General features: G+C 64.4%; 58 protein-coding genes (2 of these 58 cut by a window edge). 33 read left to right on the top strand and 25 right to left on the bottom strand.

The window, feature by feature from the left end:
- On the top strand, positions 1 to 764 hold the 3' portion of the coding sequence (locus CJO11_RS12385; protein ID WP_095012978.1) for a methyltransferase family protein. It extends 604 nt beyond the left edge of the window; the window shows 764 of its 1,368 coding nt (coding positions 605–1,368); its start codon lies off the left edge, out of view; its stop codon occupies positions 762 to 764.
- A gap of 6 nt (positions 765 to 770) precedes the next feature.
- Here CJO11_RS12385 and CJO11_RS12390 read toward each other — a convergent pair whose 3' ends face one another.
- Genes CJO11_RS12390 through CJO11_RS12400 form a run of 3 tightly spaced genes read right to left on the bottom strand, consistent with a single transcriptional unit; the run spans position 771 to position 3,260 of the window.
- On the bottom strand, positions 771 to 1,070 hold the full coding sequence (locus CJO11_RS12390) for a putative quinol monooxygenase (protein ID WP_095012979.1): 300 nt from the start codon (positions 1,068 to 1,070) through the stop codon (positions 771 to 773).
- A gap of 22 nt (positions 1,071 to 1,092) precedes the next feature.
- Entirely contained in the window at positions 1,093 to 2,463 is a 1,371-nt protein-coding gene (locus tag CJO11_RS12395) for a glutamate--cysteine ligase (protein WP_095012980.1), read from the bottom strand.
- Positions 2,464 to 2,513: 50 nt separating this feature from the next.
- A complete protein-coding gene (locus tag CJO11_RS12400; protein ID WP_095012981.1) occupies positions 2,514 to 3,260 on the bottom strand; it encodes a 16S rRNA (uracil(1498)-N(3))-methyltransferase in 747 nt (248 codons plus the stop codon).
- Positions 3,261 to 3,299: 39 nt separating this feature from the next.
- On the opposite strand from CJO11_RS12400, the gene ubiA reads away from it, so the two are divergent.
- Both ubiA and CJO11_RS12410 read left to right on the top strand, forming a co-directional pair.
- Positions 3,300 to 4,202 (top strand): 4-hydroxybenzoate octaprenyltransferase, encoded by a 903-nt coding sequence (gene ubiA / locus CJO11_RS12405; protein ID WP_095012982.1) that lies wholly within the window; start codon positions 3,300 to 3,302, stop codon positions 4,200 to 4,202.
- The gene (locus CJO11_RS12410; protein WP_095012983.1) at positions 4,202 to 4,807 is read left to right on the top strand and encodes an SOS response-associated peptidase; all 606 of its coding nucleotides are present in this window, start codon (positions 4,202 to 4,204) and stop codon (positions 4,805 to 4,807) included. The genes ubiA and CJO11_RS12410 overlap by 1 nt, the downstream gene beginning before the upstream one ends.
- Before the next feature lie 10 nt (positions 4,808 to 4,817).
- On the opposite strand, the gene ubiG is transcribed toward CJO11_RS12410, so the two are convergent.
- On the bottom strand, positions 4,818 to 5,579 hold the full coding sequence (gene ubiG / locus CJO11_RS12415; protein WP_095012984.1) for a bifunctional 2-polyprenyl-6-hydroxyphenol methylase/3-demethylubiquinol 3-O-methyltransferase UbiG: 762 nt from the start codon (positions 5,577 to 5,579) through the stop codon (positions 4,818 to 4,820).
- 51 nt (positions 5,580 to 5,630) lie between these two features.
- Here ubiG and CJO11_RS12420 point away from each other — a divergent pair, with 51 nt between their 5' ends.
- The 4 genes from CJO11_RS12420 to CJO11_RS12435 are packed head-to-tail and all read left to right on the top strand — an operon-like array spanning position 5,631 to position 9,604.
- Positions 5,631 to 6,911, top strand: coding sequence for an aspartate kinase (locus CJO11_RS12420; RefSeq protein ID WP_095012985.1), 1,281 nt, complete (start codon positions 5,631 to 5,633; stop codon positions 6,909 to 6,911).
- Between the two features lie 13 nt (positions 6,912 to 6,924).
- Complete coding sequence (purT, locus tag CJO11_RS12425) at positions 6,925 to 8,100, top strand: formate-dependent phosphoribosylglycinamide formyltransferase (protein WP_095012986.1); 1,176 nt, start codon at positions 6,925 to 6,927, stop codon at positions 8,098 to 8,100.
- Between the two features lie 50 nt (positions 8,101 to 8,150).
- Positions 8,151 to 9,158: an NAD(P)H-dependent flavin oxidoreductase gene (locus CJO11_RS12430; protein ID WP_095012987.1), complete on the top strand. Its 1,008-nt coding sequence runs from the start codon at positions 8,151 to 8,153 to the stop codon at positions 9,156 to 9,158.
- Positions 9,159 to 9,199: 41 nt separating this feature from the next.
- Positions 9,200 to 9,604, top strand: coding sequence for a VOC family protein (locus CJO11_RS12435; RefSeq protein ID WP_095012988.1), 405 nt, complete (start codon positions 9,200 to 9,202; stop codon positions 9,602 to 9,604).
- A gap of 16 nt (positions 9,605 to 9,620) precedes the next feature.
- On the opposite strand, the gene CJO11_RS12440 is transcribed toward CJO11_RS12435, so the two are convergent.
- The 3 genes from CJO11_RS12440 to CJO11_RS12450 form a co-directional block, all read right to left on the bottom strand.
- Positions 9,621 to 10,421 (bottom strand): hypothetical protein, encoded by an 801-nt coding sequence (locus CJO11_RS12440; RefSeq protein WP_095012989.1) that lies wholly within the window; start codon positions 10,419 to 10,421, stop codon positions 9,621 to 9,623.
- 146 nt (positions 10,422 to 10,567) lie between these two features.
- Positions 10,568 to 11,074, bottom strand: coding sequence for a hypothetical protein (locus CJO11_RS12445; protein ID WP_150125030.1), 507 nt, complete (start codon positions 11,072 to 11,074; stop codon positions 10,568 to 10,570).
- A 50-nt stretch (positions 11,075 to 11,124) separates the two neighbouring features.
- On the bottom strand, positions 11,125 to 12,633 hold the full coding sequence (locus tag CJO11_RS12450) for a YifB family Mg chelatase-like AAA ATPase (RefSeq protein ID WP_095012991.1): 1,509 nt from the start codon (positions 12,631 to 12,633) through the stop codon (positions 11,125 to 11,127).
- Between the two features lie 145 nt (positions 12,634 to 12,778).
- Here CJO11_RS12450 and CJO11_RS12455 point away from each other — a divergent pair, with 145 nt between their 5' ends.
- The 6 genes from CJO11_RS12455 to yihA all read left to right on the top strand — a co-directional run bounded on the left by CJO11_RS12455 (position 12,779) and on the right by yihA (position 16,956).
- Entirely contained in the window at positions 12,779 to 13,540 is a 762-nt protein-coding gene (locus CJO11_RS12455) for an alpha/beta hydrolase (protein ID WP_095012992.1), read from the top strand.
- Between the two features lie 84 nt (positions 13,541 to 13,624).
- Positions 13,625 to 13,759, top strand: coding sequence for a 50S ribosomal protein L34 (gene rpmH, locus CJO11_RS12460; protein ID WP_095012993.1), 135 nt, complete (start codon positions 13,625 to 13,627; stop codon positions 13,757 to 13,759).
- Positions 13,760 to 13,897: 138 nt separating this feature from the next.
- Positions 13,898 to 14,263 (top strand): ribonuclease P protein component, encoded by a 366-nt coding sequence (gene rnpA / locus CJO11_RS12465; RefSeq protein ID WP_095012994.1) that lies wholly within the window; start codon positions 13,898 to 13,900, stop codon positions 14,261 to 14,263.
- The gene (gene yidD, locus CJO11_RS12470; protein ID WP_095012995.1) at positions 14,260 to 14,469 is read left to right on the top strand and encodes a membrane protein insertion efficiency factor YidD; all 210 of its coding nucleotides are present in this window, start codon (positions 14,260 to 14,262) and stop codon (positions 14,467 to 14,469) included. The genes rnpA and yidD overlap by 4 nt, the downstream gene beginning before the upstream one ends.
- 28 nt (positions 14,470 to 14,497) lie before the next feature.
- Entirely contained in the window at positions 14,498 to 16,306 is a 1,809-nt protein-coding gene (gene yidC / locus CJO11_RS12475) for a membrane protein insertase YidC (protein ID WP_095012996.1), read from the top strand.
- Positions 16,303 to 16,956, top strand: a complete 654-nt coding sequence (gene yihA / locus CJO11_RS12480) for a ribosome biogenesis GTP-binding protein YihA/YsxC (protein WP_095012997.1) — start codon at positions 16,303 to 16,305, stop codon at positions 16,954 to 16,956. Before yidC ends, yihA begins: the two co-directional genes overlap by 4 nt.
- A gap of 12 nt (positions 16,957 to 16,968) precedes the next feature.
- Here the strand turns inward: yihA and CJO11_RS12485 are convergent, their stop codons facing one another.
- Both CJO11_RS12485 and CJO11_RS12490 read right to left on the bottom strand, forming a co-directional pair.
- Positions 16,969 to 18,402, bottom strand: coding sequence for an FAD-dependent oxidoreductase (locus CJO11_RS12485; RefSeq protein ID WP_169829198.1), 1,434 nt, complete (start codon positions 18,400 to 18,402; stop codon positions 16,969 to 16,971).
- A 221-nt stretch (positions 18,403 to 18,623) separates the two neighbouring features.
- Positions 18,624 to 19,043, bottom strand: coding sequence for a VOC family protein (locus tag CJO11_RS12490; RefSeq protein ID WP_095012999.1), 420 nt, complete (start codon positions 19,041 to 19,043; stop codon positions 18,624 to 18,626).
- A gap of 118 nt (positions 19,044 to 19,161) precedes the next feature.
- Between CJO11_RS12490 and CJO11_RS12495 the strand changes: the two genes are divergently transcribed.
- A complete protein-coding gene (locus CJO11_RS12495; protein WP_095013000.1) occupies positions 19,162 to 19,830 on the top strand; it encodes a glutathione S-transferase family protein in 669 nt (222 codons plus the stop codon).
- Complete coding sequence (locus CJO11_RS12500; protein WP_240504496.1) at positions 19,806 to 20,705, top strand: S1/P1 nuclease; 900 nt, start codon at positions 19,806 to 19,808, stop codon at positions 20,703 to 20,705. Before CJO11_RS12495 ends, CJO11_RS12500 begins: the two co-directional genes overlap by 25 nt.
- Before the next feature lie 10 nt (positions 20,706 to 20,715).
- Here CJO11_RS12500 and CJO11_RS12505 read toward each other — a convergent pair whose 3' ends face one another.
- Positions 20,716 to 21,183, bottom strand: coding sequence for a cupin domain-containing protein (locus CJO11_RS12505; protein WP_205651076.1), 468 nt, complete (start codon positions 21,181 to 21,183; stop codon positions 20,716 to 20,718).
- A gap of 53 nt (positions 21,184 to 21,236) precedes the next feature.
- On the opposite strand from CJO11_RS12505, the gene dapE reads away from it, so the two are divergent.
- Positions 21,237 to 22,379, top strand: coding sequence for a succinyl-diaminopimelate desuccinylase (dapE, locus tag CJO11_RS12510; protein ID WP_095013002.1), 1,143 nt, complete (start codon positions 21,237 to 21,239; stop codon positions 22,377 to 22,379).
- Between the two features lie 142 nt (positions 22,380 to 22,521).
- Entirely contained in the window at positions 22,522 to 23,829 is a 1,308-nt protein-coding gene (locus CJO11_RS12515) for a dicarboxylate/amino acid:cation symporter (protein ID WP_095013406.1), read from the top strand.
- A gap of 141 nt (positions 23,830 to 23,970) precedes the next feature.
- Here the strand turns inward: CJO11_RS12515 and CJO11_RS12520 are convergent, their stop codons facing one another.
- A complete protein-coding gene (locus CJO11_RS12520; protein ID WP_095013003.1) occupies positions 23,971 to 24,342 on the bottom strand; it encodes a VOC family protein in 372 nt (123 codons plus the stop codon).
- Between the two features lie 112 nt (positions 24,343 to 24,454).
- Here CJO11_RS12520 and soxR point away from each other — a divergent pair, with 112 nt between their 5' ends.
- Positions 24,455 to 24,904: a redox-sensitive transcriptional activator SoxR gene (soxR, locus tag CJO11_RS12525; RefSeq protein WP_095013004.1), complete on the top strand. Its 450-nt coding sequence runs from the start codon at positions 24,455 to 24,457 to the stop codon at positions 24,902 to 24,904.
- Positions 24,905 to 24,937: 33 nt separating this feature from the next.
- Positions 24,938 to 25,459, top strand: a complete 522-nt coding sequence (locus CJO11_RS12530) for a hypothetical protein (RefSeq protein ID WP_150125031.1) — start codon at positions 24,938 to 24,940, stop codon at positions 25,457 to 25,459.
- 15 nt (positions 25,460 to 25,474) lie between these two features.
- Here the strand turns inward: CJO11_RS12530 and CJO11_RS12535 are convergent, their stop codons facing one another.
- Both CJO11_RS12535 and CJO11_RS12540 read right to left on the bottom strand, forming a co-directional pair.
- A complete protein-coding gene (locus CJO11_RS12535; RefSeq protein WP_095013006.1) occupies positions 25,475 to 26,005 on the bottom strand; it encodes a SixA phosphatase family protein in 531 nt (176 codons plus the stop codon).
- Between the two features lie 6 nt (positions 26,006 to 26,011).
- Positions 26,012 to 28,753: an ATP-dependent DNA helicase gene (locus tag CJO11_RS12540; protein WP_095013007.1), complete on the bottom strand. Its 2,742-nt coding sequence runs from the start codon at positions 28,751 to 28,753 to the stop codon at positions 26,012 to 26,014.
- Positions 28,754 to 28,996: 243 nt separating this feature from the next.
- Here CJO11_RS12540 and CJO11_RS12545 point away from each other — a divergent pair, with 243 nt between their 5' ends.
- The 3 genes from CJO11_RS12545 (at position 28,997) to CJO11_RS12555 (ending at position 31,738) form a co-directional block, all read left to right on the top strand.
- Positions 28,997 to 29,452, top strand: coding sequence for a hypothetical protein (locus tag CJO11_RS12545; protein WP_150125032.1), 456 nt, complete (start codon positions 28,997 to 28,999; stop codon positions 29,450 to 29,452).
- A 139-nt stretch (positions 29,453 to 29,591) separates the two neighbouring features.
- Positions 29,592 to 31,196, top strand: coding sequence for a lysine--tRNA ligase (locus CJO11_RS12550; RefSeq protein ID WP_095013009.1), 1,605 nt, complete (start codon positions 29,592 to 29,594; stop codon positions 31,194 to 31,196).
- On the top strand, positions 31,193 to 31,738 hold the full coding sequence (locus CJO11_RS12555) for a DUF1003 domain-containing protein (protein ID WP_095013010.1): 546 nt from the start codon (positions 31,193 to 31,195) through the stop codon (positions 31,736 to 31,738). Before CJO11_RS12550 ends, CJO11_RS12555 begins: the two co-directional genes overlap by 4 nt.
- A gap of 3 nt (positions 31,739 to 31,741) precedes the next feature.
- Here CJO11_RS12555 and CJO11_RS12560 read toward each other — a convergent pair whose 3' ends face one another.
- The gene (locus CJO11_RS12560) at positions 31,742 to 32,410 is read right to left on the bottom strand and encodes a prolyl hydroxylase family protein (protein ID WP_095013011.1); all 669 of its coding nucleotides are present in this window, start codon (positions 32,408 to 32,410) and stop codon (positions 31,742 to 31,744) included.
- Between the two features lie 101 nt (positions 32,411 to 32,511).
- On the opposite strand from CJO11_RS12560, the gene CJO11_RS12565 reads away from it, so the two are divergent.
- A complete protein-coding gene (locus CJO11_RS12565) occupies positions 32,512 to 33,066 on the top strand; it encodes a cytochrome b (RefSeq protein ID WP_095013012.1) in 555 nt (184 codons plus the stop codon).
- Between the two features lie 91 nt (positions 33,067 to 33,157).
- Here the strand turns inward: CJO11_RS12565 and CJO11_RS12570 are convergent, their stop codons facing one another.
- Positions 33,158 to 34,045, bottom strand: a complete 888-nt coding sequence (locus CJO11_RS12570) for an RcnB family protein (RefSeq protein WP_150125033.1) — start codon at positions 34,043 to 34,045, stop codon at positions 33,158 to 33,160.
- A 200-nt stretch (positions 34,046 to 34,245) separates the two neighbouring features.
- On the opposite strand from CJO11_RS12570, the gene CJO11_RS12575 reads away from it, so the two are divergent.
- The gene (locus tag CJO11_RS12575) at positions 34,246 to 35,586 is read left to right on the top strand and encodes a chloride channel protein (RefSeq protein WP_095013014.1); all 1,341 of its coding nucleotides are present in this window, start codon (positions 34,246 to 34,248) and stop codon (positions 35,584 to 35,586) included.
- Between the two features lie 27 nt (positions 35,587 to 35,613).
- On the opposite strand, the gene CJO11_RS12580 is transcribed toward CJO11_RS12575, so the two are convergent.
- Both CJO11_RS12580 and CJO11_RS12585 read right to left on the bottom strand, forming a co-directional pair.
- Positions 35,614 to 35,988: a DsrE family protein gene (locus CJO11_RS12580; RefSeq protein ID WP_095013015.1), complete on the bottom strand. Its 375-nt coding sequence runs from the start codon at positions 35,986 to 35,988 to the stop codon at positions 35,614 to 35,616.
- An 88-nt stretch (positions 35,989 to 36,076) separates the two neighbouring features.
- Positions 36,077 to 36,514 carry an FKBP-type peptidyl-prolyl cis-trans isomerase gene (locus tag CJO11_RS12585; protein ID WP_095013016.1) on the bottom strand — a complete coding sequence of 146 codons (438 nt, stop codon included), beginning with the start codon at positions 36,512 to 36,514 and terminating at the stop codon, positions 36,077 to 36,079.
- Positions 36,515 to 36,766: 252 nt separating this feature from the next.
- Between CJO11_RS12585 and CJO11_RS12590 the strand changes: the two genes are divergently transcribed.
- Positions 36,767 to 38,398, top strand: coding sequence for a TIR domain-containing protein (locus CJO11_RS12590; protein WP_169829199.1), 1,632 nt, complete (start codon positions 36,767 to 36,769; stop codon positions 38,396 to 38,398).
- A gap of 60 nt (positions 38,399 to 38,458) precedes the next feature.
- Here CJO11_RS12590 and ettA read toward each other — a convergent pair whose 3' ends face one another.
- The gene (gene ettA / locus CJO11_RS12595; protein WP_095013018.1) at positions 38,459 to 40,132 is read right to left on the bottom strand and encodes an energy-dependent translational throttle protein EttA; all 1,674 of its coding nucleotides are present in this window, start codon (positions 40,130 to 40,132) and stop codon (positions 38,459 to 38,461) included.
- Positions 40,133 to 40,241: 109 nt separating this feature from the next.
- On the opposite strand from ettA, the gene CJO11_RS12600 reads away from it, so the two are divergent.
- Positions 40,242 to 40,745, top strand: a complete 504-nt coding sequence (locus CJO11_RS12600) for a CcdC protein domain-containing protein (protein ID WP_095013019.1) — start codon at positions 40,242 to 40,244, stop codon at positions 40,743 to 40,745.
- Here the strand turns inward: CJO11_RS12600 and CJO11_RS12605 are convergent.
- From CJO11_RS12605 to dsrE2, 7 genes are all read right to left on the bottom strand, one after another.
- Entirely contained in the window at positions 40,742 to 41,836 is a 1,095-nt protein-coding gene (locus CJO11_RS12605) for an Mrp/NBP35 family ATP-binding protein (protein WP_095013020.1), read from the bottom strand. The genes CJO11_RS12600 and CJO11_RS12605 overlap by 4 nt on opposite strands.
- A gap of 1 nt (position 41,837) precedes the next feature.
- Positions 41,838 to 42,794 carry a dimethyl sulfoxide reductase anchor subunit family protein gene (locus tag CJO11_RS12610; RefSeq protein ID WP_095013021.1) on the bottom strand — a complete coding sequence of 319 codons (957 nt, stop codon included), beginning with the start codon at positions 42,792 to 42,794 and terminating at the stop codon, positions 41,838 to 41,840.
- Between the two features lie 10 nt (positions 42,795 to 42,804).
- A complete protein-coding gene (locus CJO11_RS12615) occupies positions 42,805 to 43,554 on the bottom strand; it encodes a 4Fe-4S dicluster domain-containing protein (protein WP_095013022.1) in 750 nt (249 codons plus the stop codon).
- Entirely contained in the window at positions 43,551 to 46,520 is a 2,970-nt protein-coding gene (locus CJO11_RS12620; protein ID WP_240504498.1) for a molybdopterin oxidoreductase family protein, read from the bottom strand. The genes CJO11_RS12615 and CJO11_RS12620 overlap by 4 nt, the downstream gene beginning before the upstream one ends.
- A gap of 163 nt (positions 46,521 to 46,683) precedes the next feature.
- On the bottom strand, positions 46,684 to 47,976 hold the full coding sequence (locus tag CJO11_RS12625) for an OmpP1/FadL family transporter (protein WP_095013024.1): 1,293 nt from the start codon (positions 47,974 to 47,976) through the stop codon (positions 46,684 to 46,686).
- An 85-nt stretch (positions 47,977 to 48,061) separates the two neighbouring features.
- Positions 48,062 to 48,289 carry a sulfurtransferase TusA family protein gene (locus tag CJO11_RS12630; RefSeq protein WP_095013025.1) on the bottom strand — a complete coding sequence of 76 codons (228 nt, stop codon included), beginning with the start codon at positions 48,287 to 48,289 and terminating at the stop codon, positions 48,062 to 48,064.
- 18 nt (positions 48,290 to 48,307) lie between these two features.
- Entirely contained in the window at positions 48,308 to 48,808 is a 501-nt protein-coding gene (gene dsrE2, locus CJO11_RS12635; RefSeq protein WP_095013026.1) for a sulfur carrier protein DsrE2, read from the bottom strand.
- Between the two features lie 251 nt (positions 48,809 to 49,059).
- Here dsrE2 and CJO11_RS12640 point away from each other — a divergent pair, with 251 nt between their 5' ends.
- From CJO11_RS12640 to CJO11_RS12670, 7 genes are all read left to right on the top strand, one after another.
- Entirely contained in the window at positions 49,060 to 50,130 is a 1,071-nt protein-coding gene (locus CJO11_RS12640) for an arginase family protein (RefSeq protein WP_276271155.1), read from the top strand.
- A 62-nt stretch (positions 50,131 to 50,192) separates the two neighbouring features.
- Positions 50,193 to 51,224, top strand: coding sequence for a radical SAM protein (locus CJO11_RS12645; protein WP_095013028.1), 1,032 nt, complete (start codon positions 50,193 to 50,195; stop codon positions 51,222 to 51,224).
- Between the two features lie 30 nt (positions 51,225 to 51,254).
- Positions 51,255 to 52,547, top strand: a complete 1,293-nt coding sequence (locus tag CJO11_RS12650) for a radical SAM protein (protein ID WP_095013029.1) — start codon at positions 51,255 to 51,257, stop codon at positions 52,545 to 52,547.
- Positions 52,547 to 53,608, top strand: a complete 1,062-nt coding sequence (locus tag CJO11_RS12655) for a lipoate--protein ligase family protein (protein WP_095013030.1) — start codon at positions 52,547 to 52,549, stop codon at positions 53,606 to 53,608. The genes CJO11_RS12650 and CJO11_RS12655 overlap by 1 nt, the downstream gene beginning before the upstream one ends.
- The gene (locus tag CJO11_RS12660; protein ID WP_095013031.1) at positions 53,605 to 54,306 is read left to right on the top strand and encodes a type 1 glutamine amidotransferase family protein; all 702 of its coding nucleotides are present in this window, start codon (positions 53,605 to 53,607) and stop codon (positions 54,304 to 54,306) included. The genes CJO11_RS12655 and CJO11_RS12660 overlap by 4 nt, the downstream gene beginning before the upstream one ends.
- 79 nt (positions 54,307 to 54,385) lie before the next feature.
- Complete coding sequence (locus CJO11_RS12665; protein ID WP_095013032.1) at positions 54,386 to 54,766, top strand: DsrE family protein; 381 nt, start codon at positions 54,386 to 54,388, stop codon at positions 54,764 to 54,766.
- Between the two features lie 10 nt (positions 54,767 to 54,776).
- Positions 54,777 to 55,326, top strand: partial view of a 4Fe-4S dicluster domain-containing protein gene (locus CJO11_RS12670; RefSeq protein WP_205651079.1) — the 5' portion only. The gene runs 212 nt beyond the window's last position; only the first 550 of its 762 coding nucleotides appear in the window; the start codon lies at positions 54,777 to 54,779; its stop codon lies off the right edge, out of view.

The raw sequence follows: 55,326 nt of genomic DNA on the forward strand, positions 1-55,326 counted from the left end.
GCGCGTTCATGATCTCGATCCTGCCCGGCGGGTTCCAAGGCGTGGTCAACACCGATTTCGGCGCGATCGCCGCCAACCCGGTGGAGATCGGCATGGCACTGGTCAGCCTGCTCTTCCTGATCGACGTGCAGGTCGGGACTGTCGGTTACCTCGTGACGATGCGCCCGCTCGACGCGCACATCCGCAGCGGCAACCCGTTCCTTGCCGGGTGGGTCGCTGCGTTGCTGTGCTATCCGCCGCTCAACGGTATCGGAGTGCTCGACTACGGCGTGGGCACGCCGGGGATGGCGGAAAACAACTGGACCTTCTGGTTCGCCGGGCACCCCGGGGTAATGTGGGTATGGGCTGCGCTGCTGACCGGGCTGACCGGCTACTACGCCTGGGCGACGGTCGCCTTCGGGTTACGGTTCTCCAACCTGACCTATCGCGGAGTGATCACCAATGGCCCCTATGCCTTCACCCGGCACCCGGCATACCTTGCGAAAAACACCTTCTGGTGGCTTTCGACGCTGCCGTTCCTCGTCACCGACGGATCGACGGTCGACGCGGTGCGCAATGGCTTCTTCCTCGCTTGCGTCAGCGGTATCTACTACTGGCGCGCGCGGACCGAAGAGATGCACTTGCTGTCTGAAGACGCCAAGTACCGCGCATACCACGCTTGGATGGCTGAACACGGGGCGATCACCGCACGGCTCCGCAAGTTGTTGCGGGGCGAGTGGCTGCGCAGGCCGGCAGCGCCGGCCATTCCCGAACCCGCCGAGTAATTCCCGCTAGATCGGGAGGCCTTCGTCGGCCTGGTGCAGCTTGAGGTCGCGGTCGCTCAGCCCGAGATCGCCCGCCGCAGCGCGCCATTCGGCCATGTGCGCCGACTTGCCGTGCGCCTTGACCGCATCGCTGTCTCGCCATGCTTCCGAAATATGGATCAGCCCGGGATCGAGGATGTCGCGGGCGAAGCCGTAGCGGATGCAGCCGTCTTCCTTGAGCGTGGCGGAAATCATCTTTTTCATCGCGGGCAGGCCTTGCTCGTACTTGTCTTCGGGTATCCGCACGGTTCCCATGATCAGGATCATCGCTCTCTCCGCTTTGTCTTGGTTAGAAACTGTATTGGTAGACCTTCGTCACGTCGCCGCCCCATTCCCCGTCGTACATGTCGAGCAGGCGCTGGGCAGGGACCTTGCCGCTCTCGACGATCTCGTCGAGCGTCTCGAGGAAGCCGGTCTCGTTGTCGCCACCCGAATTGAGCCGGGCGCGGGCCTTGAGGCCGCTTCGGGCAATTGCGAGCACTTCGGGGGCGATGTCGCGCAGCGTCCTGCCGCCGGGGATCGGCGCGTCGAGCGCCAGCTTGGGCACCGAAGAACGGAGCGCCTCGCGCTCTTCCATCGTCCAGTCCTTGACGAGGTCCCACGCGGCATCGAGCGCGCCCTGGTCGTAGAGCAGCCCGACCCACAGCGCGGGCAGGGCGCAAATCCGGTTCCACGGCCCACCGTCTGCGCCGCGCATTTCGAGGAACGACTTGAGGCGCACCTCGGGAAATGCGGTGGAAAGATGGTCCATCCAGTCGCCTGCTGTCGGCTTCTCGCCGGGTAACGCGGGCAGCTTGCCGTCGAGGAAGTCGCGGAAGCTCTGCCCTGCGGCGTCGATGTACTTCCCGTCGCGGAACACGAAGTACATCGGCACGTCGAGCATGTAGTCGACATAGCGCTCGTAGCCGAACCCCTCCTCGAACACGAACGGCAGCATCCCGGTGCGCGCGGGATCGGTGTCCGACCAGATGTGACTGCGATAGCTGAGGAAACCGTTGGGCTTGCCTTCAGTGAACGGCGAATTGGCGAACAGCGCGGTCGCTAGCGGCTGCAGCGCCAGGCTGGTGCGGAACTTCTGCGCCATGTCGGCTTCGCTCGAATAATCGAGGTTCACCTGGATGGTGCAGGTCCGCAGCATCATGTCGAGGCCGAGCGAGCCCACGCGCGGCATATGCCGCAGCATGATCGCGTAGCGGCCCTTGGGCATGATCGGCAGTTCATCGCGGGTCTTGTCGGGCCACATGCCGAGGCCCAGGAAACCCACCCCGAACTTGTCGCCGATCGCTTTCACCTGTTCGAGGTGGCGGCCGGTTTCGGCGCAGGTCTGGTGGATATTTTCAAGCGGCGCGCCCGAGAGTTCGAGCTGCCCGGCGGGTTCGAGGCTGACGGTTCCGTCGTCACCGCTCATTGCGATGACCTTGCCACCCTCGATCACCGGCTGCCAGCCAAACTCCTGCAATGCCAGCAGGATATCGCGGATACCTCCGGGTTCGTCGTAACTCGGGGCAGCGAAATCCTTGCGCCGGAATACGAGCTTCTCGTGCTCGGTGCCGATGCGCCACTTGTCCTTTGGCTTGGCACCTTCGGCGAGGGGGGCAACGAGCTGGTCGCGGCTCTCTATGACCGGATCGGCCTGGTTGGAAGTGGTCCGCGTGCTCATGGTCAGTGGCCCTACGCAACCGAATGTTTGCGCGCCAGCGAATTATTCTTTCAGGTCCAGTCGCCAGCCGACGCCATCCACACGGCCATTGCGGCGATCGCTGCGGTCTCGCCGCGCAGGATTCGCGGGCCGAGCGAAATGGGGTGGGCTTGGGGATGCGCGCGGATCGCCTCGCGCTCGGCATCGTCGAACCCGCCCTCCGGGCCGACCAGCAGGGCGGCAGAGCCGGCGTGCGCCTTGAAGGCTGCCTGCGCGGGCTCGCCGCCCAGTTCGTCGGCAAAGAACAGCGCGCGGCCCGCGGGCCAATCCCGCAGCAGCGTATCGAGCGAAACCGGTTCGGCAAGCACTGGCAGCGCAGTGCGCGCGCATTGCTCTGCGGCTTCGATGGTAACGGTGCGCGCGCGTTCCACGTTGAGCTTGTCGGCCACGCAGCGACGGGTCACGATCGGGTGGATCGCCGCCACGCCCAGTTCGGTGGCCTTTTCGAGCACGAGGTCGAAGCGATCCTTCTTGAGCAGCGCAGGGCACAGCCACAGGTCGGGCACGGCCTCCCGCTCACGCAGCCGCTCGACTGGGTCGAGCACGACTGCGCGCTTGCCCACCGAAATTGCCCTTGCCGCCCATTCGCCGGTCGCGTCGTCGCACAGGATCACCGCGTCGCCTTCGCCAACCCGCATCACGCGAGCGAGGTAGTGCGCCTGGTTGCCCTCGATGGTTACTGCCTGCCCGGCAGCGAGCGGCGGCGCGACAAACAGGCGCGGGGCGCTGCGGGGCGGCCAGGCGGGAGTAGCGGGCATCCCTTTGCAGGTGGCACGGCGAGCGTTAGTGGACAAGGGATGACCGACCAAATCGTCCCCGATACCGAGCACCGAGGGCTGGTGGCGCGCTTGCCGCAGCTGCCGCGCGATCTTGCGCAGCTCGCCCGGTTCGACCGGCCGATCGGCTGGTGGTTGCTGTTCTGGCCGTGCGCGTGGGGTGTCTGGCTTTCGGGCGGCGGCGCGCAGCTGGCACTGGTGGCGTGGATGCTGCTCGGCTCGATCGCGATGCGCGGGGCGGGGTGCGTTTACAACGATATCGTCGATGCCGATCTGGACCGGCAAGTCGCCCGAACCGCTGTCCGCCCGGTGGCGAGTGGGCGGGTGAGCCTTGCGCCCGCATGGTGCTGGCTGCTCGCACTGTGCGCGGTCGGCCTCGTCGTGCTGTTGCAACTGAGGTGGCAAGCGCAGCTGGTCGCGCTGGGCAGTCTCGCGCTGGTCGCCGCCTATCCGTTCATGAAGCGGATCACCTGGTGGCCGCAGGCGTGGCTGGGGCTGGTGTTCACCTGGGGCGCACCAGTCGGCTGGTTCGCGCTGCGAAGCGACCGGCTCGATGTGCTGGCTGCGCTCTACGGCGGGGCGATCCTGTGGTGTGTTGGTTACGACACGATATACGCCTTGCAGGATCGCGAGGACGACGCGCTCGTCGGCATCCGCTCGAGCGCGTTGCGGCTCGGCGGCCACGTGAAGGCCGGCGTGTGGGGGTTCTATGGTGGGGCCGTCGCGCTGTGGGCGTTTGCCTTCTGGTTGCTGCGGCACGACTGGGTCGCGCTGCTCGCACTGCTACCAGTCGCGCTGCACTTGGTCTGGCAGGCGGCGAGCCTCGATCCGGCGGATGCCGACAACCCGCTCGCCCGCTTCCGCTCGAACCGCTTTGCCGGGGCGCTGATGGCAGCGGCCTGCCTGGTGGTGGGGGCCAGCTGATGTGCAACCTCTACCGCATGACCAAGAACCCGGATGAGGTCGCGCGGTGGTTCGGGGCCGACAACGCCGCGCAGGGCAGCAACTTCGGCGCGGAAGTCTATCCCGGCTATCCGGGGCTGGTGGTGGCCGAAGGCGCGGTGCGGCAGATGGCGTGGGGCTTCCCGCTGGCGCTCAAGGGCAAGCATGGCCAGCCGCTCAAGCCCAAGCCGGTCAACAACGCCCGCGAAGACAAGCTCTCCGGCCCGTTCTGGCGCGACAGCTTCGTGCACCGGCGCTGCCTCATCCCGGTGGTGGCATGGGCCGAGGCCGAAGGCGCGAAAGGAGCCAAGACCCGCACCTGGTACGGCCTGCCGCATCATGAGCTGTTCGCGGTGGCCGGGTTATGGCGCCCGACCGCCGAATGGGGCGACGCCTACACTATGGTGATGGTCGATTCGTGCCCCGACATGGCCGAAGTGCACGACCGGATGCCGACCATCCTCCACCGCGAGAGCTGGGACCGGTGGCTGCATGGCTCTCCCGAAGAGGCCTTTGCGCTGTGCCGCCCGTGGGACGATACGCTGGCGGTCGACCGGACCAACCAGCCGTGGGGCGGGTGGAAGTAGGGTCGGTGCCCTATGCGGCCCGCCTCGCGCTGACGATGTAATTCAGCGACAGGTCGCCGGACAGCTGCAGGCCCTTGAGCGGCGAGAACGCGATTCCTTGCGGTTCGTTCATCTCCAGCCCTGCCTCGGCGAGCAACTCGTGCAGTTCGTCCGGAGTGATGAAATCGTCCCAATGGTGTGTGCCGCGCGGGATCATCCCGGTCGCTTCCGCCGCACCGACCAGCAGCAGGCGGCTCGCCGGGGTGCGGTTGGGGGTGGAAAGGATCAGCAGCCCGCCGGGCGCGAGGCGTTTGGCGAGCGCGGCGGCGAATGCAGGCTTGTCTGCCACATGTTCGATCACTTCCATTGCAGTGACCAAATCGAATTCGCCGATGTCGAGCGCGGCGACTTCGCCCGCCATGTAGCGCACGTCCATCTTCATCGCTTCGGCATGGGCGGCAGCAGCGGCGATATTCTCCGGCGCAGCGTCGACCCCGGTGACGTCCGCGCCCAGCCGGGCGAGCGGTTCGCAAAGCAATCCAGCGCCGCAACCGACATCGAGTGCGGACTTGCCCGCCAGCGGCCGCAGGGTGTCGCTTTCGCTCGCCCAGTGCCGGTCGATCGCCGCGCGCACGAATTGCAGCCGCACCGGATTGATCCGGTGGAGCATCGCGGACGAACCCTTCGGATCCCACCATTCGCTCGCCAGCTTGCCGAAATGCGCGGCTTCATCGGGGCGGATCGTTTGCCCGCCAGTAGAAGACCTATCGCGCTCGCGTGTTGCATCGACCATGACACACCCCTAACAGCGCGCCGAAACCTCTTCCAGCGGGAGTTGCGAGACTTGGCACGGATCGTGATGAAATTCGGCGGCACTTCGATGGCCGGGACCGAGCGCATCCGCCGGGTGGCCAATATCGTGCGCAAGCAGGCCGCGAATGGCGACGAGGTGGCGGTGGTCGTCTCCGCGATGGCGGGCGAGACCGACCGTCTGGTCAACTTCTGCCGCGAAGCCAACCCGCTCTACGATCCCGCCGAATACGACGTGGTTGTCGCCAGCGGCGAGCAAGTGACCAGCGGGCTGCTCGCGCTCACGCTGCAGGCGCTGGGCTGCAAGGCGCGCAGCTGGCTCGGCTGGCAGCTGCCGGTTCACACGATCGAAGCGCACGCCAAGGCTCGGATCGAGGAGATCGAGAGCGACGCGTTGCTGGCCAGCATGGCGGCGGGCGAGATCGCGGTGATCCCCGGCTTCCAGGGAATCGGCGACGACGGCCGGGTGACAACGCTCGGGCGCGGCGGTTCGGATACCTCGGCGGTTGCAGTGGCGGCGGCGATCGGTGCCGACCGCTGCGACATCTACACCGACGTCGACGGGGTTTACACCACCGACCCGCGGATCGTCGCCAAGGCGCGCAAGCAGAAGGCGGTGACCTACGAGGAAATGCTCGAGCTTGCTTCGGTCGGCGCGAAGGTCTTGCAAACCCGCTCGGTGGGGCTCGCGATGAAGGAGGGCGTGCGGGTGCAGGTGCTCTCCAGCTTTATCGGCGACGATGCGATACCCGCAGACGATTTGCCCGGCACGATGATCGTGTCGGAAGAAGAAATGGAACAGATCCTGGAGGACGGCCAGATGGAACGCCAGCACGTGACCGGCATCGCGCACGACAAGAACGAAGCCAAGATCATCCTCACCCGCGTGCCCGACAAGCCGGGCGCGGTGGCGCATATCTTCGAACCGCTGGCCGATGCCAGCATCAACGTCGACATGATCATCCAGAACGTCGGCCGCGACAAGGGCGAGACCGACGTGACCTTCACCGTGCCGCAGACCGACTTGCCGCGCGCGCAGGCGCTGCTGGAAGACCGCCGGGGGGACATCGGCTTCAACCGCATCATCACCGACAGCCACGTCGCCAAGATCAGCGTCGTCGGGGTGGGCATGAAGAGCCACGCGGGTGTCGCCGCGACGATGTTCAAGGCGCTGGCCGATCGCGGGATCAACATCCAGGCGATCTCCACTTCGGAGATCAAGGTCAGCGTGATGATCGACGAGGACGAGACCGAACTGGCAGTGCGCGTGCTGCATACCGCATACGGACTCGACGCCGAGGACGAGGCAGCCTGAGGAACGCATCGCGATGAGCCACACCGCCACGATCCTGCTGCTCGGCTCTGGCGAACTGGGGCGCGAATTCGTGATTTCGGCCAAGCGGCTTGGCGCGAAGGTCATCGCCTGCGATGCCTACGACAACGCACCGGCGATGCAATTGGCGGACGGGCGCGAGGTGTTCTCGATGCTCGACGGGGAGACCCTGCGGGCAGTCGCGGAGAAATACCGACCCGACTACATCGTGCCCGAGATCGAAGCGATCCGCACCGAAGTGCTCGCCGAGCTTGAGGCCGAAGGCTTCAACGTGGTCCCCTCCGCCCGCGCGGTGCAGCTGACGATGAACCGCGACGCGATCCGCGATCTTGCCGCGGGCGAGCTGGGCCTCACCACCTCGCGCTATCGCTATGCCGAAAGCCTCGACGAAGTGCGCGAGGCGGCAGAGTTCACCGGCTTCCCCTGCGTGATCAAGCCGGTGATGTCGTCGAGCGGCAAGGGCCAATCGACCGTGCAGGACGCAGCCGGACTGGAAGCGGCACGGGACTATGCGGTTGCCGGGATGCGCGGCGACCGCGCGCGGGTGATCGTCGAGGCGTTCGTCGATTTCGACTACGAGATCACCCTGTTGACGGTGCGCCACAAGGATGGCGTCAGCTTCTGCCCTCCGATCGGTCACCGGCAGGAACGCGGCGACTACCAGGAAAGCTGGCAACCGATGCCGATGAGCGAAGCGGCGATCGCATCGGCGCAGGAAATGGCGCGCAAAGTCGTCGAAAATCTCGGCGGCGGCGGGCGCGGCTGGGGGCTGTTCGGGGTCGAGTTCTTCGTCAAGGGCGACACGGTGATCTTCTCCGAACTCAGCCCGCGGCCGCACGATACCGGGATGGTCACTCTGGCGAGCCAGAACCTCAGCGAGTTCGACCTCCATGCCCGCGCGATCATGGGCCTGCCGATCCCCGACACGATCCGCGCGCGTCCGTCCGCTTCGGCGGTGATCCTCGCCGACCGCGACGCGCAGGAATTGTCCTACTCCGGACTCGACGATGCGCTGGCGGCGCCGGGCACCGACGTGCGGATCTTCGCCAAGCCGACCAGCCGCCCGTACCGCCGGATGGGCGTGGCGCTGGCGACTGCGGGCGATGTCGACGAAGCGCGGCGCAAGGCCCGAGATGCCGCGGCGAAGGTTCACATAAGCTACGGCGCCTGAAGAAAACGCGGGCGCTTGCCGCCTTGCGCGCGCTCACCTAGAGGCGCGCGATGGCTTACGCAAAGACCCACGCGCTGATGAAGCGCGGCACTGAATTCCTCGGCACCGAGCACGCGATCCTGTGCGGCGCGATGAGCTGGGTGTCCGAACGCAACCTCGTCTCAGCGATTTCCAACGCGGGCGGGTTCGGCGTGATCGCCTGCGGGGCGATGACGCCGGAGCTGCTCGATGCCGAGATTGCCGCGACCAAGGCGATGACGGACAAACCGTTCGGCGTGAACCTCATAACCATGCACCCGCAGCTGTTCGACCTGATCGCAGTATGCGCCAAGCACGGGGTGGGCCACGTGGTGCTGGCGGGCGGGATCCCGCCCAAGGGCAGCGTCGAAGCGATCAAGGCGTTCGGCGCGAAAGTCATCGTGTTCGCTCCAACATTGGCGCTGGCGAAGAAGCTGCTGCGTTCCGGTGGGGACGCGCTGGTGATCGAGGGAATGGAAGCCGGTGGCCATATCGGCCCGGTCAGCACGAGCGTGCTGGCGCAGGAATTCCTGCCCGCGCTGAGCGAGGAGCATATCGTGTTCGTCGCCGGCGGGATCGGCCGGGGCGAAGCGATCGCCGGATATCTCGAAATGGGCGCGGTCGGGGTGCAGCTTGGCACCCGTTTCGCCTGCGCGACCGAATCGATCGCGCACCCCGATTTCAAGAAGGCGTTCTTCCGTGCGGGCGCGCGCGATGCGGTCGCCAGCGTGCAGGTCGATCCGCGCCTGCCGGTGATCCCGGTCCGCGCGCTCAAGAACAAGGGCACCGAGGAATTCACCGCCAAACAGCGCGAAGTCGCGCAGCTGCTCGACGATGGCGCAGTCGAAATGGCCGAAGCGCAGCTGCAGATCGAACATTACTGGGCGGGCGCACTGCGCCGTGCGGTGATCGACGGCGACATCGAGAACGGTAGCCTCATGGCGGGCCAGTCGGTCGGCATGGTCAAGGAAGAGCAGCCGGTGGCCGAAATCATGGCGCAGCTGATGGGCGAATGCGAAGCGGCACTTGCCCGCCGCTAAGCGCGGTTGCTAGATTGCCTGCCTAGCGAGAGGGCAGGCCCATGATCGTCGAACGCCTCGACCACGTGAACATCATCACCGACCGGCTGGCGGAGACCGCCCGGTTCTATGCCGAATTGCTCGACCTGGAGGAGCGCGACGGTCCGCCGCCGCTGGCGCCCGAGCAGGTCCGCTGGATGTACGACCAGGCGGGCAACGCGATCCTGCATCTCAATTCGGTCGATTGCCCGCGCGCGTTCGAGCGAGAGGTCGAGCCGGGGAGCGAGACCGGGGCGATCCACCACGTCGCACTGCGCTGCGGCGATTTCGACGAAGTGCGCGCCCGGCTCGATGCGCGCGGGGCGGACTATGCGATCAATGACCTGTCGTCGATCGGGCTGCGCCAGATCTTCACTCCCGATCCCAACAACGTGCTGCTGGAATTGAACTTTTTCGCCAGCGCCTGAGCGCGCCGTTCATCGCCTACTGCGCGCCGCCCACCGGGGCGGGCGGTTTGTATTCGTAGGTGATGTGGATCCGCACCCAGTCGCCCACCTGCGACACGCCGCCGACTTGCGGCGGGCGAACCTTGAACTGCCACGCCGCCGCCAGCACCGCGCGGCCGATGCCCGATCCGCTCGGTTCCTCATCCTCGAGGATGCAGTGATCGACCCGGTATTCGGGTTCGGTCTGGCAGTTGATCGTCGCCCAGCCGGGGCCCGAGGCGGTCGAGAGATAGCCGCGCAGCTCGCTGTCGTAGGGCTTGCGATACCACGAAGCGGCATACATCGGCTGGCCGTTGGGGGCGTTGCCGACCCGCACCGAATCGCCCGGAACGCTGGCGAAGGCGGGGCCCATCATGTCGTCATTGGTGGAGCGCGGCTTGGCCTTCGGCATGGTGGCGATGTCGAACCCGGCCATCTGGCTGCGGGTGAGCGGGATGATCGCCGCCGGGGTGTTGGTCGGCACGGGCACCGGGACCGGGGTGATCTCGGCGGGCTTCTGGATCGATTGCGCCACCGCGGGCTTGCGGGTTTCGGCCTTGGCCTTTTCGGGAATCTTGGGCTTCGCGCCTTTGTCGCCCGACACATCGAAGGTCACCAGCGCTTCGCCCATGTTGGCTTGCTTGTGGACCGTTTCGCCCAGCGTGAGCAGCAGCAGGATGATGCCGAGTTCGATCGCCAGCGACAGGCCGAGCCCGCCCGCGCGCCGCCGCGCGCCCGGCCAGCGCTCGTCGAACCGCTCGAGCAGCCCTGCAAACTGTGCCCGCTGTGCCTGGAACATGCGACCTCGTGACCGACCACCCGCCGGTGGTGAAGCATCCGCTCCCTTAACGGTCCGTGGCTGGCTTGGCTATCGGGGAGGGGGTGTTGCGGTCAATTCAGCCGATGACGAACATGACAGGTTGAGGCTCTCTTCGAGCCACGGACTCAGACGTCATTCCTTCCAGCCGCGTTGAACTTTTCAGCTGCTGAGATCGGTTTGGGGAGCTTCCTTGAAATCAACCACGCGAAGAATGCGCTTGTGATCGCTACCCCCCCCTCTCCAACGATAAGGCCGATCAACACCGCAATCTTTGCGGAATGCCCGCTTACCTCCCCTCCCAGTGCGATACTTACGCCTTCCCAGCTAAATGGAACATCAAGAACCAAAATCATCGCAATCATCCAAGCGACGCCATTGATGAGGTCAGCCACCATGTTTCCGATCGAAAACTTGGAAATTTCGAGTCCAGTCATAGGGCGATTGACAGCTTTGCCATACCAAAGAAGCGCAAGTCCAATAGCAATGATCATGATTGGAGTTGACGTGATCGGAGGCTCGTTGCCTGTCTTTAGGGTATAAAGACCTGCCGCGCCTGCCGCGGTTATTTCTACAAGCCAGAATGCGAAGTTGAAGCGCAACATAGATACTGACTTGGGTCTGTCGGTCGTCATAACGTGATCCTAATTGTGATGTGCGCCACGTTCCACCCCATACCCACCGTTCACGCCCGCGGCGGTTGCCTCCGGTAACTCAGCGCCTCGGCCACGTGGATGCGGCCGATCTGCTCTGCGCCCGCCAGGTCCGCGATCGTGCGCGCCACGCGGAGCATCCGGGTATAGCCGCGCGCGGAAAGGCGCATCGCTTCGGCGGCTTGCATCAGCAGTGTGCGCCCCGGCTCGTCGGGGGTTGCGAAGGTCTCCAGCGCGGGGCCGTCGAGCTCGGCGTTGGTGCGCGCGCCGGTTTCATCGAACCGCGCAGTCTGGATCGCCCGTGCGGTGGCGACGCGCGCGGCGACTTCCGCGCTGCCCTCGGCGGGCGGGGGTAGCGCAAGGTCGGCGGCGCTGACGGGGTCGACCTCGACGTGGAGGTCGATCCGGTCGAGCATCGGGCCGGAGACTTTCGACTGGTAATCGGCGGCGCAGCGCGGCGCGCGGCTGCACGCGAGCGCTGCATCGCCCAAATGTCCGCAGCGGCACGGGTTCATCGCCGCGATCAGCTGGACCCGCGCCGGATAGGCGACGTGCGCGTTCGCGCGGGCGACGTCGACCTTGCCGGTCTCGAGCGGCTGGCGCAGCGAATCGAGCACCGCGCGCTGGAATTCGGGCAATTCGTCGAGGAACAGCACGCCGAGGTGCGCGAGGCTGACTTCGCCCGGCTTCACTTTCAGCCCGCCGCCGGTGAGTGCCGCCATGCTCGCCGAATGGTGCGGCGCGCGGAACGGGCGGGTGCGGCTGATCCGCCCGCCTTCGAGCGTCCCGGCGACCGAAGCGACCATGCTAGTCTCCAGCGCTTCGGCAGCGGTGAGCGGGGGCAGGATGCCGGGCAGGCAACTGGCCAGCAGGCTCTTGCCCGCGCCGGGCGGGCCGACCATCAGCAGGTTGTGCCCCCCCACCGCAGCGATCTCCAGCGCGCGCTTGGCGGTTTCCTGCCCTTTTACCTGCTTGAGGTCCGGCCCGTGGTCGGGCTTGGCGATCTCGCCCGGTTGCGGATCGGGCAGGCGCTGGGTGCCCTTCAAGTGGTTGAGCAGGCTGACAAGGTCGGGCGCGGCAAGCACCGGCACGCCGCTCGCCCAGCGCGCTTCGGGGCCTTGCGATGCGGGGCAGATCAGCCCCGCCTCCTGCTCGCTGGCGTGGAGCGCGGCGAGCAGCACGCCGGGCGAGGGTGCCACCCGCCCGTCGAGCGCGAGCTCGCCCACCGCGACCCAATCGGCCAGTTGCTCGGCATCGGTCACCCCCATCGCCGCAAGCAGCGCCAGCGCGATCGGCAGGTCGTAGTGGCTCCCTTCCTTGGGCAGGTCTGCGGGCGATAGGTTGATGGTGATCCGCTTGGGCGGCAGCGACAGGCCCATCGCGGCGAGGGCGGACTGCACCCGCTCGCGGCTTTCGCCCACCGCCTTGTCGGGCAGGCCGACGATGTTGAATTTCGGCAATCCCGGTGCGACTTGGCACTGGACTTCCACCGCGCGGGCATCGAGGCCCAGATAGGCAACCGTACGGACGAGTGCGACCACTAACCCCCCTTTGCGATCATCGCCTTAGTGGCGGCAAATAGCCCGCAAGTCGAGGGGGTTGGCGGCGAAGGCGCGAACGTCGTCAACGCAAAAGCAACCATTGTGCTTGGGCAATTGGCAAGCGGGCCCGGGGCAAGACGCGGTCATGCGGTTCATCTCGCCCATCCTGCTTGCCATCGCCGCCGTCTCGGCCGTGCCCGCCCATGCGCGCACTGTCGTGACGCAAACGGTGGTCGAGGAATGGGTCGAGGTGGATACGCCCGATAATGGGGCCGGGCGGTTCGTAGCGAGTGAGCCGGCGGCGATCCCCGCCGGTATCGCCAGCTTCGGGCCGTTCCGGGTTCTCGATGGAAGGCGCGCGGCGCTGGTCGATGCCACCGATGCGGCCAGCCCGCGCGCCTTTTCCGCGATGCTGCGCGCCTATCCGCAGATCGCCGAGCTCGAGATGGTCGAGTGCCCGGGCACCGACGACGACGTCGCCAATTTGAAGCTCGGGCGGATGATTCGCGCGGCCGGGCTGGTGACCCACGTCCCGGCGGGCGGATCGGTGCGTTCGGGCGCGGTCGAGCTGTTCCTCGCCGGCAAGCAGCGCAAGATCGACGACGGCGCGGAGTTCGCGGTCCATTCGTGGGTCGACAGCGACGGGCGCCAGCCGGGCGATTTCGCGGCCAACGCGCAGGTCAACGAGACTTATATCGACTACTACGAAGCGATGGGGATGAGCGCGCACCAGGCGCGTTCGTTTTACGACATGACCAATTCGGTACCCAATGCCGATGCTCGCTGGTTGACCGCGCAGGATATGCGGGGCTGGATTTCGGCCGGTTCGGGCAGCGAAAGCCGGGTCGTGGCAAAGCCCGCCGAACCGAAGATCGCCTATCTTGACTTGGGGCAGCGCATCCCCTAACCGCGCCAGCCTGTGAACGGTCGCCGTTGCGGGCGGCCCTTTTTGTTGGCGTAACATGCGCTGCAATTTGAATTCGAGGATACGATGAAGCGGACTTTCCAGCCCAGCAATCTCGTGCGCGCCCGTCGCCACGGTTTCTTCGCGCGCAAGGCGACCCCGGGCGGTCGCAAGGTGCTGCGTGCCCGCCGTGCCCGCGGTCGCGCCAAGCTCAGCGCGTAACTTTCTGACGCCTCAAACGCCGACGGCCGCATGTGCAGCCTCGGCATCGGGCCGTTCGGCCGTGCGGGCTCCCGATTCGGGAGCCCGTTCGCGTTCCGGGTCTTTGATTCGGTGTATTAGGAACCTATATCGCTTTCCATGACCGTTTCGACCATCCGCAAGCGGGCCGATTTCCTCGCGGCGAATCGCGGGGTCCGGGTGGCGCGTCCGGGGTTCATCCTGCTCGCCCATCCCAACGAAGGGCAGGGCAAGCGCTTCGGGGTCACGGTGACCAAGCGGATCGGCACTGCGGTAGTTCGCAACCGCATGAAGCGCCGCTTTCGCGAACTGCTGCGCGCAGCGTTGCCGGGTGAAGGGCTGGCCGACCACGATCATGTCCTGATCGGCCGCGAAGGCGGGATCGAGCGCGATTTCGCCGCCTTGCGGAGCGAGCTTTCCGCCGCGCTGGCGCGGGCCGCGAAGGGCGAAGGCGACCCGCCGCGACGCAGGCGGCGCAAACCATGAAGTATCTCCTGATCCAGATTGCCAGGTTGTGGCAGTGGGGGCCAAGCCGCGTACTGCCGCCCAGCTGCCGCTATGCGCCGACCTGCTCGCAATACGCGATCGAGGCGCTGCAAAAACATGGCGCGATCAGGGGTGGATGGATGGCGTTGAAGCGTATATTGCGCTGCCATCCCTGGGGTGGCCACGGCTACGACCCCGTTCCGTAGACGGCAATAACAGACCGGATCGTTTCTCTTGGACAACCAGCGTAATCTCCTCCTCGCCGTAGTGCTTTGCGGTTTGCTGCTCTTCGGATGGGAGGCCGTGGTGCAACGGATCTATCCGCAACCGGCCGAACCGGCGAAAGCGGTTGCCGCGGCAGCCTCCCCCACCGCGATCCCGGGGGGCAGCACCGAGGCTGCCCCTGCGGAAGGTGCGACCAACGCGCCCAAGCACAAGCCGACGCGCGAAGGCGGGCTCGACGATCCCAAGCTCGAAGCGGTCGAATCGCGCGATCTCAAGACCGAACTGGTTTCGCCCGAGCGGGTGAAGATCGATGCGCCCGAAGTGGCCGGCTCGATCGACCTTGTCGGCGCACAGATCGACGACCTGACGCTCACCAAGCACAGCCAGAGCGTGGAGAAGGACAGTGGTCCCGTCCGGCTGTTCTCGCCCGACGGCACGCCGGCGCAGTATTTCGCGCAGTTCGGCTGGATCGGGCAGGGCGTGAAGGTGCCCGACGGCAAGACCGTGTGGCAGGCGAGCGACGGCCCACTGACGCCTTCCAACCCGGTTACGCTGACATGGAACAACGGGCAGGGCCAGAATTTCCAGATCGAGTTTTCGGTAGATGACAAGTACCTGATCACCGCGCGCCAGACGGTCTCCAACACCAGCGGCGGCAGTATTGCGGTGCGGCCCTATGCGCTGATCAACCGCACCAGCTCCACCGCCAGCCTCAGCACCTACACGCTGCATTCGGGCCCGATCGGCGATTTCGGCAACGGGGTGGATTTCGGGACGGACTACAAGGACGTGGCCAGTGCAGGTTCGGTCACGCCGTCGGGCAAGGCCTCGTGGATCGGGTTTACCGATATCTATTGGCTGTCCGCGCTGGTGCCGCAGTCGAACGCGCAGGTCGACACGGACTTCCGCGCGCTCGGCAACGACATTTTCCGCGCCGACGTGATCTACGATTCGCTGACCGTGCCGAGCGGCCGCCAGATCGCCCGCACCACACAGCTGTTCGCTGGCGCGAAGGAAAGCGATGTCCTCAAAGCCTACGAAGATGCCGGCATCCCGCAGTTCAGCAACGCGATCGACTGGGGCTGGTTCGGGGTGGTCGAAAAGCCGATCCTGTGGCTCCTCAAACACCTCTATGCGTTCGCCGGCAACTTCGGCCTGGCGATCATCCTGCTGACACTGATCGTGCGCGGGGCGATGTTCCCGATCGCGCAGAAGCAGTTCGCCAGCATGGCGGCGATGAAGGCGATCCAGCCCAAGATGAAGGCGCTGCAGGAACGCTACAAGGACGACAAACAGAAGCAGCAGCAGGAAGTGATGGCGCTCTACAAGGCGGAAGGGGTCAACCCGCTCGCCGGATGCCTGCCGATGCTGTTGCAGATCCCGATCTTCTTCGGGCTCTACAAGGTGCTGATGTTGTCGATCGATATGCGCCACAAGCCGTTCATCCTGTGGATCAAGGACCTTTCCGCGCCCGATCCGCTGCACGTCCTCAACCTGTTCGGGTTGCTGCCGTTTACCCCGCCTGGGTTCCTCGGCATCGGCGTGCTCGCGATCCTGCTGGGCATCACGATGTTCCTCACCTTCCGCCTGAACCCCAGCGCGATGGACCCGATGCAGCAGAAGATGTTCAACTTCATGCCGTGGGTGCTGATGTTCGTGATGGCGCCGTTTGCGGCGGGGCTGCTTCTTTACTGGATCACCTCCAACCTGCTGACGCTGACGCAGCAGCAGTATCTCTATTCGAAGCACCCGCAGCTGCGCGCGCAGGCCGACAAGGACAAGGCCGATCGCGAGCAGGCGAGCAAGGCCAAAGGGTGAGCGAGGAAGCGGAGGCCGCGCAAGCGGAACTGACCGAGCGGGCGCGCAAGCTGTTCGCCGGGCCGGTCGGCTTCCTGCTGTCGGCTCCGCAGCTCCACTTCCTGCCCGAGCCGGAGGTGCCCGAGGTGGCGTTTGCCGGACGCTCGAACGTCGGCAAGTCTTCGCTGCTCAACGCACTGACCGGCCGCAAGGCGATCGCCCGCACTTCGGTGACGCCGGGTCGCACGCAGGAGCTCAACTTCTTCGACGTGGGCGATCCGTTGCAACTGCGGCTGGTCGACATGCCCGGCTATGGCTTTGCCAAGGCACCGGTGAAAGTGGTCGAGAAGTGGAAGCGGCTGGTGCGCGATTTCCTGCGCGGGCGGCAGGTGCTGAAGCGCACGCTGGTGCTGGTCGATTGCCGCCACGGCCTCAAGGACGTGGACCGCGAGATGATGAAGATGCTCGACGAGGCGGCGGTTGGTTATCGCCTGGTCCTGACCAAGGCCGACAAGGTCAAGGCGAGCGAACTGGAGAAAGTCCGCGCTGCCGTGGAGGCCGAAGCGCGCAAGCACTCTGCCGCCTATCCGCTGATCCACGTGACTTCGAGCGAGAAGGGCATGGGCATCGCAGAGCTACGCGCCGCGGTGCTGGAGGACGCGGAGAGCTAGTGAGGCGCTGCCTCAGGCAATCGAAGCGTCGGCCTCGGCGAAGTGGAGCAGTTCCTCGCGGGTCGGTCCCGGGAACATGCCGCGCATGGTCGCTGGATCGATTGCTGGCGTCGACTTCAGCTTCGCCGCAACGTCCTCCTGCGCGAAGATTTCCTCGAGGTGGTTGAGCCCGCAAATATAGGCGAGACCCGCCTTGTACATCGTCGCATCGCTGCCCATCAACGCCAGCATCTTCGAATAGGCGGCCTCCTTGGCACTGATCGTACGTTGCACGACGGTCCCCAGCCTTTCGGCCTCGACGTTGGAGAAGCGTTGCATGTCGACCATGGCCTGGTCGCGGAACCACGGAGCGACTGTGCTTTCCGTCTTCGCATCGAAGATCCTTGCAAGGGCAGCACGGTCCTCGCCCGCTTCGCGTATTGCGTCGCGCAGGCAAACCGCGTGCTTGACGCCGGTTGAGATACCTCGCCCGGCATTCGGGTTGGTACAGGCCCAAGCGTCCGCCACCGCGACGAAGCCCAGCGCCACCGGTTTTCCATCGACCACGAAGCGCCGGTAGCGGTCGAGCGCGCCGGTCATTATCACGATGTCGGAGATCGGCTCGCCGTTGAGCCATCCCGCCTGGGCTGGGTGTGCGGCCACCACCCGGGTCCACACCTCGGGGTGCTTGAGCGCTCGCAGGTCCCGGTCCGCCGCACTGACGCACAGCGTGACCGACCAGGTGTCGTTGTCGCCCGGCAGGACGAGTATCGAAATCGTCGGATAGTGGACATTCAGTGGTGTGGTGATCGCCGGCATCGTGCCGGTGAAATAGCGCGTAAAATAGGTGAACTTGCTGTCGGATTTTTCTTCGATCGGTGCCGGCGCGCCGATATCTGCCAGCCACTGCGGACTGCGGCTCGCCCGTCCGCTGGCATCGACCACCAGTTCGGCCCTAACCGGATCGCCGTCCTTGGGAACGACCCCGTTCACTTCCAGCACACCGTTTTCAGTCTTTCCCGGCACGAGCGCGGTGATCGGTGCCCCTCGAGCTATGGCAATGCGCGGGTTCTTGTCCACCGCCTTGCGGAAGGCCCATTCGGCCATCGGTCGCCGCGTACTGTAGCACCAGAACTGGTGATCGGCGAATGCCTCGATCTGGTCGCGAAATGACGCGGGCAGCGGCTGGGTCAGATCGAGATAGATCGCGCCGGCATCGATCAGCATCTGCTCGACCGCGGGAAATTCGCGTTCCAGCACGACACGGAGAGCCGGTTGCAGCAGGTGCGGCTGGCGAAACTGGCCGACACCCTTGCGGATCCAGTCGTCCCACGCCGAGCGGGGATCCTCGGGTATCGGGTTGGCATCCTGCTCGAACACGGTCACGCGGTGCCCATCGGCATCAAGCAACAGTGCTGTGGCGAGGCCGCAGATTCCGCCGCCTACGATCGCAACTTCCATCGGCATCCTCCACCGTGAGCCCGGCCCGGGCATCAAAGATTCAACGCAGATTCGTCAGCGACCCGATACAGTCGGATGCAGCAGCCATAGGCAAGGAGGGTCATCGAAGCAATTTGTTCCGCTTCGGTTTGGCGAGCAGGCAACAGCTTGGCGACGGGGACAATCGGGTCGTTAGCGGCTGGTCCGCTTTTGGCCCAAAAATTCAGCAAACTGCTGTCGCCCGTTGTCTAGGTCGCAAACAGCATCGCGTCGTCGGCAAAGGCTTTCATTTCCAGTGCGTTGCCGCTGGGGTCTCGGAAGAACATCGTCGCCTGTTCGCCGGGCAGCCCCTTAAAGCGGATGTGCGGTTCGATGCCGAAGGCAACGCCAACGGCGGTCAGCTTGTCGGCCATTTCCTGCCAGCGCTCCATCGTCAGCACCACGCCGAAGTGCGGCACGGGCACGTCGTGACCGTCGACCGGGTTCGATGCCGTGTCTCCGCCGCCGCCAGGGGCGAGGTGCGCGACGATCTGGTGGCCGAAGAAGTCGAAGTCGATCCACTCCTCGCTGCTGCGCCCCTCCGGGCAGCCAAGCAACTCGCCGTAGAAAGCGCGGGCTTCGGCAAGATCGCGGACGGGGAAGGCGAGGTGGAACGGGCGCAGGTTCATGCGAATGCATTAGTCGCGTGGGCCGCAAAATCCTATCGATTCCCGTCCTCGGATCGTTCAGTCTCGACAGCGCCACGATGAACGCCTAGTGCCCCGACCCGGTGGAAAAGGAAGTCGCGTGAAGCTCATCATCGGCAATCGCAATTACTCGAGCTGGTCGCTGCGCGGGTGGCTCGCGTGCAAGCAGTCGGGCCTCGCGTTCGAGGAACTGACGGTCAACATCAGCGGCGAGGACTGGGAAGAAGCCAAGCGCGCGATGGGCGAAGTCCAGCCGAGCCACGGCAAGGTCCCCGTACTGTGGGAGGGCGATGCGGTGGTGTGGGACAGCCTGGCGATCCTCGAGTTCCTCGCCGACCGGGTCGGGCGCGACCGGTTCTGGCCCAAGGACGACGTCGCGCGCGGGATGGCGCGAGCGATGGTCGCGGAAATGCATTCGAGCTACCTTGCGCTGCGCCGCGGGCTGCCGATGAACGTGCGGGCACGCCACGAGGGAGTGCAGCTGTCCGATGCGGTGAAGGCCGATATCGTGCGCATCCTCCAGCTGTGGGCCGAAGCGCGCGCGCGATTCGGGCGCGGTGGACCGTTCCTGTTCGGCACGTTCGGTGCGGCGGACGTGTTCTATGCGCCGGTGGTCAGTCGCTTCGTGACCTATGGGGTGGTGGTGCCGGGGTTCGCCCAGGCCTATATCGACGCGGTATGGGAACACGACTGGATGCAGGCCTGGATCAAGGGCGCAGAAGACGAACAATGGGTTATCGAACAATGGGATACCGTACCCGTGGCCTGATCGCGCTTGCTGCTGCGGCGGTGCTGGCTTGCCTGCCCCAAGCCGCCTTCGCGTGGGGTGGATACGGCCACCGGACAACTGCCGCGATCGCGATGGACAACGTCTCGCCCGCCACGCGCCGGGCGATCGTGCGCTTGCTGGCGCACAGCCGCGAGCTGGGCACGCCCGATTGCCCGGTCCATTCGCTCGAAGACGCGTCGGTCTGGCCCGACTGCATCCGCAAGGAACGCTGGCGCTGGGGCTACACCGCACCGTGGCACTACCAGGACGAACCGGTGTGCGAGGATTATTCGGTGCGCCGGAATTGTGCCAATGGCAACTGCGTGTCTGCGCAGATCGAGCGCAACGAACGGATCCTGGCCGACGAACGCCTTCCCGCTGCACAGCGGCTGGCGGCCTTGGCCTTCGTGGTGCATTTCATCGGCGATATCCACCAGCCGCTTCACTCGGCCGACAACGAAGACGACAAGGGCGGAAATACCCGTCGGGTGGACTATGGCATCGTGCCCGACCTCAACTTTCACTCGATCTGGGACACAACGCTGACCGAGCGCGCAATCTCGAGCGCCAATCCGCCGCTGGTGCGTCGTTATTCGCCAGCCGAGAAGGCCGCGTTGGGTGGCGGTACGCCCGCCGACTGGGGGCGCGAGAGCTGGACGATCGCAAAGGACTTTGCCTATCGCGAGGCGTTCGGACGCGATCCGTGCGCGACGGGTGCCGCGCCGACGCCAGAGCATGGCGCGCTCAGCCAGCAGGCGATCGTTGCTGCGCTGCCGGTGATCGACGAGCGGATCGAGCAGGCGGGCATCCGCATCGCGCAGGCGCTCGACAAGGCGTTTGCGCCGGGCCCGCTGCCGCCGCCGGCAAGGAACTAGGCCACGCGGCCTAGGGGAGCCGCTCGGTCGGGTAGCGGGAACCGTCCTTGTGGGCGTATCCGTCGGGGTCGAACTGCATGTCGATATCGGGATAGTCTCCGCGGTCCTTGCTCTCGTCGCCCGCACTGACGACGACGAAGGTGCAGTCCGCGTTTGTGCGGTTTTGCAGGTGATGGCCGTTTTGGACCCCGGCAGGCCATGCAGCGACGTCGCCGGGCCGCATCACGGTCTCGCCGCCATCCTCTACCAGCACCGCTTCGCCGGTCACCATCACCAGCAGCTCGTCCTCCTCGCTGTGCCAGTGCCGCTGCGAGGACCACGCACCGGGCTTCAGCACAACATGGCTCGCGCCGAACCGGGTCAGGCCGGATGATGGCGCCAAGCGGCGATACCAGCGCCCCGCCACTGGTTCGTCGAACGGGGGCGGATATCCTGTCGCGTTGGACTGCGGGATAGCGTCGAGATCAAGCTTGGGCACGGCGGTCTCCGAACGGCTGGATTGCGTTGCGCTGCTGGTATAGCTCTGGGTCGATGACCGACGCCAGCACCACCGCATCCGTTGCTGAAATGGCCGAACGCCTGATCGCCTGCCCCAGCGTCACGCCTGCGCAAGGGCTGGTGTTTGATGCACTGGAGCAAATGCTCGCGCCGCTCGGGTTCGCGATCGATCGCTTCGTGGCCGGCGAGGCGCCGGACGGGCCGGTGGAGAACATGCTCGCGGTGCGCGAGGGTCCGAAGGGCAGCAGGCACTTCGCTTTCGCTGGTCACTTGGACGTCGTGCCGCCGGGCGAAGGCTGGACCAGCGCACCGTTCGCTCCCGAAACGCGCGGCGAACTGCTCTATGGGCGCGGCGCGGTCGACATGAAGGGCTCGATCGCCTCGATGGTCGCGGCGGTGGCAGATCTGCCCGCCGATGCGGGGACGATCAGTTTCATTATAACCGGCGACGAGGAGGGCCCCGCCGTCTTCGGCACCCGCGCGCTGATCGATCGGATGCGCGAACGCGGCCTGCAGCCCGACTTGTGCCTGGTGGGCGAGCCGACCTCGGTCCACCGGCTTGGCGACATGGTCAAGATCGGGCGGCGCGGATCGGTCAACATCTGGCTCGAGGTCGAGGGCACGCAGGGCCACGTCGCCTATCCGCACAACGCCGACAACCCGATCCCCAAGCTGGTGGCGATGCTCGCCGAGCTCGACGCGCTGGTGCTCGACGAAGGGACCGAGTGGTTCCAGGCATCGAACCTCGAAATCACCGAGCTCGAAGTCGGCAACACCGCGCACAACGTGATCCCGGCGCTTGCCAAGGCACGCATCTCGATCCGGTTCAATGCGTTGCACACCGGGGCCGAGTTGGCCGCGAGAGTCACCGAGATCGCCGAGAAGCATGGCGGCAGGGCCAGGCCGATCATTTCGGGTGAAAGCTTCCTCACCCCGCCGGGCGAGTTCTCGCAGATCATCTGCGATGCCGTGGAGGTCGAGACGGGCATCGTGCCGGAGCTTTCCACCAGCGGCGGCACCTCCGACGCGCGGTTTCTCAAGGATGTCTGCCCAGTGATCGAGTTCGGCTTGTGCAATGCGACGATGCACAAGCGCGATGAAGCGGTTGCCCTCCCTGATCTGGCTACTCTCGCCCGGATCTACGCACGGATTGCGCGGGCGGCGCTGGCGCATTGATGGCCCACTGATTGCGCCGGCGCGCCCGCGCTGTTAGCAAAGCCGTCGGACGCACAAGGGGAATACGATGCCATCTGCTGAATCAGCCGACACTGCGGTGCCGGACAGGCCCACTTCTGCCATCGGCTGGCTGCTGCATGCACTGTCGCGCCATCTCACGGCCTGCATCATGGTCGGGCTGGTGCTGGGCATATTCATGGGCTGGCTTGTCCATCAGGGCTTCCTGTCGGCGATCATGACCGACGAGCACTGGGTGCGCAGCTTCCAGATGCTGTCGACGATCTTCCTCAACCTCATCAAGATGCTCGTCGCGCCGTTGGTGCTTGCGACGATCGTCGCGGGCCTCGCGCACATGGGCGACAGCACCGCGGTGGGGCGGATTGGCCTGCGCGCGATCAGTTGGTTCATCGTCGCCAGCCTCGTCTCGATCAGCCTCGGGCTGGTGCTGGTCAACCTGTTCCAGCCGGGGGCGGGGGTCGATATCACCGCATCGACCCATGCCATCGGCGAGGTCAAGAAGCTCGATTTCTTCGAGTTCATCGAACACGTCTTCCCCAAGAACGTGATTGGTGCGATGTATGACAACAACGTCCTGCAAATCCTTGTTTTTGCGTTGTTTGCTGGTGTCGGTCTGACCGCGCTGGGCGAACGCGGCAAGCCGCTGGTGCGCGGGGCGGAGGCTCTCGCCGACCTGATGCTGGAGATCACCGGCTACGTCATGCGGTTTGCCCCGTTCGCGGTGTTCGGCGCGCTCGCTAACGTGGTTGCGTCGAACGGCCTCGGGATACTCGAGGTCTATGCCAAGCTGCTTGGCGAGTTTTATCTTGCGCTGCTGATCCTGTGGACGCTGCTGATCCTGGCGGGCTGGGTGGTGCTGCGCGGGCGTGCCTTCAAGCTGGTAACCTACGTGCGCCAGCCGGTGCTGATCGCGTTCTCGACCGCATCGAGCGAAGCGGCGATGCCCAAGCTGTTCGAACAGCTCGACCGGTTCGGTATTCCGCGGCGCATTTCCGGCCTGATGGTCCCGCTTGGCTACAGCTTCAACCTCGACGGGTCGATGATGTACGCCAGCTTCGCGACGATCTTCATCGCGCAAGCTTACGGCGTGGAGCTATCGATCGGCACCCAGATCGCGATCTTGTTGACGCTGATGGTCAGCTCGAAGGGCATCGCCGCGGTCCCGCGCGCGAGCCTGGTGGTGATCGCCGCGACGCTGGCGATGTTCGACCTGCCGGTCGAGGGTATCGCACTGGTGCTGGCGATCGATCACTTCCTCGACATGGGCCGTACCGCCACCAACGTGCTCGGCAACGCGGTGGCGACCAGCGTCATCACCAAGTGGGAAGGTATGCTCCAGCCGATGCGCGACCCCGATCTCGACGATCCGGTCGCACCGCACGACACGCCCGAACACGGGCGCCAGGGCCTCAATCTCGAAGGCGGGCAGTAGGTGCGTTCAGCGTAAGCGGTCTTTTGCCGCAACCGGTGGCGCGAGATCGACCGCTTTGCCTTCGATCGTTTCAGCCCCTTTGAATCGTCAGGGTCCGCCGATTTCGGCCGACGGGCGAACATGCCTTCGCGCAGGATCGGCTCATTCATAGCTGACGATCTCCCATTCGATCCCATCCCAGTCGAAGAAGTAGAACCTGCGGCCGGGGTCGTAGTCGCCGTGATTGAGCGTTTCGAGCCCGGCATCGAGTACAACTTGCTCGGCCGCGTCGAGATCATCGACCACCAGCGCGACGTGTTGCAATGGAGCACCCTTCTCGAATGGGCCGGAGATGCTCGGGTGATGGTAGAGCGCGACATATGTCGCATCGTCGCCGCAGTGGATCGTGTGACCGCCGTTGAGGGATGGCCCCTCCCACCGCCTGCGCCATCCGGCCAGCTTGGCGAGGAAATCCGCCATCCGCTGCGGATCGCTGACCGAGATGTTGACGTGTTCGAGAGTGCCGGTGGGCATTGCGGGTTTCCTTCGTTCGATTGACTCCAACGGCGACTTCGAATCGCCTGCTTGCCGGTTGTGCAACCTCAAGCTAACTTAAGGTCAAGGAGTTTTTGCGATGTCCCGGAAAATGCGCGCAAGCGACCTGCTTTCGATCGGCGACCTTGCCCGCCGGACCGGTCTGTCGGTCTCGGCGATCCGCTATTACGAGGACCGCGGGCTGGTCGAACCGATCCGCACCGGCGGTAACCAGCGACGCTTCCTGCGCAGCGATATCCGGCGTCTGAGCTTCGTGATGATCGCCCAGCAACTCGGGCTTTCATTGGGAGAAATCGAGGAGGAGTTGCGGCGCCTGCCGCATGGTCGCACCCCCGATGCGCGGGATTGGCGGCGAATCAGCGGCAAGGTGCGCGATGCGATCGACGCGAAGATCGCGCTGCTCATGAAAACCCGAGAAGACCTTGACGGCTGCATCGGTTGCGGCTGCCTCAGCCTGAAGAAGTGTCGGCTTTACAACCCGCAAGACAAGTGGGCCGAAGGGGGCAGCGGGCCGCGCGTGCTGCGGTCGGGGGCGAGTTGACGGGGGGCTGCGAACGGCCCATCCTCCGGCGCTATGGAACCAGTACTTGCCCATGTCGTCGATCGCTGTCGGGAAGCAGTGTCCGGGCCCGATCCGCAAACCAGGGTCATCGAGATCGTGCGCGAAGCGATGGCCGATCCTGCGATGCCGGCGGCGATCGCCCCGCGATCCGAGTATGAAACGCTCGAGGATCTCGCGCTGCACCGCAGCCCCGAACTGACGATCTTCGCCGCCGCGTTCGCACCGGGCCTGGGGGTCGGTCCGCACAACCACAATATGTGGTCGGTGGTGGGGGTCTGCTCGGGCCAGGAAGAAAACCGGTTCTTCGAGCGCGACGGCGGGGGCCTGCGCGATGTCGGAGTGGAAACGGTTGAGGGCCCGGGCGTGTTGTCCAATGCCGCAGACGTCATCCACGCGATCCGTAACCCGCTCGACGTGCCGTTGCTGGCGCTCCACGTCTACGGCGGCGACCTGTTCGGCGTGCCGCGCAGCAGCTGGGATCCCGATACCCACGAAGAGGCGGTGTTCGACTGGAGCCGGTCCGTCGAAAACTAGCGTGCGAACTTTGCCCTAGTGTTCCGGACCCAAAGCCGGGTCGAGGTCGCGCGGGCGGGCAAAGTGGACCAGCTTGCCGCAGTCCTTGCCGAGGTTCGCCCAGTCGTCGATCGCCAGCTCGAGCACTGCGAAGGTCGCGGTCGGGAATTTGACCGCTGCTTCATCGAACAGGGCATTCTCGTTCTCGGGCGGGACCAGCGCGAACAGCAGGTCCTGCAAGCCCGGGTTGTGGCCCGCCAGCAGCACCGCCTGGGCATCGCCGCCGTGATCGCGCAGCGCCTCCATCAGGGTATCTGCATCGGCGAGGTAGATCCGGCTATCGAACTTCGGTTCGATTTCGGGAAGTGCAGCGGCGAGGGTCAGCTTGACCCGCTCGGCCGGGCTGGCGAGCAACTTGCTCCATCTTACTCCGTGGTCGCGGATATGATCGCCGATCAGCTTGGCGCCGCGCCGCCCGCGATCGTTGAGCCCGCGATCGAAATCGCGCGTGCCCATGTCGTCCCAATCGGATTTGGCATGGCGCAGGAGGCCGAGCAGCTTGGGCAGGTCAAGTCATCCTTCGAGCGGGGATGCCGTAGCGTCGGCACCGTCTGGCTTTGCGAAAACACTGTTGGCGAGCCGTTGTAAAGCCTCCTCCAGTGTCAATCTGATGACCGGGGTGCCGGACGGGAAGGCTGACAGCAGCCGGCTGGGGAACGCGGGAGAGAGCACCACGAAGTGGCCGGCATCGTCGCGGCTGCGGATCAGGCGGCCGAAAGCCTGTGCCAGTCGCGCGCGGATGATCCGGTCATCATAGGCATTGCCGCCTCCCCCAGATTCAGCTGCTGCGGCACGCCGCGCGCGGTGGAGGATCGTCGGGCGCGGCCACGGGACCTGCTCCAGCACCACGCAGCGCAGCGAATGGCCCGGCACATCGACCCCGTCGCGCAACGCGTCGGTACCAAGGAGGGATGCGGTGGGATCGTCGCGGAAGATATCGACCAGCGTGCCGGTGTCGATCGGATCGACGTGCTGGGCGTAGAGTGGCAGTCCGCTACGTGCGAGCCGGTCGGCGATCCGGCCGTGAACCGCGCGCATCCGGCGGATCGCGGTAAACAGGCCCAGGACGCCGCCACCGCAGGCCTCGATGATCCGCCCGTATGCCCCGGCGAGCGCGGGAATATCGCCCTTGCGGATATCGGTCACGATCAGCACCTCGGCGCGATTGGCATAGTCGAACGGGCTCTCCGCTTCGCTCAGCAGCGCAGATGTGTCGAGGTGCGTCGCCCCGCTGCGGGCGATTGCCGCGTCCCAGTCCTCGCTGTCCTTCAGCGTCGCGCTGGTCAGCATTACTCCGTGTGCGGGTTCGAGCACGACTTTCGCGAATGGCTTCATCGGATCGAGCCAGTGGCGGTGGAGCCCGATGTCGAATTCTCGGGCTTCGTTGCGATCGACTGCGAGCCAGTCGACGAACTCGGGGTCGCCCGGGCCGCCCAGCCGGTCGAGCAGCGCCTCCCACGCCGCCAGCAGGTCACATCGCCAGCCGAGCGAATGTCTCGCGCCCTCGATCCGCGCGCGGCCCTGCGCGTCGAGCCAGTCGGGCGGATCGGCGAGGATAGCTTCGAGCCGCCCGCCAAGGCGCAGCAGCGGGGACCGGATCGCGGACAGCGCACCGGCGGCTTGTCCGGCCAGTTCGACCACCGGTCCGTCGAGACCCGCCGCTTCGGTCTCGATGCCGTATCCCGCTTCCTGCCCACCGCTCTCGTCGCGGGCGTAAGTGACCGCGCGCACCGCGCCCAGCAACGCCTCGAGCGGGCCGGCGGGCACACCTTCGTTGAGGCGCTGCAGCCAGCCTTCGGAGGGCAACGAATGCGCTGCCTCCACCGCCGCTTCGATCGCGGTGCCGCCCGCTTCGTCATAACTGGCAACATCTGCAAGCCGCGCGGCGAGGCCACGGCGGCGGCCCTTGTGCGACTTCTCCGGGCCGACGATCCAGCGGCGCAACTCGATCGCCTCGGCCCCGGTGAGTGCAGCGGCAAAAGTGCTGTCGGCGGCTTCGAAAACGTGGTGACCCTCGTCGAAAACCACCCGCGTTGGGCGCTGGGCATGGTCTCTCCCACGCGCCGCGTTGACCATTACCAGTGCATGGTTGGCGATCACCAGGTCGGCTTGGGCGGAAGCGCGTGCGGCGTGTTCGATGAAGCATTTGCGATAGTGCGGGCACCCGGCATAGACGCACTCTCCGCGCTGATCGGTGAGCGCGGCGATCCCGCGCTTGCGGAACAGCGGGCCGAGCCAGCCGGGCAGGTCGCCGCCGATCATATCGCCGTCTTGCGAAAAGGCCGCCCAGCGCGCAACCAGCTGCGCCAGCACCGCAGGGCGACCGGCGAACCCGCCTTGCAATGCGTCTTCGAGGTTGAGCAGGCAAAGGTAGTTCTCGCGTCCCTTGCGCACCACCACCGGGCGGCTGCCGTCGAGGCGCGTGGGCGGCCATGCACGGGCGCTTTCCTGCCGAAGCTGGCGCTGCAGGTTCTTGGTGAAGGTGGAGACCCATACCGTCCCGCCCGAACGCTCCGCCCACAGCGAAGCTGGCGCGAGATAGCCCAGCGTCTTGCCGATCCCGGTCCCGGCCTGCGCGAGCAACAAGTGCGGGACATCACGCCGATCGCGCGGGGCGAAGACCTTGCCAGCTTCCCTGGCGTAGCGGCGCTGGCCTTCGCGGCGCTCAGCGCCTTCACCGGTCAGCCGTTCGAGCCGAGCTTCGACTTCGGGTTCCTCGATAAGCGCGTGGCCGGGCTGGGCCCGCTCGGGCGTTTCCTCCCATTCTGGCAAGCGGGCGAACAGCCACTTCTCGGCGCGTTCGGGCCTGCGGATATGCGGGCCCAGGATCTGCGCCCACGGCCAGCGCAGTCGCACCAGCGATTGCAGCGTGGACCACGCGCCTTCGCGTTCGGCCCAGTCTTCGCTTTCGCAAGTGGCCAGCAAATGCCCTGCGGCGAGCTGGAGGAATGCGGGCACGCCGTCGTCGCTTTCGGGTTCGGCGAGGCCCAGCGCATGGGCCAGCCCGCGCGGGGTTGGCACCGCGAACTTCGCCGGATGAATGAAGGCGAACAATTCCAGCAGGTCCAGCCCCGAGAGGTCGGGATAGCCGAGACGATTGGCCACCAGCGGGGCATTGAGGATCAACTGCGGCGTATCGGCCACCGCCATCACCGCTTCGCCCTTGCTTGCCCCGCGCGTGTTGCCGTTGGCATCGCGCAGCCATGTCCCGGCGTGGCTGGCATGAAGGGCAGGGAGAGGGAGTGGTTCGGGCATCGAATCCCACGATGGGCAAAGCGGAACGAAAAGTAAACGCGGCGGCCGACGTGGCAATGGCCACAATAGCTTGGCAGGCGATCGGCTTGACTCCCCGACAATCAAAGAGGACGGTCGGCGCAGTTCAGAACAACCCGAGTCGCGAGGGTCGCTTCACGAACGCCTGCATGGGCGGGCGTCGAGGCGCTTCGGCGCGCGCTGTGCGTGATGGATGCGCGCAGCGAATGGGAGAGGAATCTGACGATGAAGAAGACAATTGCACTCGCGATCATGGCGATCGGGATTGGAACGGCGGGCATCGCGCACGCCGGCACTTCAACCTACACGACCACGGGAGGGGCGATGACCCGCGTGGGTACGCAAACGCCTGACGGCGGGATGTTCGGCGGCAGTTTGCAAGTTGGCACGTCTGTTCAGACGATGGCCGATGGCAGCAAAAGCGACGAGAGCTGGACTTGCATAGGGGTAACCCAGCCCCCGCACGACAAGATCTTCGACCAGCACGTCGCGTGCGATGTTACGTCGCCTTCGGGCGACTACTCGATTATCTTCGGCTGCAATATCATTTCAAAGGACGGCGATCAGGGCTGCGTTGGCGGGCTCTACGGCAAGACCGGCGCTTACAAGGGCAAGGGCGGCGCGACAACCTGGGCAGGCAAGAACGGAACCGGCACGGGCACCGCCCAGTGGAACGACTGACCTGACCTGAGCCCTGTCACGGCGCGGGATCGCCGGCACCTGTCCGCCAGCGACTCCGCGCCGTGTACTGTTGTCGCAAGGGATCGCGGAACAGTTTCGCACTTGCAACAACCGCGCCCATCGGCATAGGCGCGCAGGCATGACCGAGACCGCACTCAACGAAGCCGCCCGCGTATCCAAGGCCTGGCCGTTCGAAGAGGCGCGCAAACTCGCCAAGCGTTATCCCGCCGGCAAGCCCGGCGGCGAGCCGGTGCTGTTCGAGACCGGCTATGGTCCCAGCGGCCTGCCGCATATCGGCACCTTTCAGGAAGTCTTGCGCACCACGTTCGTGCGCCGCGCTTACGAAGCGCTGACCGGCGGTGCACCGACCCGTCTGGTCGCGTTCAGCGACGACATGGACGGGCTGCGCAAGGTACCCGACAACGTGCCCAACGCCGCTCTGCTGGAGGCCAACCTGCACAAGCCGCTGAGCCGCATTCCCGACCCGTTCGAGAAGGGGCACGAAAGCTTCGCGCACCACAACAACACGATGCTGCGCGAGTTCCTCGACCGGTTCGGGTTCGACTACGAATTCGTCGCTTCGAGCGACATGTACAATTCGGGCAAGTTCGACGACGCGCTGCGGCAAGTGCTGCGGCACAACCAGGCGATCCTCGACATCATGCTGCCCACGCTGCGCGAAGAGCGGCGGCAGACCTATTCACCGATCCTGCCGATCTCGCCCGCGACGGGCCGGGTGCTGCAAGTTCCGGTCGAAGTGGTCGATGCCGAAGCCGGGACAGTCCGGTTCACTGACGAAGATGGCTCCGTGGTCGAACAATCGGCGCTGGGCGGGATGGCCAAGCTGCAATGGAAGGTCGACTGGGCGATGCGCTGGTATGCGCTGGGCGTCGATTACGAGATGTACGGCAAGGACCTCACCGACTCCGGCGTTCAGTCGGGCCGGATCGTCAAGGTGCTCGGCGGGACCAAGCCCGAGGGATTGATCTACGAATTGTTCCTCGATGAGAAGGGCGAGAAGATCTCCAAGTCGAAGGGCAACGGCCTGACGATCGAGGAATGGCTGACATATGGCAGTGAAGACAGTCTCGGTTTCTACATCTTCCCCAATCCCAAGAGCGCCAAGAGCCTCCACGCGGGCGTGATCCCGCGCGCGGTCGACGATTACTGGCAGTTCCGCGAACGGTTGGCCGAACAGGATATCGACAAGCAGCTCGGCAACCCTGTGTGGCACCTGCTGGGCGTGACCGACCCCGAGCGCAAGGGTGCAGGCGACACGCTGCCTGTGACCTACGGCCTGTTACTCAACCTGGTCGGGGTACTTGGCGCGGAAGCGAGCGCCGATCAGGTGTGGTCCTATCTCGGCAACTATGTCGAGGATGCTTCGCCCGACAAGCACCCGGCGCTTGCCCGGCTGGTCGAGACTGCGCTGGCTTACAACCGTGATTTTGTCGCCCCGACGCTCGCCAAGCGCGCGCCGACCGCCAACGAAACGGCAGCGCTCAAGGCGCTCGATGCGGCGCTGGCGACGATGGCGCCCGATACCCCGGCGGAAGACATCCAGACCGAGGTCTACGAGATCGGCAAGCGCGAGGAATTCGGGTTCGAAAGCCTGCGCGACTGGTTCAAGGCGCAATACGAGACGCTGCTCGGTTCGGCGCAAGGACCGCGGATGGGCAGCTTCATCGCGCTTTATGGCATCCCCGAAACGCGCGCGCTGATCGCGGAGGCGCTGGCAAGATGACCCAACGGTCCATCGATCCCGAGAAACTGGCCCACGAGTTGCTGGGCCGGGTGCTCGAGGATCTCGATGCCGAAGAGCAGCGCGTTATCGAACGGGTCGCAAGTGGGACATTTGTCGGCGTCGATGCGGACGAAGCGGCGCAGCTTCATGCCAGTTTCGGCGACAGGCTGGCGGACCGTGTGGCAGCCATCGGCGGTAGCTGGGGATTCATCATCGCATTCGGCGTGGTGCTACTGGCGTGGATGCTGATCAACAGCCAGGTGCTTGGCGATCTGGGGATCCGACCGTTCGATCGGTATCCGTACATCTTCCTCAACCTGATACTCTCGATGTTGGCGGCGATCCAGGCTCCGGTGATCATGATGAGCCAGAACCGGCAGGCGGCGAAAGACCGGGTCGCGGCCAAACACGACTACGAAGTCAACCTGCGCACCCAACTCGAAATCCTGCGCCTGTCGCGCAAGATCGACCGGTTCGCCCGCCAGGTGCTCGATGCGGAAGCGGCAAGAAAGGTCCAGCAATCCTCGGGAGAGGAAACCTAGAATTCAAGCCCACTTGCGCGTGCGATACCACCGGGTGAGTACGTACTTGACCCCTTCGATCACCGGGGTTCCGGCATGCAGGGTGCCTTCGTTCGGCGTTCCGTCGGGCGAGGCGTTGTTCCACACCAGCAGCACGCCCGGCTTGGGTTCGATCTTGGAGCCGACTTCGACGAAATGCGTTTCACCGCCCTTTTCGACGGTGTTGAGGAACGCCATCGCGGTCCAGCTGCGTTGCCCGCCGCGTTTGCGCTCCAGCTTCCAGTAGTCCTGGTCGGTGTAGAACCAGTCGTTGTGCGGCTTGAACTGCTGCCCCGGAAGGTAACGTTGCGCCTGTAGCGTTTCGCCGCAGATCCCGTTGATGCCCAGCAGGTCGTCGATCCGCCGGCTGACCGCCATCACCAGCGGATCGAACGGGTCGAGATCGCCCGAATAGGAAGTGCGAAAACCGCTCGCATAGTCCTGCTCATGGAGCGAACTGGGGCGCGCAACCGCATCGGTCATGCGCATCATCCGGTCGCATTCGAGCGGAGTCAGGAACTCGCCGACGGCCCATATCTCGGCCTTGTCGGTCGGCACCTTGTAGGCCTTCGGGTCGGCCTCGAGCCGCTTGCGAACCGTCTCGCCAACACGCTTCAGCGCGTCCTTGTCGGGGATGACCTTGGTGCTTGCCATGCGCAAACCCCTAGCAATCGCGCCACAAGGTTCAACCCCGGCGCTTGCTCCGCTTTGTCGCACTGCTACAAGACCCTTCGCAGCAGCAAAGGGTTCGCAACATGGCTATTGGCAAGACTACTCGATATTCGGGGGTGGCGATGCTGCTCCACTGGCTGATCGCGATCGCGGTCATCGTGAACTGGCGCATCGCGGAGCACTCGCACGGGCTGCCTAAGGCAGAGCACGATGCGGTGATGCAGTACCATTTCGAAGTCGGGATGACGATCCTGCTGCTCACGGTGCTACGGATCGTGTGGCGCCTGATCCATCGCCCGCCGCCGATTGGCCCGCACCTCCAGCCATGGGAGCGAATGCTGGCGCGCACTCTCCATTCGCTGTTTTACGTCCTGCTGATCGGCCTGCCGCTGTTCGGCTGGATCGGCGTTTCCGGGTACGGGACTCACATCTCGTTCTGGGGCTTGTTCACGATCAACCCGCTTCCAGTCGGTTTCGGACCCGATGAAGCCAAGTCGATTATCGATATGCACGAGACGATAGCAGACACATTTCTGATCCTGATCGTCCTGCATACCCTCGGTGCGCTCAAGCACACGTTCTACGACAAGGATGGCAACCTCTGGCGGATGCTGCCGTTCGGCACCCCGCGCGGCTGACTTCACGACCTGCATGAAAAAGCCCCCGCCGGCCGGCCAGGCTGGCGGGGGCTCTTGCTGTCGACGGACCCTTTCCTTCCCGTCGACGCGGCTACCAGAAGAAGTCGTAGATCACGTCGACGACTTCGCCGGTGTAGGTGTTCACCAGCAGCACGTCGTCGTAATAGCGGACCCAGCGATAGGGGCCGTAGGCCGGCGGCAAGCGGTAGTAGTACGGATCGCTGATCCAGTAGCGGCTGCTGAAGAACAGGTTGTCGAGGTAGAATCCGATCCCGATCCGGCTGTAACTATAGCTTCGGTACGGCGCGTAGTAGCGTCCGATCCGGAAGATGTTGCGGTTGTAGCTGCGATAGCGATGCCAGTCGTAGCGCGAATTGTCCCGCCATCCGCGGTTCCAGTTGCGATAATCGCGATCCCGATGCCACTCGCGATGGCGGTCGTTCCTGTAGCGATCGTTGCGGTCACCCCGCCAGTCGCGCTGGCGCGCATCGCGATAGCCATCGCGATAGGTTTGGCGATTGGTTGCGCGATCCTGCCGCCAATCGGTGCGCTGCCCGTCGCGGTACCCGTCGCGATATGTGCGGTTGCGCCCTGGGTCAGAGTAAGTCCGGTTGGGCTCGGCGCGGACTTCGACCTGGCGCTGGTCGCTGCGGTTCCATTCGCGAGTGCTGCGCTGCTGGGCAGTCTCGCTGCGATTTTGGCTGCGGTTCCATGCGCGCTGGTCGCGCTGCTGCGAACGCTGGACCTGGCGATAGGGCTGCTGCTGCGGTCGCGCCTGTGCTTGCTGTGCCTGCTGCGGTGCCTGCCGCATCATCGGCCGGGCAGCAGGACGCGGGCGCTCGGCGCGGGCCTGTGCGCGGTCGCGTTCGATCCGTGAACCGGCCTCGACCGCATTGGCCTGCGCGGGAATCAGGGCGAGTCCAAGCGCAGCGGCAACGATGCCAGCGGTGCCGGTCTGCAACAGGGTCTTCAATGTCATGGTGGCTCTCCAATCCATGCCGCCCCACAACCTGCGGCCTGTGTCCATGAGAGTCGATCTAGTTCATCTTGGATGTCCTCAATCTGAACGGAATGGAATGGTTACCGTTCATGCTCTCAACGCTCGACACGAGAGACCAAGCGGCATAAGCGATCCCCATGCGATTCCCCGTTTTATCGAGCCGGCGCCTGCGTGAGAGCATGCCGGAAGAGTTCGTCAATCCGGAAGACTGGGGCCGCAGGATATCCACGCTCGTTGCGGCGGTTTTGATCGGCCTGACCGCGCTCGGGTTTGCCTGGGCGGGCGATCGTTCGACCGCGATATTCGACAATTTGCAGCGTGCCTATCCATGGGTCCATTTCGTGCTCACGCCGCTATTGTTCACCGGCATTGTCTGGGCGACCGTCCGGTTTGCGCCCGGATCGCGCGGGTCGGGCATCCCGCAGGTGATCGCGGCGAGCCATATGCCGCAAGGCCGGGCAGCGGATGCGCTGGTGTCGATCCGAGTGGCGCTGTTCAAGGTCGTGGCGACGTTCTCCGCATTGCTCGGCGGGGCTTCGGTCGGACGCGAAGGACCGACGGTGCAGCTGGCTGCCGCACTGATGGTCAAGGTGCACGAGATCTTCCGGGTGCGGGTGACCTCGGGCGTGGTCATCGCGGGCGGCGCGGCGGGTGTCGCGGCGGCGTTCAACACGCCGCTCGCCGGTATCGCATTCGCGATCGAGGAACTCGCGGTCGCTTACGAGCAGCGCGTGGCGGTGCTGGTGATGGGCGCGGTGATGATCGCCGGTCTGACCGCACAGGGCCTCGCGGGAAACTACACCTATTTCGGGCTGATCCACGGCAGCTTGCCGATCACCGTCGTGCTGGTCGCCGCGCCGCTGGCCGGGATCATCGGCGGTGCGTGCGGCGGCCTGTTCGCACGTCTCCTGCTTGCCTTGCGCGGGCCAAAGGGACGATGGGCGGACAAAGTACGTGCGCGCCCGGTGCTCGCTGCGCTGATCTGCGGACTGATCGTTGGCGCGATCGGGTTCCTTACCACAGGGGCAACTTCGGGCACGGGCTATGCACCGACCAAGCTGCTGCTGGAGATGAAGATCCACGGCGATTACTGGTTCGGTCCGGCCAAGTTCGTCACCGCGCTGGTCACCAGTGTCAGCGGAATTCCCGGCGGCATCTTCGCTCCGTCGCTGTCGGTCGGCGCGGGTATCGGCAACCTGCTGACCCCGTTGTTCAATTCGCAGTATTCCGGAATGATTGTGCTGCTGGGGATGGCGGGCTATTTCACCGGCGTGGTTCGCGCGCCGTTGACCGCCGTGATCATTCTCAGCGAAGCGACTGGCAACAGCGCGGCGATCCTGCCGCTGTTTGCCACGGCGCTGATCGGCGATTGGGCCGGTTCGATGGTCTGCCGCGACCGCCTGTATCACGCGCTGGCGGAAAACTTCATTCCCAAGCATCCGGTTGGCGACGAGCTGGAGAAGGCCAGCGAAGGAGTAAACATCGCCACGCAAGACGATTCGCCCGAACCAAAGGTATAATCTGGTTCTCGCCGGCCGGTAACGGTCCTACCAGGTCAGAACTTTACCGGCCGACGCCAGCGAAGGTAGCGCGGTGCTCGGCGTCATCATGGGGATGTCTGCCGGTACGTCGTCGCGGGTCAGGCCGTTGAGTTCCAGTGACTGCAGGCAGCCGATGATCTGGACGTCGTTGTCGGTCGCGAGCTTCATGAAGCCGGCCATGCTCTTGCCGCCCTCCATCGGCACGATTTGCTCCGCACGGCCTTTGGCGAGCAGCTCGGTCGCGGGGCCGGTGAAGTACATTACCACTTTCATGTCGGATGCGGCCGCGGTGGATGCGAGGAAGAACGCGGAAGGCAGGCGCTTGGGGCTCTCAGGGCCGGAGATCAGGATGATCACCAGGTTGGCAGGGGTCTCGTCCATCGGGAGTTCTCCAATCGTGATCGGGGCTGGGACGCGCGCAATCTAGTGCAGACGGGGTGCCTTGCGCCATCGCTGAATCAGGTGCCCCTTAGCCGGGCTGCCCGATCGCGCGCAGGGTAAGATCGAAGGTCAGGTCTTCACCCGCGAGCGGGTGGTTGCCGTCGACCTTGACCGACTGTTCGCCCACTTCGAGGATGTAGAGCGTCAGCGGGGTGCCGTCGGGCTGTTGCCCCTGCAGGATCATGCCCGGCTGCGGCGCCTGCTCGGGTGGCAGGTTCTCGCGCGGGATGTCGATCACCAATTCCTCGCTCCGAGGGCCGAACGCATCCGCGCACGCAATCGCGACCGTCTGCTGCTCGCCCACTTCCATTTCGCTGAGCGCCGCTTCGATCTGCGGGAATATTTGCCCGGTGCCGAGCTGGATTTCCTGCGGCCCGACCTCTGCGGTGTTGCCGACGATCTCGCCGTCGCCGCGCTTCAGGACGTAGTCGATGGTCACGGTGTCGCCGCTGCTGGGAGTGGTCATGGAAGTCCTTCGGAAGTTCGTGCTCGCGGTGTGATGGGCTTCGCCGCCAGGTAGCGCGCCCGGATGTCGAGCGCCTTGCAAGCGAGTCTCGCAAGTCAGGCGGCGCTAGTCAAACGAAGTCGGCAATCCGTCGCAGATGCCTCGAATAGGGTGGAAAGCGCACGTCAATCGACCGCTATCCAATCTTCTGATAACCCTATCGCAATTGACCCTGTTTGCCTGCGTGGGGTCGTATGCCGGAGAGGGCTTCGCTTGTCCGAGATTTTCCTGTCATATGCACGCGCCGATCGCGAACGCATCGCAAGCCTCGCAGCAGCGCTCGAAGCTCAAGGCTCGTCGGTGTGGTGGGACCGCTTGATCGAAGGTGGAAGCGAGTTTGCCGCGGTAATCGAAGAGCAGTTGGAAGCAGCAAGCTATATTATCGTGGCCTGGTCACAGCATAGCCTGCATTCGCACTGGGTTCGCGACGAAGCCGAATATGCCCGAACGCAAGGCAAGCTGGTGCCTATTTCCCTTGATGGCGTGCTGCCGCCAATGGGGTTTCGCCAAATGCATGCGCTCGACTTCTCCGGCTGGCGAGGTGGCACCGACAAGACCGAATTTATCGAACTTGCTCGCGCAGTGGGCGCACAGTCTGCCGGGGGTGTTTCGGAGAAGGCGCTCGCCGAGCAGGCGGCGCGTTCATCTATCGAAGTGCGCCAGCCTGCCATCGAGGTCCTGCCGTTCGAAAATCATTCGACAGACGAGGAGCTCGGCTTTCTCGCTGAGGGATTGGCTGAGGATGTATCCTCGATCATCGCATCGGATCGACACTTCTGTCTTGTCACTGCCAACGGACAAACTCGGGCAGAATATCGTGTCGAAGGCTCGCTTAGGCGGATGGGGTCGAAGACAAGGATCAATGTCCGGCTTGTCGATCCGGTTGGGGGCAAACTGCTGTGGTCCGACAAGTTCGATGCCGACGCCGATGCAATCTTCGAGAACTCGGACGAGATGGCTGGCCGCATATCGGCGGGCAGCGTGGCTGAAGTCAAGCTGGCCGAAGCCCATCGGGCCGAACGGCTACCCCCGGAAATGCAAGGCCCGTGGGAAACGGCAATACGCACATGGGTTAGCGTTTTCGCGAACGCGGGGCGGTCACATATGGAACGCACGGTCAATGATCTTCAGAAGTCGCTTCAGGCCTTTCCTGACTTTGCCATCAATCATGCACTGCTGAGCTGGTATGCCGGCGCGTTTGCGATCAACGGGATGTATGAGGACGAAGAACTAGGCAAGTATCTCGAACTGGCTCAACGGCATCTCGATGAGGCTCGGAGGCTCGCCGGCAACGACATCGCAACGCTGATATTTATCGGCGCAGCGGAAAGCTATAGTGGCTTGCACGCGCGTTCAATCGCAACGCTCGAAGCGGTGTTGGCCCGCGATCCTTTCAATGCAGAAGCAATGCTGATGATAAGCATTCCATATGCATATGAAGGTCGATGGGATGATGCTTGGACCACCATCGAACGCGTTGCAGAGCTAGCGCCGAACGCGCATTTCACTGCTGGCCAGCGCTGGTACCAGTCAATACTATTCTATCTTGCAGGAGATTATGCTGCGGCACTTCCGGGAATGACCGCATTTCGAGAGGCCAATCCTAGTTATGGCTATGTGGGCCTCTTGCTGGCGATAATGCATTACACGCGTGACGAGTCGGACGAAGCAAAACGGAATGTTCTGCTGGTCAAGCAAACCAACCCTCAGTTGCGTCCTGAAAAGATCAGAGACATGATGCTGAACCAGCCGGACTCGAAGAAAGGTGAACGCGACTACGCGCTGGTCGAGCAACTGTGGAACGAGGTTTCTGATCCAGCCGAAGCGGCCGAAGTCCGGGCATGATTCGATGTCCGCAATCGGGTCGTTAGCAGACAGTCTGCGTACGACCCGACACGCAGCCAATCACCTAGTCAGCTTCTTGTATGCCAATCGCGTCGGCCGGTCCGCCGCATCGCCCAAGCGGCGGCGTTTGTCTTCCTCGTAAGCCTCGAAGTTGCCTTCGAACCATTCGACGTGGCTATTGCCTTCGAAGGCGAGGATGTGCGTCGCCAAGCGATCGAGGAAGAAGCGGTCGTGCGAGATAACCACGGCGCAGCCGGCGAAGTTTTCGATCGCGTCTTCCAGCGCGGCGAGGGTTTCCACGTCCAAGTCGTTGGTCGGTTCGTCGAGCAGCAACACGTTGCCGCCTTCCTTGAGCATCTTGGCCATGTGGACGCGGTTGCGCTCGCCGCCCGATAGCTTGCCGACGTTCTTCTGCTGGTCCTGCCCCTTGAAGTTGAACGCGCCGACATAGGCCCGCGTGCTCATGTCCTGCCCGTTGACCTTCATGTAGTCGAGCCCGTCGGAAATCTCCTCCCAGACGTTGTGCTTGGGATCGAGATGGTCGCGGCTCTGGTCGACGTAGCCGAGGTGCACGGTGCTGCCGATCTCGATGCTGCCGCTGTCGGGCGTTTCCTTGCCGGTGATGATCTTGAACAGCGTGGACTTGCCCGCACCGTTGGGCCCGATCACCCCGACGATGCCGCCCGGGGGCAGCATGAAGCTGAGGTTTTCGAACAGCAGCTTGTCGCCATAGGCCTTGGAGATGTTCTTCGCTTCGATGACCTTGCCGCCGAGCCGCTCGGGCACCTGGATGACGATCTGCGCCTTGCCGACCGCGCGGTTCTCTTGCGCGTTCTGCAGCTCCTCGAACTTGCGGATACGCGCCTTGGACTTGGTCTGGCGCGCGGCAGGCGTCTGCCGGATCCATTCGAGTTCGCGCTGCAGCGCCTTCTGCTTGCCCGATTCCTCGCGGCTTTCCTGTTCGAGGCGCTTGGCCTTCTTCTCGAGGTAGGTCGAGTAGTTGCCTTCGTAGGGGTAGTACGAACCGCGATCGAGTTCGAGAATCCAGCCCACCACGTTGTCGAGGAAGTAGCGATCGTGGGTGATCATGAGCACTGCGCCGGCATATTCGGCGAGGTGATTCTCGAGCCACTGGACCGATTCCGCGTCCAAGTGGTTGGTCGGTTCGTCGAGCAGCAGGATGGAAGGCTTCTGGATCAGCAGGCGAGTGAGTGCGACGCGGCGCTTTTCACCGCCCGACAGGTCGGTGACCGGCCAGTCGCCCGGGGGGCAACGCAGTGCTTCCATCGCCACTTCGAGCTGGTTGTCGAGCGTCCACCCGTCGACCGCGTCGATCTTGTCCTGCAACTCGGCCATTTCCGCGCCGAGCTTGTCGAAGTCGGCGTCTTCCTCGGCCATTTCCATGCCGATCTGGTTGAAGCGTTCGACCATGTCGGCCGTCGCGCGCGCGCCGTCCTTGACGTTTTCGAGCACGGTCTTGGTCGGGTCGAGCTCGGGCTCCTGCTCGAGATAGCCGACGGTAATGTTCTCGCCCGGCCATGCTTCGCCGGTGAAGTCCTTGTCGATCCCCGCCATGATCTTGATCAGGGTGGACTTGCCCGCGCCGTTAGGCCCGACAATGCCGATCTTCGCGCCCTGGTAGAACTGCAGGTTGATGTCCTTCAGCACCGGCTTTTGCGCGCCGGGGAAGGTCTTGGTCATGTTCTTCATGACGTATGCGTACTGGGCGGCCATTTTCGTCCTTGGGAATCTCGGGTTTTCGGAGTTGCGCGGCAGATAGGGGCTGGGGAGCGCGCGGGCAAGCCGCTTGGCAAGTCTTGTGTCGCCGATTAGCAAGCGAGCGATGAACGGACAGGCACCCAACGTCTACACCATCGGCGTGATGCTGCTGGTGATCGCAATCGCGCTGGCATTTCGCGCCCGGCGGATGGCACGGCCGATGCCGCTTTCAACTAGGTCGCTGGTGATCGTTCCGCTGCTGTTTGCCGCGATCACGGCGGCCACGCTGGCGCAGTTCCCGCCGCAGGGGATGGGCTGGCTGTGGGTCGGCCTGTCATTCGCGGCGGGCGCGGCGCTCGGCTGGCAGCGCGGCAAGCTGATGAAGATCTGGATCGAAAAGGATACCGGCAAAGCGATGGCGCAAGGATCGATGTGGGCGCTGATCTTCCTCGGGGTGCTGATCGTCGGGCGGGGCGCGCTGCGGATGGGCCTCGACTACGAAGCACAATCGGGTGCAGTCGATGCAGGGCTGGTCAGCGACGCGTTCGTGGTGTTCGCGCTCGGGCTGTTCGGGGTCCAGCGGATCGAAATGGCGATCCGCGCCAAGCGGCTGCGCGAGGAAGGCTAGGCCGCTTCCACCGCTTCGCTGACGCTCTTCGCTATCGCCCGGTAGCGCGCCGCAACATCAGAGCCGGGGGCCGCAAGTACGATCGGGGTGCCGTCTTCGGCCTGCTGCATGATCGCCGGATCGAGCGGGATCTGGCCTAGCACCGTGATGCCCGCCTTTTCCGCTGCCGCGATCGCCCCGCCGTGGCCGAACACGTCGGTCGTGCCGCCGCAATGCGGACAGATGAACTGGCTCATGTTCTCGATCATCCCGAACACCGGAATGTCCATCTGGGCGAACATGTCGTTGGCTTTCTTTGCGTCGATCAGCGCGATGTCCTGCGGGGTGGAGACCAGCACTGCGCCATTAACGGGCACAGTTTGCACCAGGCTCAGCTGCGCGTCGCCGGTGCCGGGCGGCAGGTCGACCACCAGCACGTCGATATCGCCGTCCTCATCCCACTCGACGCCTTTGAAGAGCTGCTGGATCGCGCCGATCACCATCGGCCCGCGCCAGATCGTCGCGCGGTCTTCGGGCACCAGCTGGCCCATCGAGATCGTGGCGATGCCGTGCGCCATCACCGGGCGGATCCTGTCGCCAGGCGTGAACCCGGGTCGCGACTGCGCGCCGAGCATTCGCGGAACGCTGGGGCCGTAGATATCGGCATCGAGCAGGGCAACCTTGAGCCCTTGTTGTTGGAGGGCGCAGGCGAGGTTTGCCGCGGTGGTCGACTTGCCGACCCCGCCTTTGCCGCTTGCGACCGCGACGATGCGCTTCACGCCTCGCAATGCTTCAGGGGGCGGTGGCTTGGGTGGGGCCATCGGAGTCCGCGGCATCGAGGGTTCCTTCGCCGGAGCTTCGCGGTGAGCGGTCAACGCGATCCGGACTTCCTTCACGCCCGACAGCTTCGACACGGCGGCTTCGCATTGCTTGCCCGCAACTTCCATCGCATCGAGCGTCTTGGGGTCGATCGAAAGGATGACGGTGACGGTGCCGTCCTTGATCGAGATGCCTTCGACAACGCCCGACGCGACGATATCGTTGCCGGTCACCGGATTGGTGACGGTGCCGAGCGCGTCGCGAACGCGCTTTTCATTGAGCGGACGGAGCATATCAGACCGCCGCTTCGCCGTAGTAGAGCGTGACTGCGTGCTTGGCTTCGGCGAAGAACAGCCAGCGTTCGGTGGTCACGCCGATCTGGCACGAGAGCCACGCGAGCGCGGCCAATACGGTGGCAATCGCCGACTGCTCGATCGAAATCGCGCCGAGCAGGCACAAACTGGGGACAACGAACGCCAGCACGATCGCGATCCAGCGCAGCTTGAAGGCGTGCTTGCGGGCGATGCGGAAACCCATTTCGCGCAGCAGGTAGTTGTCGCTGTCGTGCGGGCTGGCGGTCAGTTCGACCTTGCCGAGATGGCCGAGCCCGGTGGCCGATCCGGCAGTGCTGACGGCGGGCGCGGCGTGGATCTGTTGCCAGTACAGCAGCTTTACCGCGAAGCCGAGCACCAGCATTCCAACCGCAGCCACCTGCATCACGGCGGATGCATCGTCATAGCCGAACGCATGGGTCAGGAAGGCGAGGATCACCGCGCCGTTCATCGGGCCGAGCACGAGGTATCCCGCTACCGTGCCGCCATTGTGCCACGCCGGGATCGGCTTCAGCGAAGCATAGATCATCGAAGTGGTGTAGAGCGTCAGCAGGCTCATCGCTGCACCCGCGATGCCGAACCACGCGGCAAGGCCGGTGTTTTCGCCGTAGTACACCCAGCAGATCGCGAACAGGCCGAGCGGGACGAACGCAGTGATCGAAGCGACGCCTTCGCGCGACAGCCAGCTCGATCGCCACTGCGACAGTGCGCGCCATGCACGCTCGGGATGGCCGAGGTGGAATGTGGAAGAGAGCAGCCCGGCGGTCACCAGACCAAGGCCGAAGCCGAGCGCGACCAGGCCAAACACCAGAGAAGCGGGCAGCAACCCGTAGGCCGAGAGCACCGCAAGCCAGATCAGCAGACCGTAACCTGCGCCCGAAGCAGTAGTGAAGAAAATGACGGATTTGGCTGGATGCATCGGCTGGCTCTCAGGACAGGATCTTGTCGACCCAGCGCGCGATCACGCCCGCGCCGTCGGTATTCTGGTCGCCGTGGCTAAGCATACGCGGCGCTTTCTCTTCGCGCCCGTCCTGTTTGGGGCGGGGCGGCAGGTAGCGGTTGACCGGCTTGGTCTGCTGCTCGGGCATCAGCGCATAGCCTTCGCGCGCGGCGACCAGTTTGGACACTTCGCTTTCAGGATCGCCGAGGTCGCCGAAGCTGCGCGCGCCGGCCGGGCAGGTCGAAACGCAAGCCGGCACCCGGCTCTCCGCTGGCAGGTTCTCGTTGTAGATCTTGTCAACGCACAGGGTGCATTTCTTCATCACCCCTTCGGCTTCGTCGTACTCGCGCGCGCCGTAGGGGCAGGCCCAGCTGCACAGCTTGCAGCCGATGCAGATATCCTCGTTGACGAGGACAATGCCGTCCTCCTCACGCTTGAAGCTGGCTCCGGTGGGGCACACCGTGACGCACGGCGCATCTTCGCAGTGGAGGCACGAACGCGGAAAATGGACAGTCTGCCCGCGGCCCTGGTCGTCGGTCGTCTCGAAAGTATGGATACGGTTGAACCACACCCCGTCGGGCTTCTTGCCGTAGGGGTCGTAGTCGGTCAGCGGAGCGGACTTGCCGCTGGTGTTCCATTCCTTGCAGTTGACCGCGCAGGCATGGCAGCCGACGCAAATGTCGAGATCGATGACGAGGCCGAGCTTCTTGCCGGTCGGATTTTTCGGCAGGCTGGTCATGCGTCGTCTTTCACCCTGTTGCCGCGCCCGTCACGGATGCCGGGGATTGCGGAATGGTTGGCATGGCGCTGGCCGATGAAGTCGCGCAGCGGCTCCTTGCCGCCGGTGTCCGCGCCCTTGAGGTTCGCGCCGAATTCCATCGGTCCTTCCTGACCCTTGAAGCGCTGGTCGACCGCCTCGAACACCGGATAACTTTCGTCGGATTCCTCGGCCGAGCATTTCTTCAGCCGCACCCGCAGGTCGTACCACGCGGCCTGGCCGGTAACCGGGTCGGAGTTCGAATAGGCTTTCGAGCCTTTCTCGGGCAGCAGCTTCTCGGTGATGATGTGGTTGAGCAGGAAACCCTTGGTCATTTCCGGGCTGTCATTGTCGAGACCCCAAGCACCCTTGCGCTTGCCGATCGCGTTCCACGTCCACACGACGTTCGGGTTGACCCCGGTGACCAGCCGGACCTGCGCCTTGACCCGTCCGCGACCGTTTTCGATCCACACCCAGTCGTCGTCCTCAAGCGCGTGCTTGGCGGCCAGATTGCGGTGCATATGCAGCTTGTTGGCCGACGTAATCTGCCGAAGCCACGCGTTCTGGCTGCCCCAGCTGTGATACATGTGCATCGGCCGCTGCGACAGCGCGTGGACCGGGAACTCGTCGCCGCCTTCGGTGGCTTCGAGGAATGGCTGGTACCAGATCGGCAACGGATCGAAGTAGGTTTCGATCCGCTCGCGGTGCTGCTCTGGCGGATGGATATCGCCCGCGCCGCGCGCCGCGTTGCGGAATTTCTGCAAGTCTTCGTTGTAGAGCTGGAACACGATCGGCTTGGCCGCGCCGATCCACTGGTTCTTCGCTGCGTGATCGAGATAGCGGCGGTTGGCGTGCTTCATGAACTGCGCGGTCAGCGGCAGGTGCTCTTCCCAGAAGCAGCCGTTCTCGATGTAGCGATCGAGCTGGTTCGGATTGACTTCGCCGACGCCCGACTTTTCGCCGTCCTTGCCGCGCCAGCCGGAAAGCGGGCCGATGCCCGGCGAGCGCTCGTGGTTGACGATATAGTCGGGATAGCCGCCGGGGAATTTGGGCGACCCGTCCTCGTTGACCATGCCGGGCAGGCCAAGCCGTGCGCCAAGGTCGAGCAACACGGTCTGGAACGGACGCACGTCGCGGTCGAGCTGGACGACCGGCTGGCGGATCGAATCCCCCGCGCCTTGAGCCGACGAGATCGGCCGGTCGAGCATCGAGATGCAGTCGTACCGCTCGAGATAGGTCGTGTCGGGCAGGATCAGGTCGCAGTAGGGGACTGTCTCGGAGTAGAACGCGTCCGAATAGATGATCTTCGGGATCACGTATTCGCCGTTCTCGTCTTTCTTGGTGAAATACCCCAGCGTCTCGGGGATATTCATTGAGGAGTTCCACGCCATGTTGGCCATGAACATGAACAAAACGTCGATGCCGTAAGGATCCTGCGTCGCGGCGTTGTGCAGCACCATGTGCATCAGCCCGTGGAGCGCCAGTGGGTGCTCCCAGCTGTATGCCTTGTCGATTCGCAGCGGGTCGCCGTACTGGTCGACGATCAGATCTTTGGGCGAGCGCGGAAAGCCCAGCGGTGGGCCGTCGAGCGGGGTTGCCGCGGTATCCTTGGGCCAGGCCGGCTTTGCTCCCGGCGGAATCGGCTTGGGGAAGGGGGCCTTGTAGCGCCACCCGCCCGGGCAATCGACCGAACCGAGCAGCGCCTGCAGGATGTGGATCGCGCGGCAGGTGTGGAACCCGTTCGAGTGTGCCGAAATGCCGCGCATCGCGTGGAACGAGACCGGGCGGCCGACGAACTTGTCGTGGTGGCGGCCCCAGGCGTCGACCCACGGTTCATCGATCACGATCTCCTTTTCGAACGCGACTTCGGCCAGTTCGGCGGCAAGGCGCCGGATCGTATCAGCGGCAACGCCAGTGGTTTCAGCCACCGCGTCAGGCGAGAATTCGTCGCTGAGGTAGCGTTCGGCGAGGATCTGGAACGAAGGGACCACGGTGCGCCCGTTGACGGTGCGCTCCCCGGCAAACGCGGGCTTGATGTGGACCGCGTTGGCGGGGATCGCCTTGCCCTGTTCGGGGCACCAGGCGAGCGGTTCGCCGTCCCCGTCTCGCAGGAACAGCCCGTCGTCGTCGGCACCCGGCTCGCGGATCACCAGCCACGGTGCGTTCGAATACCGCGCGAGCGAGGGGAAATCGATCTTCTCCGCTTTCAGCAGTTCGTGGATCAGAGCGAAAATGAACAACCCGTCGGTTCCGGGGCGGATGCCGACCCATTCGTCGGCAATCGCGGAATAGCCGGTGCGGACCGGGTTGACCGAAACGAACTTGGTCCCCTCGCGGGTCTTGAGGTTGCCGAGGCCGAGCTTGATCGGGTTCGAATCGTGGTCGTCTGCCACCCCGAACATCATATGGTAGAGCGTGCGCTCGTAATCCGGCTCGCCGAATTCCCAGAACGCACCGCCCAATGTGTAGAGCCCACCGGCGGCCATGTTGACCGAGCAGAACCCGCCGTGTGCGGCGAAGTTGTGGGTGCCGAACTTGGTTGCCCACCAGCCGGTGAGCGATTGGCTCTGGTCACGCCCGGTGAAGAACGCCAGCTTGCCGGGATCGCGATTGCGCACTTCGCCGAGCCATTCGGTCGCGAGCTCGAGTGCTTCGTCCCACTCGATTTCCTTGAACTCGCCCGATCCGCGCTCGCCAGTGCGCAGCAGCGGCTTGGTCAGCTTTGCCGGGGCATACTGGTGCATGATCCCGGCCGAACCCTTGGCGCACAGCACGCCCTTGTTCACCGGGTGGTCCGGGTTGCCTTCGATGTAGCGGATCGTGCCGTTCTTGAGGTGGACCTTGATGCCGCAGCGGCAGGCGCACATGTAGCAGGTGCTGGTCTTGACCTCGTCTGACACGAGCGGCGACAGCGCGGTGTCTTCCTTGACCGTTGCGAACGGATTCAATGGCATAGGTCCTCACCGGCGGTCATGAGCACGATACTTCACGATTCTCTAATATACCTATTGCAGGCGATTGACGTTGCTGCAACCGGAGGCTGCCATTTGCCGGCCCGTAAACCGGCCGCCGATGCTGCCTTGGCAAGCGATCGGCGACCGGGAGGGAGGGTCAGAGCTTGAGCTTCCAGCCGAGCGTGAACTCGAACTGGTTCATCTGGATTTCGATTGTGCGCCCGGGGTTGGGGCCCATCGGCGTGACTTCGATCCCGCTGACCTTGGCGGTGGGCGCATACATCGCCGCGACCTCGAACGAGCTGCGGCTGCCCACCGGGATGCTGCCGCCCGCGGTGAAGTGATCCTGGATCACGCCCGGCGCAAGCACGTTGAGTGTTACGTCCGAACCCGAGATCGGCTGGGTGTTATGTGCGTAACCGACGCGCACCGCGCCGCCCCCTCTCATGCGGTATTCCGCGCCGAACTTCCATGCCTCGACATCCTTCCAGCCGAAGCCGGGACCGTCAGTCGAGCCGAAGGGCAGCATCACCGAGGACGGATTGCCGACCGAAGGCACCTCGGAATAGTTGATCCGGCGATAATCGGCCATCAGCGTGAATTGCGGAGTCACGTCAGCCGCGACACCGACCTGCCAGGTCGAGGGGATGTCGAACCCGCCCTGGTCGGCGAACAGGCCGGCGTACTTCTTGAACTGGCCCATGCTCATCTTGGTCTGGTAGGCGCCGCCAATACGGAAGCCGGGCGTCGGCGCAAGTTCGACGCCGAATCGCGCGCCGAAGCCGGTCGAGCTGTCATAGCCGTTGTCCGAAAGTGCTGTCGGATCGCTCGATACCCCGCCGAAGGCGAGTACGCCGCGTGCGGTGAACCGCTGGTAGGCGAGGATCGGCGAGATGCCGATCTTGAGCGGACCGAAATCGTGCGCGTAGGCGGCGCTCACGAACATCTGCATCATGTTCACGCCTGCAGGTCCACCGCAATAGGTGCCATCCGGAGCAGGGAACGGTGCCGTGCCGCACGCCGGGTTCGTCACCGGACCGTAGTTGGTGTTGAGACCGCCATTGCCCGAGATCGAAAGCCCCACGACATCGGTTGGGCTTACACGATAAGCCAGCGCGAAGTTAGGGATCGGGAACACTTTGCTGCCGCTGTTGGTCGTGCCGGCAGGCAGGAAGCCCGGGCCACCGGTGACGGTGTAGCTGCGGTTGGGGTTGAACAGCGAAACCGAGATATCGATTTCGGAGTCCTTGAGATCGGCAAGCCCGGCGGGGTTCACCACGATCGCGGTGGCATCGCGGGCATCGGCTGCGCCCGCTCCGGCGAGTGCCTTTGCACGGGCACCGGCCCCGTTGGCGAAATAGCCTTCGGTCGCCATTGCATTGTTTGCCCCCAGGCTCAATGCTCCAATTGCCACGCAGACCTTGAGCTGCGTCAACAGTACCTTCTTCATATCCTACTCCCTCCGAACCGGTCCCACCGTGTCATCGGGCGTTCTACCCGTGCCGGAGGGATCCGAAACTTGCGTGCAGTGCCGGTCAGGCGACCCGTTCGATCACGAACCGATAGAGGCCATCGCCTTCTTCGGTTTCGACCATCTTGTTGCCTGTGGTGCGGCAAAAAGCTTCGAAATCCTTCACCGAGCCGGGATCGGTCGCGAGGATTTCCAGCGTCTGGCCGCTATCAAGTTCCTTGAGCGCCTTTTTCGCCTTCAGGATCGGCAACGGGCAATTGAGCCCCTTCGCGTCGAGTGTTTCATCGGCCATTTCTGCGTTTCTCCCCAATTACATATACAGATTGATGTCGGACTTGAGCGCGGACTCCATCCAGGTTGCCGCGCCACCGATTTCGATGCCGTCGATCATGTCCTCTTTCTTCTTTTCGAACAGGTCGAGGGTCATCTGGCAGGCGATCATCCGCACATCGGACAGGACCGCCGCTTCGCGCAGTTCTTCGATCGAGGCGACGCCTTTCTTCTTGATCATGTTCTTCATCATCGCGGTGGCTCCGCCGGTCACGCCCGGGAGCATCCCGACGAGGTTGGGCATGCCCATGTGCATTCCCATCATCGGCATTTCCATCGCCGGGTTGCCGAGCGGGGAAACCTTGAGGTCGAGGTCCTTTTCCAGCAGGCCAAGCCCGTAGAACGTGAAGAACATCGTCACTTCGACGTCCATCGCCGCTGCGGTGGTGCCGAGGATGAAGGGGGGATAGGCCCAGTCTAGCGTGCCCTTGGTGCAGATAATCGTCATCCGCTTGGCGTTGTTCAGGTCGGCCTCGGCCATAATTCCATCTCCCGCTGGTCAGCTGCGTACCCGTATTCTTATCACTGTCATTAGCGATTGCTATATTAGAATGAGCGAAACTATACCAAGCCGATTGGCTTGTCCATCGGGCCGCAAAAAGGCACCACGGCCTGTGTGGAAACCGGGAATGCGGGAGGGGATCCATCGCTGACTTCGCTTCGACCGGTCGGCCGGCGATCTATGTCGGGGGGGAGATCTATACCCGCCCGTCGTTCGGAACGAATCATCCGCTGTCCTACACCCGACAAGGTGCTGTCGAGGCGCTCTGCCGCGCGCTCGGATGGTTGCCGCCCCAGGTTTGCCGCACCGCGCCGCAAGCCACGCCCGAAACGCTCAGGCGGCTGCATGCGGCACCCTATGTCGGTGCGTTGAAGGCGGCGAGCGAGCGAGGCAGCGTCACCCGTCACGAGCGCGAAACCTACCGTTTCGGGACGATGGAAAATCCGATCTTCGCCGGGTTGTTCGAGCGCGCCGCGTCGACCGTCGGCGGTTCGATGCTTGCGGCGCAATTGGCGCTCGAAGGCAAGGTGGCGTTCCACCCCGCAGGCGGCACCCACCACGGCCGACCCGACCGGGCGAGCGGGTTCTGCTATTTCAACGATCCGGCATTTGCGATCCTCGCGTTCCTCGACGCGGGGCTCGAGCGGGTGCTCTATGTCGATGTCGATGCACACCACGGCGACGGGGTGTTCGATGCCTTTGTCGGTGATGCGCGGGTCGCCTGCGTCTCGATCCACGAGGAAGATCGCTGGCCTAATACGGGCACGCTGGGCGAACAGGGCGAACGAGCGCTCAATGTGCCGGTGCCGGAGCGCGTCACCGACAGCGAATACGCCGCCGCAATGCGCCAACTCGTGATGCCGTTCGCCGAGCGATTCGACCCGAAAGCGATCGTCATCACCTGCGGGGCGGACGCGCTCCACGGCGATCCGCTGTCGCATATGGAGCTGAGCAACCGGGCGCTGTGGAGCGCTGTGCTCGATCTCTGCGCGCTCGACCTGCCGACCGTCGTGCTGGGCGGGGGCGGCTACAACCCGTGGACCACGGTGCGCTGCTGGGCGGGCCTGTGGGGAGTGCTGTCCGGTCGCGAATTTCCCGAAACATTGCCCGACGAGGCGCTTACGCTGCTGGCAGGTTTCGAGTCGGACCTGGTCGATGAGGACGAGCTCGAACCGTACTGGCTCGACCGGCTGGCCGACCCGCCGCATGTCTCATCGGTCAGGCCCGAGGTTGCGGAACGCCTTGCTGCGTTGGCAAGTGTGCATTTCGCGGTCGAAGATGCAGCCGGGCCTATACATTAGGGAAAGCTAATGTATAACCGACCGAACGCCTGAAGAGCGAAAGGGAGAGATCGTTGCGCTGGATGGAACGACTGCAAGCGATCGAACCGCTGGAAGATGCGGTGTTCGATGCCGGGTTGGTCGCGGCGATGGAACATCGCGCGGGCGCAACGCTCGACCGGTCGATCCGCTTTTCCACCCCGACCTTCAAGGAATACCAGAGCGACGAGTTGCAGGGGTGCGGCAAGAATTCATTCCCCGCGTTTTCGATCACGGCAGGCGGTTGCGCGCTCAATTGCGACCATTGCCAGAAGAAGATCCTCGAGCCGATGATCCCGGCGACCAGCCCGGACATGCTCGAACAGAAGGTTCGCGACCTGATCATGCTGCAGAACCTGCAGGGGTTCCTGCTGTCGGGCGGGTCGAACAAGCGCAACGAGATCCGCTACGAGCGGTTCCTGCCGGTGGTCGAGCGGCTCAAGAACGAGTTCCCGCACCTCAAGGTCGCGATCCATACCGCGCTGCTCGACGAGACGCTGGCCAAGAGCATGGAAAGCGCCGGGGTCGATACCGCGATGATGGACGTGATCGGCGCGCAGGAGACGATCAACGAGGTCTACAAGCTCGATCGCCCGGTGGAGGATTTCGAGGCCACGCTGGCGGCGCTGACATCGACCAGCATGGAAGTGACTCCGCATATTGTCGTCGGGCTGCACTATGGCGAGATTCGCGGAGAAGCGAACGCGCTCGACATCATCTCGCGCTATGACGTGACCGCGCTGGTGCTGGTAGTGATCATGCCGTTTTACGCCAAACCGGGCACCTTCAAGACACCTTCGACCAGCGATGTCGGCAGGATTTTCCTCGAATCGCGCACCCGGTTGGCGGACAAGAAAGTCCTGCTCGGCTGCGCCCGCCCGCCGGGGATGCACAAGCGCGTGACCGATGCCTACGCCGTGATGGCAGGGCTCGACGGGATCGCTTTCCCGGCCGACGGTGCCGTTGCGGTCGCCAGCGCGATCGGGCGCCCGTTCGAGCAGGAGCACGCCTGCTGTTCGATCAAGCTTGGCCAGACCGGGGCCGATACCACCAGCCGCGTCGCCTGTGCGGCGTGACACGACGATGACTTTGGGAGACATCCGCCAATGAGCTGCCTCAAGAACGAAACCGCCCAGCCTTCCTCTTCGGGCGCCAATGGTGCGGATTTCAACGCGGCGGTGGCGATGCAGCCGCGCGTGCCGGACTTTATCTCGCCCGAGCTGCGCAACGGCGGGCGGGTAAAGACGGCCAATGCCGCTCCGCAGGGTGTCTACCTGCCCAACAACAATATCCAGACCCCCAACATGACCTCGCCCGAATACGTGCAGATCAGCACGGCCGCGGCGATGACGCTGGGTTTGATGCCGGGATCGATGCACGGCTGTTCGTGCACCCGCTGCCTGAACCTGTTGCTGACCTATCCGGAAGGCTGCCGCGCCAACTGCGCCTACTGCGGGCTGGCGCGCCACCGCGAGGCCGACCGCGACTATGCCGACCGCAACTTCATTCGCGTCGATTGGCCGGCGGTACCGATGGCGCAGATCGCCGAGATTGTCGGGCGTGACGGGGCGAAGAGTCCGTTCCACCGGATGTGCATCTCGATGATTACGCACCCGAAGTCGGACGAGGACACGTTTACCGTGCTCAAGACCTGGACCGACCACGTCTCGCCCGACGATATTCCGGTCTCGATCCTCTCCAACCCCACCACGATGCAGCGCGCGGACGTGCAGAAGCTCAGGGACATGGGCTCGGACATCTTCACCGTCGCGCTCGATGCGGCGACCCCGGAAATCTTCGACCGGACCCGCGGCAAGGGTGTGCAGAGCCCGCACAACTGGAACAAGTACTGGGAAATCCTCAATGCCGCGCGCGACATCTTCGGGCCGAAGAAGTTCGGGGCGCATATCATCGTCGGGATGGGTGAAACCGAGTTCGAGTCGCTGACTCTCGTTCAGCAGCTGGTCGACATGGGCGGGCACAGCCACATGTTCTGCTTCTATCCCGAGAAGGGCAGCCTGATGGACCACCTGCCGGCAACCCCGCGCGACCAGTGGCGGCGGGTCCAGCTGGCGCGTTACATGATCGACTATTGCGGCGTGCGGGTCGACCAGATGAAGTTCGACGGCGAAGGCCGGGTGGTCGATTTCGGCCTGCCCTCGGGCGAAGTCGACGCGATCATCGATGCCGGTATCGCATTCCGCACCAGCGGCTGTCCCGGCAAGTTCCAGGAAGATATTTCGGCGTGCGACCGGCCTTATGGCGACAGCCCGGTGTCCGACATCGCCAGTTATCCGTTCCAGCCCGAGGGTGCGCACCTGAAGAAGATTCGCACCCAGCTCGGCCGGGTTCGTCCGGGTGAGGAATATACCCCGGGCGAGGAATTCGAGAGCCTCTGATGGCGGCGCGTTTCCGGGTCGTCGATACCGGGGTTCGTACGGGCCGGGAGAACATTGCGCTCGACAGTGCAATGATCGAAGCGCGGCTGGCAGGCGAGATCGAAGATACGATCCGCTTTATCCAGTTCGAGCCGTGCGCGCTGGTCGGGCGGCACCAGGACCTTGCGCAGGAGCTCAACCTCGATGCCTGTGCCGCACGCGGAGTGCAGACCGTGCGGCGAATGACCGGCGGCGGGGCGATTTTCATGGATGGCGGCCAGCTGGGCTGGGCGCTGGTGTGCGACAAGCGCGCGTTCGGGCAGGTTACGCTCGCCGATGTTACCGAGAAAATCTGCACCGGGATCGCTGCGGGGCTTTCCAAGTTGGGCGTCGATGCCCGGTTCCGCCCGCGCAACGATATCGAGATCGAGGGGCGCAAGGTCTCGGGTACCGGCGGATTCTTCGACGGCAATATCCTGATTTTCCAGGGCACCGTGATCCTGGACCTCGATCCGGCGGCGATGATGGCGGTTCTCAATGTTCCGCAAGCCAAGTTGGCGAAGCGCCAGCTGGCCGATGCCGGTGCGCGGGTGACCTCGCTCAAGGCGGAGCTCGGCACGATGCCGTCGCTCGACCGGGTGAAGCAGGTGCTGATCGAAGGTCTCACCGAAACACTCGGCATCGATACGGTCGACGGTACCCTGACCGCGCACGAACAGGAACTGGCCGACAAAGCCTATACCGAGGAAATCGGCACGGAGGAATTTGTCACCGAGATATGCGATCCTGCGCGCGAAGCGGGCGTGCTGACCGGCCAGAACGCTGGCCGCAATCTGACCGCCTACGTCAGGGTTGACGGCAAGCAGGATGCGCGCATCCGCGAAGTGCTGTTCGTGGGCGACGTGTTTGTGACCCCGCCGCGCGCAGTGCTCGATCTTGAATCGCACCTGCGCGGCAGCCAGCTGGCCGATATCGAGCGCAAGACCGCCGAATTCTTCGAAAGCGCCGGGGCGTCGATGCTTGGCGTTTCCGCAGCGGATTTCTCTGCCGCTGTGCTCGACGCCGCCTGCCTTCCGGCGTGAAGCAACTCACTGTCATCCAGCACACCTCGGCCGACTACCTCGGGCTGATCGAGGATCATCTCGAAGGGAGGCGGATTCGCTTCCACTACCACCGCCCGTTCACCGAGGCGGGCAAGATACCTCCGTTCGATCATGTCGGCGACGGGCTGATCCTGCTCGGCGGCGGCCCGTGGGGCAGTGCAGGCGGGCGCGACGTGCCAACGCTGGCGGAAGAAGTGGCGCTCGCGCGGGCGTGCTTCATGAGCGGGATCCCCACGATCGGTATCGGTCTCGGTGCCCAGATCGTTGCTTTGGCGTGCGACGGATCGGTCGAGGCGGCGCCGCTCGCATTCACCGTCGAGCCAGCGAATCGGGTGCGTGAAGACGCACTCGCCGGGTTCATGCCCGAAAGCTGGATCAATCCCGTCTATATGCGCGATCGCCCCGTCCCGCCTGATTTCGCGACCATCCTGGCTCAGGACAGCGCCGGTCGTCCGGCGGCATTCCAGATCGGCGAAACGGTGTTCGGGTTCACCGGGCACCCCGGCTTCAAGCGCGCGATGGCCGAAGACCTGATCATGGAGTTCGAGGAAGTACCTGAAAACTCAGGACCTTCGCTCGACCGGTTGGGATTGGAAAAGAATTCCATCGGCGACGCGCTGGTGCCGATCATGACCGGGATCGTGAAACTGACAGGATGGATGCGCGAAGAGGGCTGACCTCTCTTGCTTAATTAGAATATCCTAATATGATGCCCGTCAGGAACCCGAAAACGGGCCACCAACAGGAGAGAGCCGAATGGCCGACAAGCTGCTAATCATCATGGCCAATACCGACCCGTCAAACGGGGAGGAACTCGGTGCGCCGATCTTCCAGGCGACTGTCGCCGCGGCGATGGAATACGAAGTCGAGGTCATCTGCACGGCGACTTCGGGCAAGTTGATGAAGAAGGGCGTGGCTGAAAGCCTCGTGGTCAAGCCAGGATCGGACAAGACCGTCTATGACTTTATCAAGGACGCGCACGATGCCGGGGTCAAGTTCCTCTGCTGCTCGCCGAACCTCGACCTGTTCGACATGGGCAAGGACGACCTGATCCCCGAGTGCAGCGAAATCGTCGGCGGTGCCTACCTGATCGAGCAGGTGATGGAAGAAGACGACGTCAAGGTGCTGAGCTACTGAGGGCGGGGCGATGGGCGCGGTTCACACTTCCACCCGGGTCGAAAAGTACATCGGCGATCCCGTCGAGGGGATCGAGGAAATCGACCGCGACACGCTGCAGGAGATTTTCGACGATATCCAGGCGGACCTGCGCTTCGATCACGAGCTCAACGGTTGCCTGAACTGCGGCATCTGCACTGCCACCTGCCCTGCTGCGCATTACTACGACTTCAGCCCGCGCGAGATCGTCCAGCTGCTGTGGACCGAGAATCTCGAAGGCATCTACGATGCGATGCAGGAGAAGATCTGGTCCTGCGCGCAATGCTATACCTGTGCGGCGCGGTGCCCGTTCGGCAATTCGCCGGGCGGTCTTGTGATGCTGATGCGCGAAACTGCGATCAAGCACGGGATGGAAAGCGCCAAGAGCGTGCTGCGCCCGTTCAGCCGGGTGATGCTCAAGCTGATTTCGACCGGCAACCAGCTGTCGCCGGACATGATCAACCCCGATCACTTCGGCGACTGGGGCCCCAACATTTCCAAGATCGACGCGCCGCTCCAGGTGCTGCGCAAAGCGATCCCGA

This window comes from Tsuneonella mangrovi, assembly GCF_002269345.1.
Classification (GTDB): domain Bacteria; phylum Pseudomonadota; class Alphaproteobacteria; order Sphingomonadales; family Sphingomonadaceae; genus Tsuneonella; species Tsuneonella mangrovi.

Excerpts from the sequence above, each read along its gene's own strand:
- CJO11_RS12390 (WP_095012979.1), bottom strand. The coding sequence starts at position 1,070 with ATGATCCTGATCATGGGAACCGTGCGGATACCCGAAGACAAGTACGAG.
- CJO11_RS12395 (WP_095012980.1), bottom strand. The coding sequence starts at position 2,463 with ATGAGCACGCGGACCACTTCCAACCAGGCCGATCCGGTCATAGAGAGC.
- CJO11_RS12400 (WP_095012981.1), bottom strand. The coding sequence starts at position 3,260 with ATGCCCGCTACTCCCGCCTGGCCGCCCCGCAGCGCCCCGCGCCTGTTT.
- ubiA (WP_095012982.1), top strand. The coding sequence starts at position 3,300 with ATGACCGACCAAATCGTCCCCGATACCGAGCACCGAGGGCTGGTGGCG.
- CJO11_RS12410 (WP_095012983.1), top strand. The coding sequence starts at position 4,202 with ATGTGCAACCTCTACCGCATGACCAAGAACCCGGATGAGGTCGCGCGG.
- ubiG (WP_095012984.1), bottom strand. The coding sequence starts at position 5,579 with ATGGTCGATGCAACACGCGAGCGCGATAGGTCTTCTACTGGCGGGCAA.
- purT (WP_095012986.1), top strand. The coding sequence starts at position 6,925 with ATGAGCCACACCGCCACGATCCTGCTGCTCGGCTCTGGCGAACTGGGG.
- CJO11_RS12430 (WP_095012987.1), top strand. The coding sequence starts at position 8,151 with ATGGCTTACGCAAAGACCCACGCGCTGATGAAGCGCGGCACTGAATTC.
- CJO11_RS12435 (WP_095012988.1), top strand. The coding sequence starts at position 9,200 with ATGATCGTCGAACGCCTCGACCACGTGAACATCATCACCGACCGGCTG.
- CJO11_RS12440 (WP_095012989.1), bottom strand. The coding sequence starts at position 10,421 with ATGTTCCAGGCACAGCGGGCACAGTTTGCAGGGCTGCTCGAGCGGTTC.
- CJO11_RS12445 (WP_150125030.1), bottom strand. The coding sequence starts at position 11,074 with ATGACGACCGACAGACCCAAGTCAGTATCTATGTTGCGCTTCAACTTC.
- CJO11_RS12455 (WP_095012992.1), top strand. The coding sequence starts at position 12,779 with ATGCGGTTCATCTCGCCCATCCTGCTTGCCATCGCCGCCGTCTCGGCC.
- rpmH (WP_095012993.1), top strand. The coding sequence starts at position 13,625 with ATGAAGCGGACTTTCCAGCCCAGCAATCTCGTGCGCGCCCGTCGCCAC.
- rnpA (WP_095012994.1), top strand. The coding sequence starts at position 13,898 with ATGACCGTTTCGACCATCCGCAAGCGGGCCGATTTCCTCGCGGCGAAT.
- yidD (WP_095012995.1), top strand. The coding sequence starts at position 14,260 with ATGAAGTATCTCCTGATCCAGATTGCCAGGTTGTGGCAGTGGGGGCCA.
- CJO11_RS12485 (WP_169829198.1), bottom strand. The coding sequence starts at position 18,402 with ATGCCGATGGAAGTTGCGATCGTAGGCGGCGGAATCTGCGGCCTCGCC.
- CJO11_RS12490 (WP_095012999.1), bottom strand. The coding sequence starts at position 19,043 with ATGAACCTGCGCCCGTTCCACCTCGCCTTCCCCGTCCGCGATCTTGCC.
- CJO11_RS12500 (WP_240504496.1), top strand. The coding sequence starts at position 19,806 with ATGGGATACCGTACCCGTGGCCTGATCGCGCTTGCTGCTGCGGCGGTG.
- dapE (WP_095013002.1), top strand. The coding sequence starts at position 21,237 with ATGACCGACGCCAGCACCACCGCATCCGTTGCTGAAATGGCCGAACGC.
- CJO11_RS12520 (WP_095013003.1), bottom strand. The coding sequence starts at position 24,342 with ATGCCCACCGGCACTCTCGAACACGTCAACATCTCGGTCAGCGATCCG.
- soxR (WP_095013004.1), top strand. The coding sequence starts at position 24,455 with ATGCGCGCAAGCGACCTGCTTTCGATCGGCGACCTTGCCCGCCGGACC.
- CJO11_RS12530 (WP_150125031.1), top strand. The coding sequence starts at position 24,938 with ATGGAACCAGTACTTGCCCATGTCGTCGATCGCTGTCGGGAAGCAGTG.
- CJO11_RS12540 (WP_095013007.1), bottom strand. The coding sequence starts at position 28,753 with ATGCCCGAACCACTCCCTCTCCCTGCCCTTCATGCCAGCCACGCCGGG.
- CJO11_RS12545 (WP_150125032.1), top strand. The coding sequence starts at position 28,997 with ATGAAGAAGACAATTGCACTCGCGATCATGGCGATCGGGATTGGAACG.
- CJO11_RS12550 (WP_095013009.1), top strand. The coding sequence starts at position 29,592 with ATGACCGAGACCGCACTCAACGAAGCCGCCCGCGTATCCAAGGCCTGG.
- CJO11_RS12555 (WP_095013010.1), top strand. The coding sequence starts at position 31,193 with ATGACCCAACGGTCCATCGATCCCGAGAAACTGGCCCACGAGTTGCTG.
- CJO11_RS12560 (WP_095013011.1), bottom strand. The coding sequence starts at position 32,410 with ATGGCAAGCACCAAGGTCATCCCCGACAAGGACGCGCTGAAGCGTGTT.
- CJO11_RS12565 (WP_095013012.1), top strand. The coding sequence starts at position 32,512 with ATGGCTATTGGCAAGACTACTCGATATTCGGGGGTGGCGATGCTGCTC.
- CJO11_RS12570 (WP_150125033.1), bottom strand. The coding sequence starts at position 34,045 with ATGACATTGAAGACCCTGTTGCAGACCGGCACCGCTGGCATCGTTGCC.
- CJO11_RS12575 (WP_095013014.1), top strand. The coding sequence starts at position 34,246 with ATGCCGGAAGAGTTCGTCAATCCGGAAGACTGGGGCCGCAGGATATCC.
- CJO11_RS12580 (WP_095013015.1), bottom strand. The coding sequence starts at position 35,988 with ATGGACGAGACCCCTGCCAACCTGGTGATCATCCTGATCTCCGGCCCT.
- CJO11_RS12585 (WP_095013016.1), bottom strand. The coding sequence starts at position 36,514 with ATGACCACTCCCAGCAGCGGCGACACCGTGACCATCGACTACGTCCTG.
- ettA (WP_095013018.1), bottom strand. The coding sequence starts at position 40,132 with ATGGCCGCCCAGTACGCATACGTCATGAAGAACATGACCAAGACCTTC.
- CJO11_RS12600 (WP_095013019.1), top strand. The coding sequence starts at position 40,242 with ATGAACGGACAGGCACCCAACGTCTACACCATCGGCGTGATGCTGCTG.
- CJO11_RS12605 (WP_095013020.1), bottom strand. The coding sequence starts at position 41,836 with ATGCTCCGTCCGCTCAATGAAAAGCGCGTTCGCGACGCGCTCGGCACC.
- CJO11_RS12610 (WP_095013021.1), bottom strand. The coding sequence starts at position 42,794 with ATGCATCCAGCCAAATCCGTCATTTTCTTCACTACTGCTTCGGGCGCA.
- CJO11_RS12615 (WP_095013022.1), bottom strand. The coding sequence starts at position 43,554 with ATGACCAGCCTGCCGAAAAATCCGACCGGCAAGAAGCTCGGCCTCGTC.
- CJO11_RS12625 (WP_095013024.1), bottom strand. The coding sequence starts at position 47,976 with ATGAAGAAGGTACTGTTGACGCAGCTCAAGGTCTGCGTGGCAATTGGA.
- CJO11_RS12630 (WP_095013025.1), bottom strand. The coding sequence starts at position 48,289 with ATGGCCGATGAAACACTCGACGCGAAGGGGCTCAATTGCCCGTTGCCG.
- dsrE2 (WP_095013026.1), bottom strand. The coding sequence starts at position 48,808 with ATGGCCGAGGCCGACCTGAACAACGCCAAGCGGATGACGATTATCTGC.
- CJO11_RS12645 (WP_095013028.1), top strand. The coding sequence starts at position 50,193 with ATGGAACGACTGCAAGCGATCGAACCGCTGGAAGATGCGGTGTTCGAT.
- CJO11_RS12650 (WP_095013029.1), top strand. The coding sequence starts at position 51,255 with ATGAGCTGCCTCAAGAACGAAACCGCCCAGCCTTCCTCTTCGGGCGCC.
- CJO11_RS12655 (WP_095013030.1), top strand. The coding sequence starts at position 52,547 with ATGGCGGCGCGTTTCCGGGTCGTCGATACCGGGGTTCGTACGGGCCGG.
- CJO11_RS12665 (WP_095013032.1), top strand. The coding sequence starts at position 54,386 with ATGGCCGACAAGCTGCTAATCATCATGGCCAATACCGACCCGTCAAAC.